This is a genomic window from Polynucleobacter sinensis, assembly GCF_001595985.1.
In the GTDB taxonomy this organism is placed as follows: domain Bacteria; phylum Pseudomonadota; class Gammaproteobacteria; order Burkholderiales; family Burkholderiaceae; genus Polynucleobacter; species Polynucleobacter sinensis.
This window is the reverse complement of record NZ_LOJJ01000018.1, coordinates 329,069-372,134: the sequence shown is the minus strand read 5'-3', so window position 1 is coordinate 372,134 and position 43,066 is coordinate 329,069. Positions and strand designations below refer to the sequence as shown.

Annotated in this window: 40 protein-coding genes and 3 pseudogenes; 23 read left to right on the top strand and 20 right to left on the bottom strand. The window is 46.3% G+C overall.

Translation table 11 applies throughout. The annotated features are described in order from the left end of the window. A pseudogene (locus tag AOB49_RS12200) lies at positions 1-591 on the top strand (hypothetical protein); the annotation flags it as partial. A 50-nt stretch (positions 592-641) separates the two neighbouring features. Further along, positions 642-986 carry a Rap1a/Tai family immunity protein gene (locus AOB49_RS11780; protein ID WP_062311313.1) on the top strand — a complete coding sequence of 115 codons (345 nt, stop codon included), beginning with the start codon at positions 642-644 and terminating at the stop codon, positions 984-986. A gap of 92 nt (positions 987-1,078) precedes the next feature. Here AOB49_RS11780 and fdx read toward each other — a convergent pair whose 3' ends face one another. From fdx to uvrB, 8 genes are all read right to left on the bottom strand, one after another. Continuing rightward, the gene (fdx, locus tag AOB49_RS11775; RefSeq protein ID WP_062311311.1) at positions 1,079-1,417 is read right to left on the bottom strand and encodes an ISC system 2Fe-2S type ferredoxin; all 339 of its coding nucleotides are present in this window, start codon (positions 1,415-1,417) and stop codon (positions 1,079-1,081) included. Between the two features lie 17 nt (positions 1,418-1,434). After that, entirely contained in the window at positions 1,435-3,300 is a 1,866-nt protein-coding gene (gene hscA, locus AOB49_RS11770) for a Fe-S protein assembly chaperone HscA (RefSeq protein ID WP_062311309.1), read from the bottom strand. An 18-nt stretch (positions 3,301-3,318) separates the two neighbouring features. Further along, complete coding sequence (hscB, locus tag AOB49_RS11765; RefSeq protein WP_062311307.1) at positions 3,319-3,846, bottom strand: Fe-S protein assembly co-chaperone HscB; 528 nt, start codon at positions 3,844-3,846, stop codon at positions 3,319-3,321. Further along, positions 3,824-4,147: an iron-sulfur cluster assembly protein IscA gene (gene iscA, locus AOB49_RS11760; protein WP_062311305.1), complete on the bottom strand. Its 324-nt coding sequence runs from the start codon at positions 4,145-4,147 to the stop codon at positions 3,824-3,826. The genes hscB and iscA overlap by 23 nt, the downstream gene beginning before the upstream one ends. A 40-nt stretch (positions 4,148-4,187) precedes the next feature. Next, entirely contained in the window at positions 4,188-4,574 is a 387-nt protein-coding gene (gene iscU, locus AOB49_RS11755) for a Fe-S cluster assembly scaffold IscU (protein WP_062311303.1), read from the bottom strand. A gap of 38 nt (positions 4,575-4,612) precedes the next feature. Next, positions 4,613-5,872 (bottom strand): IscS subfamily cysteine desulfurase, encoded by a 1,260-nt coding sequence (locus AOB49_RS11750; protein ID WP_062311301.1) that lies wholly within the window; start codon positions 5,870-5,872, stop codon positions 4,613-4,615. An 18-nt stretch (positions 5,873-5,890) separates the two neighbouring features. Further along, positions 5,891-6,460, bottom strand: coding sequence for a Fe-S cluster assembly transcription factor (locus tag AOB49_RS11745; protein WP_062311299.1), 570 nt, complete (start codon positions 6,458-6,460; stop codon positions 5,891-5,893). A gap of 158 nt (positions 6,461-6,618) precedes the next feature. Next, positions 6,619-8,772, bottom strand: coding sequence for an excinuclease ABC subunit UvrB (gene uvrB / locus AOB49_RS11740; protein ID WP_245640681.1), 2,154 nt, complete (start codon positions 8,770-8,772; stop codon positions 6,619-6,621). Positions 8,773-8,953: 181 nt separating this feature from the next. Between uvrB and AOB49_RS11735 the strand changes: the two genes are divergently transcribed. The 10 genes from AOB49_RS11735 to AOB49_RS11690 all read left to right on the top strand — a co-directional run bounded on the left by AOB49_RS11735 (position 8,954) and on the right by AOB49_RS11690 (position 18,082). Continuing rightward, complete coding sequence (locus AOB49_RS11735; protein WP_062311297.1) at positions 8,954-10,153, top strand: amino acid aminotransferase; 1,200 nt, start codon at positions 8,954-8,956, stop codon at positions 10,151-10,153. A gap of 42 nt (positions 10,154-10,195) precedes the next feature. After that, a complete protein-coding gene (locus AOB49_RS11730; RefSeq protein WP_062311294.1) occupies positions 10,196-11,494 on the top strand; it encodes a polyhydroxyalkanoate depolymerase in 1,299 nt (432 codons plus the stop codon). A gap of 54 nt (positions 11,495-11,548) precedes the next feature. Further along, the gene (gene rsxB / locus AOB49_RS11725; protein WP_062311292.1) at positions 11,549-12,241 is read left to right on the top strand and encodes an electron transport complex subunit RsxB; all 693 of its coding nucleotides are present in this window, start codon (positions 11,549-11,551) and stop codon (positions 12,239-12,241) included. Continuing rightward, positions 12,241-12,897 carry an endonuclease III gene (gene nth / locus AOB49_RS11720; RefSeq protein ID WP_062311290.1) on the top strand — a complete coding sequence of 219 codons (657 nt, stop codon included), beginning with the start codon at positions 12,241-12,243 and terminating at the stop codon, positions 12,895-12,897. The genes rsxB and nth overlap by 1 nt, the downstream gene beginning before the upstream one ends. Beyond that, positions 12,890-13,315 (top strand): DUF1841 family protein, encoded by a 426-nt coding sequence (locus tag AOB49_RS11715; protein WP_062311347.1) that lies wholly within the window; start codon positions 12,890-12,892, stop codon positions 13,313-13,315. The genes nth and AOB49_RS11715 overlap by 8 nt, the downstream gene beginning before the upstream one ends. Before the next feature lie 153 nt (positions 13,316-13,468). Then, a complete protein-coding gene (locus tag AOB49_RS11710; protein ID WP_062311288.1) occupies positions 13,469-14,866 on the top strand; it encodes an NAD(P)/FAD-dependent oxidoreductase in 1,398 nt (465 codons plus the stop codon). Positions 14,867-14,871: 5 nt separating this feature from the next. Then, positions 14,872-15,657 carry a DUF1365 domain-containing protein gene (locus tag AOB49_RS11705; protein WP_062311286.1) on the top strand — a complete coding sequence of 262 codons (786 nt, stop codon included), beginning with the start codon at positions 14,872-14,874 and terminating at the stop codon, positions 15,655-15,657. Positions 15,658-15,660: 3 nt separating this feature from the next. Next, positions 15,661-16,857, top strand: coding sequence for an SAM-dependent methyltransferase (locus AOB49_RS11700; protein WP_062311284.1), 1,197 nt, complete (start codon positions 15,661-15,663; stop codon positions 16,855-16,857). Further along, on the top strand, positions 16,854-17,651 hold the full coding sequence (locus AOB49_RS11695) for an SDR family NAD(P)-dependent oxidoreductase (RefSeq protein ID WP_062311282.1): 798 nt from the start codon (positions 16,854-16,856) through the stop codon (positions 17,649-17,651). Before AOB49_RS11700 ends, AOB49_RS11695 begins: the two co-directional genes overlap by 4 nt. After that, a complete protein-coding gene (locus AOB49_RS11690; RefSeq protein WP_062311281.1) occupies positions 17,651-18,082 on the top strand; it encodes a nuclear transport factor 2 family protein in 432 nt (143 codons plus the stop codon). Before AOB49_RS11695 ends, AOB49_RS11690 begins: the two co-directional genes overlap by 1 nt. A gap of 9 nt (positions 18,083-18,091) precedes the next feature. Here AOB49_RS11690 and AOB49_RS11685 read toward each other — a convergent pair whose 3' ends face one another. The 4 genes from AOB49_RS11685 to clpB form a co-directional block, all read right to left on the bottom strand. Next, positions 18,092-18,532: an HIT family protein gene (locus tag AOB49_RS11685; RefSeq protein WP_062311279.1), complete on the bottom strand. Its 441-nt coding sequence runs from the start codon at positions 18,530-18,532 to the stop codon at positions 18,092-18,094. Positions 18,533-18,637: 105 nt separating this feature from the next. Next, positions 18,638-19,936, bottom strand: a complete 1,299-nt coding sequence (aceA, locus tag AOB49_RS11680; RefSeq protein WP_062311277.1) for an isocitrate lyase — start codon at positions 19,934-19,936, stop codon at positions 18,638-18,640. A gap of 270 nt (positions 19,937-20,206) precedes the next feature. Next, on the bottom strand, positions 20,207-21,454 hold the full coding sequence (locus AOB49_RS11675; RefSeq protein ID WP_062311275.1) for an MFS transporter: 1,248 nt from the start codon (positions 21,452-21,454) through the stop codon (positions 20,207-20,209). Between the two features lie 44 nt (positions 21,455-21,498). Continuing rightward, complete coding sequence (clpB, locus tag AOB49_RS11670; protein WP_062311273.1) at positions 21,499-24,093, bottom strand: ATP-dependent chaperone ClpB; 2,595 nt, start codon at positions 24,091-24,093, stop codon at positions 21,499-21,501. Between the two features lie 104 nt (positions 24,094-24,197). On the opposite strand from clpB, the gene AOB49_RS11945 reads away from it, so the two are divergent. Then, a complete protein-coding gene (locus AOB49_RS11945; RefSeq protein WP_082784159.1) occupies positions 24,198-24,476 on the top strand; it encodes a GIY-YIG nuclease family protein in 279 nt (92 codons plus the stop codon). 19 nt (positions 24,477-24,495) lie between these two features. On the opposite strand, the gene AOB49_RS11665 is transcribed toward AOB49_RS11945, so the two are convergent. From AOB49_RS11665 to AOB49_RS11635, 7 genes are read right to left on the bottom strand one after another with little or no spacing between them, the layout of a single operon-like run. Further along, a complete protein-coding gene (locus AOB49_RS11665; protein WP_062311271.1) occupies positions 24,496-26,157 on the bottom strand; it encodes a carboxylesterase/lipase family protein in 1,662 nt (553 codons plus the stop codon). Positions 26,158-26,213: 56 nt separating this feature from the next. Then, positions 26,214-26,672, bottom strand: a complete 459-nt coding sequence (gene moaE, locus AOB49_RS11660; protein WP_062311269.1) for a molybdopterin synthase catalytic subunit MoaE — start codon at positions 26,670-26,672, stop codon at positions 26,214-26,216. Between the two features lies 1 nt (position 26,673). After that, positions 26,674-26,931, bottom strand: a complete 258-nt coding sequence (gene moaD, locus AOB49_RS11655) for a molybdopterin converting factor subunit 1 (protein WP_062311267.1) — start codon at positions 26,929-26,931, stop codon at positions 26,674-26,676. 34 nt (positions 26,932-26,965) lie between these two features. After that, complete coding sequence (locus AOB49_RS11650) at positions 26,966-28,207, bottom strand: molybdopterin molybdotransferase MoeA (protein ID WP_062311265.1); 1,242 nt, start codon at positions 28,205-28,207, stop codon at positions 26,966-26,968. Positions 28,208-28,228: 21 nt separating this feature from the next. Further along, positions 28,229-29,671: a threonine synthase gene (thrC, locus tag AOB49_RS11645; protein ID WP_062311263.1), complete on the bottom strand. Its 1,443-nt coding sequence runs from the start codon at positions 29,669-29,671 to the stop codon at positions 28,229-28,231. 9 nt (positions 29,672-29,680) lie between these two features. Continuing rightward, positions 29,681-30,991, bottom strand: a complete 1,311-nt coding sequence (locus tag AOB49_RS11640; protein ID WP_062311261.1) for a homoserine dehydrogenase — start codon at positions 30,989-30,991, stop codon at positions 29,681-29,683. Next, positions 30,988-32,247 carry a pyridoxal phosphate-dependent aminotransferase gene (locus tag AOB49_RS11635; RefSeq protein ID WP_062311259.1) on the bottom strand — a complete coding sequence of 420 codons (1,260 nt, stop codon included), beginning with the start codon at positions 32,245-32,247 and terminating at the stop codon, positions 30,988-30,990. The genes AOB49_RS11640 and AOB49_RS11635 overlap by 4 nt, the downstream gene beginning before the upstream one ends. 79 nt (positions 32,248-32,326) lie before the next feature. Between AOB49_RS11635 and AOB49_RS11630 the strand changes: the two genes are divergently transcribed. From AOB49_RS11630 to AOB49_RS11585, 10 genes and pseudogenes are all read left to right on the top strand, one after another. Continuing rightward, entirely contained in the window at positions 32,327-32,704 is a 378-nt protein-coding gene (locus tag AOB49_RS11630; protein WP_062311257.1) for an Mth938-like domain-containing protein, read from the top strand. Continuing rightward, positions 32,704-34,398: a glycosyltransferase family 39 protein gene (locus AOB49_RS11625; RefSeq protein ID WP_062311255.1), complete on the top strand. Its 1,695-nt coding sequence runs from the start codon at positions 32,704-32,706 to the stop codon at positions 34,396-34,398. The genes AOB49_RS11630 and AOB49_RS11625 overlap by 1 nt, the downstream gene beginning before the upstream one ends. Before the next feature lie 14 nt (positions 34,399-34,412). Then, the gene (locus tag AOB49_RS11620) at positions 34,413-35,585 is read left to right on the top strand and encodes a DegT/DnrJ/EryC1/StrS family aminotransferase (protein ID WP_062311254.1); all 1,173 of its coding nucleotides are present in this window, start codon (positions 34,413-34,415) and stop codon (positions 35,583-35,585) included. 31 nt (positions 35,586-35,616) lie between these two features. Beyond that, positions 35,617-36,588, top strand: a complete 972-nt coding sequence (locus AOB49_RS11615; RefSeq protein ID WP_062311252.1) for a glycosyltransferase — start codon at positions 35,617-35,619, stop codon at positions 36,586-36,588. Then, complete coding sequence (locus AOB49_RS11610; protein ID WP_062311250.1) at positions 36,589-37,458, top strand: formyltransferase; 870 nt, start codon at positions 36,589-36,591, stop codon at positions 37,456-37,458. It begins immediately after the preceding gene. A 45-nt stretch (positions 37,459-37,503) separates the two neighbouring features. Further along, entirely contained in the window at positions 37,504-38,550 is a 1,047-nt protein-coding gene (locus AOB49_RS11605; protein WP_062311248.1) for a bifunctional UDP-4-keto-pentose/UDP-xylose synthase, read from the top strand. Between the two features lie 12 nt (positions 38,551-38,562). Then, positions 38,563-39,480, top strand: a complete 918-nt coding sequence (locus tag AOB49_RS11600) for a polysaccharide deacetylase family protein (protein ID WP_062311246.1) — start codon at positions 38,563-38,565, stop codon at positions 39,478-39,480. A 40-nt stretch (positions 39,481-39,520) separates the two neighbouring features. After that, positions 39,521-39,988 carry a peroxiredoxin gene (locus tag AOB49_RS11595; RefSeq protein ID WP_062311244.1) on the top strand — a complete coding sequence of 156 codons (468 nt, stop codon included), beginning with the start codon at positions 39,521-39,523 and terminating at the stop codon, positions 39,986-39,988. Between the two features lie 236 nt (positions 39,989-40,224). After that, positions 40,225-41,892, top strand: a complete 1,668-nt coding sequence (locus AOB49_RS11590; protein WP_062311243.1) for a PhoH family protein — start codon at positions 40,225-40,227, stop codon at positions 41,890-41,892. A gap of 73 nt (positions 41,893-41,965) precedes the next feature. Continuing rightward, positions 41,966-42,397: pseudogene (locus tag AOB49_RS11585) on the top strand (C40 family peptidase); the annotation flags it as partial. Between the two features lie 9 nt (positions 42,398-42,406). On the opposite strand, the pseudogene AOB49_RS12195 reads toward AOB49_RS11585, so the two are convergent. Beyond that, positions 42,407-43,066 (bottom strand): annotated as a pseudogene (locus AOB49_RS12195) (hypothetical protein); the annotation flags it as partial.

Genomic DNA, 43,066 nt, shown 5'->3' with positions numbered 1-43,066 from the left:
ACAGCACTACTTTCTTTTGGTGTTGGCATGGCTGTTGGTGCAGCACTTTGGGGCGGATGCCACTGGGGTGGTGGCTGGGGCGGTGGCGGGAACTCCCTCACTATCAATAACAATAACTTTAATAATTTCAACCGTAATACAAATAACAACTGGTCTGGCAATCGAAGTGGCAACGATGCTTGGAAACCAGACGCACAGCGCCGTAATGCAAACCTTGGTGGCGGTGGAACTGCCGCTAGTCGTAACGCGGAGCGTGATCAACTGCGCCAGAATCTTCAGCGTGGCGACTTAAGCGGCAATCGTACTGGTGATCGAGCTGGCAATATTGGTAGTGGCGATCGTGCAGGCGATCGTGCTGGCGCAGACCGCGCGGGAAGCCGGACTGGTGGCGGGGATCGCAATATTGGCGATCGCTCTGGCGGCGGAGATAGATTCAGTGGCGCCGATCGCTCTGGCGGTGATCGCTTTGGCGGTGGCGGTGGCTTCGGTGATACTCGCGGCGCACGATTTGATGGCGGTGGCGAACGCTTTGGCGGTGGCGGTGGCCACGGCGGGTTTGGCGGCGGTGGTGGCCGCGGCGGTCGCCGTTAATTCCATCTGACCTACACATTGAATAGATAAAATTAATTAAAGGAATAAATATGAAGAAATTATTAATCGGCGCCACCTTTGTATTCGGTTTGGCAACCAGCATGCAAGCTGCTAATGCAACTACTACAAGTGAGCTATTGCAATATTGCACCGGTGAAGGCGGTACTAACGTGACCTGCCAGATCTATGGTCAAGCTGTTTACGACACTTATTTAGCAACTCGCAACCCAAAGACTGCGCCAAGCAAGATTTGTGTTAAACAGCCTGCACCAACCCGTATCCAGGTAGTTGATGAATATATCGCCTGGGCAAATGCAAATCCAGCTAATGGCCCCAAGCCAGCTGCAGAAACCATATTGAAGTTTTTGGAGGGCGTATTCCCTTGCGGAAAGTAATGCTTGGATTGACTGCTTGATCGCTTGATCAAATAAAAAGCCACCTTCACGGTGGCTTTTTTCATTCCTGCTCTCTTGAGGGTAAGGATCAATCAGTGATTTTCTTTTGCATGATTAATGGAGTACTTTGGAATCTCAATCACTAAATTTTCACGAGCAACAATTGCTTGACAAGACAAGCGAGACTGGGGATTAAGACCCCAAGCGCGATCCAATAAATCTTCTTCATTATCATCAGGAGCATTGAGACTCTGATAACCCTCCCGCACAATCACGTGACAAGTAGTACAAGCGCACACCATATCGCATGCATGCTCAATTGGAATGTCGTTTTCTAATAACGCTTCGCAGATTGAAGTACCGGGAGCCACTTCAACGACTGCGCCCTCAGGACAATACTCGCTATGGGGTAAAACAACGATCTGAGTCATCTTAATATTTTCTTTAATTAAATTTCAGCAACATTTTTACCAGATAAAGCCCTCTGAATACTTGCATTCATACGCTTTTGAGCAAAGTCATCAGTAGCCTTGGCGGCATGATCAACCGCTTTTCTTAAAACGGCACTATCAGTCTCATGCGAAAGAATCATTTTTAAGGTTGCCATCTCTGCATCAACTGCAGCCTGCTCCTTAGCGTCCAACAGACTACGATCAGAATCTAAGGCAGTTTGCACAGCATCCAATAAACGCTGCGCATTCACCTGCTCTTCTCGTAAAGATCTGGCTAATAGATCCACTTTGGCTGATGCAAATCCATCTTGCAGCATGCGGGTTATCTCGGCATCAGTGAGGCCATAAGATGGTTTGATGTCGATTGAGGCCTGCACCCCAGAACCCTGCTCTGTCGCACTAACCGATAACAAGCCATCAGCATCCACCTGGAAGGTAACTCGAATGCGCGCAGCACCTGCAGCCATCGGAGGAATACCCCTTAATTCAAATTTACCCAGAGATCGACAGTCTTGCGCCAACTCACGCTCTCCCTGCACCACCTGAATTGCCAATGCAGTTTGACCATCTTTGAATGTCGTGAAATCCTGTGCACGCGCGACAGGTATCGGCGTATTCCGAGGAATAATTTTTTCGACTAAGCCCCCCATGGTTTCAATACCAAGAGAAAGCGGAATCACATCAAGCAAGAGCCACTCATCATCCTTGCTTTGATTTCCAGCGAGAAGGTCTGCCTGCATAGCAGCACCTAAAGCTACCACCTGATCTGGATTTAAATTATTTAGAGGCTTAGTGCCAAAGAGATCGCCAACGGCTCTTTGCACATTGGGCATACGGGTTGCCCCACCGACCATCACTACGCCCTTGACTTCATCGGCTGTTAACCCAGCATCACGCAAAGCTTTCTTCACGGCGACTAAGGTCTTATTGATCAGGTTCTGTGTAATTTCAAAAAACTGCGCTTGACTAACGCCCACATTCACAACAGTGCCGTCAGCCAGGGTTTCGTGAACGCGCGCCAAAGGGTTGTGACTCAACTGCTCTTTTGCATGCTTGCAAGAAAGCAATAGTTTGCGGTGATCCTGAATCGATAGAGGCGGCAGTTTAGCCTGCTCAATCACCCAGCAATACAAGCGATGATCAAAATCATCTCCGCCTAATGCAGAGTCGCCACCGGTAGAGAGGACTTCAAAGACTCCTCTACTCATGCGCAAAATCGATATATCAAAGGTGCCGCCACCAAGATCATATACCGCGTATATGCCCTCGGAGGCATTATCCAAGCCATAGGCAATCGCAGCTGCTGTAGGTTCATTCAGAAGGCGCAACACCTCGATGCCAGCCAACTTTGCGGCATCCTTAGTTGCCTGACGCTGAGCGTCATCGAAATAAGCTGGCACTGTAATGACAGCGCCAACAATGTCATCATTTACAGAGTCTTCCGCGAGCTGGCGCAAACGCGCCAAGATTTCCGCGGAAACCTCAATTGGACTCTTGTCGCCAGCAACTGTTCTGAGCTTTAACATCCCAGGCTCATCAACAAAGTCGTATGGAGCGCTTTCAATATGCTCAACATCCACAATTCCACGACCCATATAGCGCTTTACCGAAACAATTGTATTTTTCGGATCAGAAACTACGCTCTCAAGCGCTTCAAACCCCGCTTGCGTCTTTCCACCTGGAAGGTAGCGTACCACCGAGGGCAGTAACTCACGCCCCTCAGAATCAGGCAGCACTTTGGGCAAGGCATCTCGCACTAAGGCAACAAGGGAGTTTGTAGTGCCCAAATCAATGCCAACAGCAATGCGCCGCTGATGTGGAGCTAGAGATTTACCGGGTTCAGAGATTTGTAATAAGGCCATGGGGACTCAAGTTTAAAGCTATACCAAGGCCAAGATAGCATCATCAAGCTCAAGAGCAAACTTATCAATAAAAAGTAGACCTCTCAGTAACTCAGCGGCCCGTTCATAGTTCTTGGCTACATCAATAGCCTGGATAATTTCGGAGAGAGTTTCTCTTTTAGCGTTATTCACTTCATCAGCAAGGGCCTCTAAGGCATTGAGATCATCCTCTTGCTCTTCTAAACTTTCGCGCCATTCCATTTGCTTCATCAAAAAAACAGCTGGCATAGCAGTATTGGTCTCTAAGCGAGCATCCACTCCATGGAGCTTACAAAGATATAGACCGCGTTGGATAGGATTCTTTAAAGTTTGGAAGGCCGTATTAGCGAAAGTTGCCATTTGCATAGCCAATCTTTGCTCCGCATCGCTTCCACGAGCGTGTCGATCTGGATGAACTTCTTTTTGAATCGCCATGTACGCTTGATCGAGCGCGGACAACTCGATATTGAATTGCGGCTCTAAACCAAAAAATCGGAAGTAGTTATCAGACGCGGAAGGATTCACCACAACCGCACTCGTCTTTTACGTTCGGGTTTTGAAATTTAAAACCCTCATTCAAGCCTTCACGCACAAAATCCAACTCAGTGCCATCTAAATAAGCGAGACTCTTTGGATCAACAAATACCTTGATGCCGTTAGATTCAAACATCGTATCCTCTGGAGCAGCCTCATCAACATACTCTAGTTGGTAGGCCAAACCCGAGCAACCAGTAGTGCGAACGCCCAGGCGCAAGCCGCAGCCCTTGCCGCGCTTGTCTAAATTCTTTTGGACATGCTTTGCCGCTTTATCAGTTAAGGTAATAGCCATAATTCACTTATCTTCTTTAATCGCTTATCTGGATTAACACTTACTTAGTGGGATGCTTTTCTTTGTAATCCGCAACCGCGGCTTTAATTGCATCCTCAGCCAAGATGGAGCAGTGAATCTTTACTGGAGGCAAAGCCAATTCCTCTGCAATTAAAGAATTTTTAATCTCCAAAGCCTGATCCAATGTCTTGCCTTTAACCCACTCGGTTACCAATGAAGAGGATGCAATCGCGGAGCCACAACCATATGTCTTGAATTTCGCATCCTCAATCACACCTTGGTCATTCACACGGATTTGCAATTTCATCACGTCGCCGCATGCAGGCGCGCCTACCATTCCAGTACCTACCTGATCATCACCCTTGGCGAAAGAGCCAACGTTACGGGGATTCTCATAATGATCAATTACTTTATCGCTATATGCCATGATGTTTCCTTATTAACTGTTCGTTATCACTAAATTGCTTAGTGGGCAGCCCACTGAATTGTGCTCAGATCAATGCCGTCTTTATACATTTCCCACAAAGGTGAAAGCTCACGCAACTTCGCAATCTTTTCTTTCACCAGTTTGATTGTGAAATCAACCTCCTCCTGAGTCGTAAAGCGTCCCAGAGTAAAGCGAATTGAACTATGAGCCAGTTCATCGTTACGGCCGAGAGCGCGCAATACATACGAGGGCTCTAAGGAAGCCGAGGTACACGCAGATCCAGATGAAATTGCCAAATCTTTGAGCGCCATCAGCATCGATTCCCCTTCAACATAGTTAAAGCTGATATTTAAGTTGTGAGGTACGCGGTGCTCCATGTCGCCATTCACGTAGACCTCTTCAATATCCTTGAGGCCCGCAAGTAAGCGATCACGCAATGCGCGAATACGTTTATTTTCCTCAGCCATTTCTAACCTGGCAATACGGAATGTTTCGCCCATACCTACAATTTGATGAACCGCCAAAGTGCCAGAACGCATGCCGCGCTCATGACCGCCACCATGAATTTGCGCCTCAATACGAATGCGCGGCTTACGACGCACGTATAAGGCGCCAATCCCTTTTGGACCATTGGTCTTATGAGCTGAAAAACTCATTAAATCGACTTTGATTTTCTCTAGATCAATCTCGACTTTGCCAGTTGCCTGTGCTGCATCCACATGAAAAATTACACCACGTGAACGGCAAAGCTCACCAATACGTGGAATATCTTGCACAACACCAATTTCGTTATTGACATACATTACCGAAGCCAAAATTGTGCCTGGTTTCATGGCGGCTTCCAGTTGTGCAAAATCAATTAAGCCATTCGGAAGAACATCCAAGTAAGTAACCTCATACCCTTCGCGCTCAAGCTCGCGGCAAGTATCTAGAGTTGCCTTGTGCTCCGTCTTGACGGTGATAATGTGATTGCCGCGATCTTTATAAAAATGCGCAGCACCTTTGAGTGCCAAATTAATACTCTCAGTAGCGCCACTGGTAAATACGATCTCTCTTGGGTCCGCATGAACTAGCTGGGCAATCTCTGAACGCGCCCACTCCACCGCCTCTTCTGCCGCCCAGCCATACGCATGACTGCGAGAAGCTGCATTACCAAACTGCTCACGCAGATAAGGCAACATCTTATCAACCACACGCGGGTCAATTGGCGTAGTAGCCGAATAATCCATGTACACAGGAAAGTGTTTTGGACTAAACATAGACACTGGTTGCTGAGGAATATCGTAAGGTGCGTTCATGATGTATTTATCGATTGGTTAACTCTGCTGAGCTAGATTGAAAACGGAATTCACGAGAGGTCGCTTAGGGGCAATCTCCTTCTTTACTGCAACTGCGGGCACGAGCTTTTCAGCTTTAGCACCCTCAGGCTTCATTTTTTTGGGGCGCAAATCATGCAAAACTACGCCGCGCCCTTCTTGCTGCTGGACCAAATCACGCAATGAAACAGAACTGAGGTACTCCACCATTTTGGAGTTGAGATTTGTCCAAAGGTCATGAGTCATACAGCGCCCATGATTTTCTTCATCGGTGTGGCAATTACCTTTTCCACCACATTGAGTGGCATCCAATGGCTCGTCTACTGCGACAATAATGTCAGCAACGCTTACCTCTTCAGGCTTGCGCGCCAGGGTATAACCCCCGCCAGGCCCACGGGTACTTTCAACAATGTTGAAACGGCGTAATTTGCCAAACAATTGCTCAAGATAAGAAAGAGAGATTTTTTGTCTTTGACTGATCCCAGCCAAAGTTACAGGGCCATGCGCTTCACGCAGGGCCAAATCAATCATTGCGGTTACTGCAAAACGACCTTTAGTTGTAAGTCTCATATGTCACCTTGGTAATGGATTGTTATGGACAGCTAACAGTTGGGTGGGTAATACCCAACCATTCCACTCAACTTTACCATATACCCCACCATTCTGCTCGGGAATTAACAAAAGAGCCTAAAACAGCTCTACAAGCCACAGAAATGGAGGTTTCACCACTAAACCGCATCTCGAGAACGTGCACCAAAAGCCATTTCCTTCACCTTCGTGAGTCGATCCCGGGTGGCAGCAGCCTTTTCAAACTCAAGATTCTTGGCTTCAGAGTTCATTTGCTTCTCCAAGCGCTTAATTTCGCCCGCGAGATCCTTTTCACTCATTTCCTCATAGCGAGCCCGCTCTTGCTCGATTGCCTGTTCAGAACGCTTTTCTTTGACGTCGTAGACGCCATCAATAATGTCTTTGATGCGCTTTTGAACCCCTCTTGGCTCAATCCCATTGGCCTTATTGAAAGCGATCTGTTTGGTGCGACGACGCTCCGTCTCGCCCATGGCCCGCTTCATGGAGTCAGTAATACGATCGGCATAAAGAATTGCCTTGCCACGAACATTTCGCGCCGCCCTGCCAATTGTCTGAATCAAGCTACGCTCAGAGCGCAAGAAACCTTCTTTATCCGCATCCAAAATCGCTACGAGAGATACCTCAGGAATGTCCAGCCCTTCTCTTAATAAATTAATACCTACTAGCACGTCAAAAACACCCAAACGGAGGTCACGCAAAATTTCAACGCGTTCAACCGTATCAATATCCGAATGGACATAGCGCACCTTCACGCCGTTATCAGACAAATAATCCGTTAACTGCTCGGCCATGCGTTTTGTAAGGACAGTTACTAAAACCCGTTCACCCACTTTGACGCGCTCATGAATCTGACTGAGTAAATCGTCAACTTGCGAGCTGGCTGGTAAGACTTCAATCTCAGGATCCACCAATCCCGTAGGTCTAGCAACTTGCTCCACTACTTGACCCGTATGCTGATTTTCATAATCAGCAGGTGTTGCTGACACGAAAATAGTTTGGCGCATTTTAGTTTCGAATTCAGTGAACTTGAGTGGACGGTTATCCATCGCAGAGGGCAAGCGGAAACCAAACTCGACCAAAGTATGTTTACGAGATTTATCACCGTTGTACATTGCATTGAGCTGACCAATAAGAACATGGCTCTCATCCAAGAACATCAAGGCATCATTTGGCAGGTAATCAACAAGAGTCGGTGGCGCCTCGCCAGGCATGGCTCCGGAGAGGTGGCGAGAGTAATTCTCGATCCCCTTACAAAAACCTAATTCATTAAGCATCTCCAAGTCGAAGCGGGTACGCTGTTCTAAACGTTGAGCCTCCACTAGCTTGCCATCCTTTACAAACTCATCGAGACGAATCCGCAACTCCGCTTTAATGGTTTCAATCGCTTTGAGAACAGTATCGCGTGGAGTGACATAGTGCGAACTTGGATACACCGTAAAACGAGGAATTTTTTGACGAATTTTTCCCGTGAGTGGATCAAAAAATTGCAGGCTTTCAATCTCATCGTCAAACAGCTCAACACGAACTGCTAATTCATTATGTTCAGCGGGGAAGATATCTATCGTGTCGCCACGTACACGGAATACCCCTCGCTTAAAATCTGTTTCATTGCGGTCATACTGCATCGCAATTAAGCGCATGAGAATATCGCGCTGACTCATCTTGTCGCCCGGGCGCAGAGTCATCACCATACTGTGATAGTCGCCAGGATTGCCGATACCGTAAATTGCCGAAACCGTTGCGACAATAATGACATCGCGACGCTCTAATAGACTCTTGGTAGCAGAAAGTCGCATTTGCTCGATGTGCTCATTGATAGAGGAATCCTTTTCAATAAATAAATCGCGCTGCGGAACATATGCCTCTGGTTGATAGTAGTCGTAGTAACTTACGAAATACTCCACCGCATTTTTTGGGAAAAACTCCCTAAACTCGCTATAAAGTTGAGCCGCCAAAGTCTTATTAGGGGCAAATATGATGGCAGGACGACCCGTTCTGGCTATTACATTAGCCATCGTAAAAGTCTTACCAGAGCCAGTTACCCCCAAAAGGGTCTGAAAGGTCAGTCCATCCTCAATTCCAGCAACTAAGGCATCAATTGCGGCCGGCTGGTCCCCTGCCGGCGGAAATGGCTGATAAAGCTGAAAAGGAGAGTCAGGAAAGGAAACAAACTTTGCCGGGTCCAGATCATGACCGACCTCGCCCAATGGATCAGCAGCAGGGCCTTTCTTGGTTTCGGCAACTTTGGAATTTGAGGAACTTTTGGGCAACTTAGGAGGCATCTCAGCTATCATTTCATCTGTACGTTTTTGTGCACAGTGAATTTTGTACAAACATTGATTTTGCCGTTTTTATTTAGAAAAAGTTCAATCCGACCGCAAAAACAGTCATTTAAACCAAATTTAGCTGAAATTAACGTCAATTAATCTAGAAACCCCTCTTTCTTCACCCTAAATCACCCCTTTTGACCCGCAAATGAACCTCTTTACCTCAGTCCAGTTAGCCCCTAAAGACCCTATTTTTGGCCTTACAGAAGCCTATGTCGCCGATCAACGCGCTGACAAAGTGAACTTGGGTGTAGGTGTTTATTACACCGATGAAGGCAAGGTACCCCTTTTAAAGGCAGTGATTCAGGCTGAAGAAGCGATTGTGGCAAAACATTCCCCACGTAGCTACATTCCAATTGAAGGTCCAAATCCCTACAACAGCGCTGTGCAGAACCTCCTGTTCGGTGCCGACTCTTCACTCGTCAAAGATGGCCGCGTTGTTACTGCCGAATGCTTAGGTGGAACGGGCGCATTACGTGTTGGCGCAGACTTCATTAAGCGCCTCAATTTGAATGCACCTTGCGCCATCAGCAACCCTACTTGGGAAAATCATCGCGGTATTTTTGAATCCGCAGGCTTTGAGGTGGTTGAATACACCTACTTCGATGGCAAAACCCGTGGCGTTGATTTTGATGGCATGGTGAAATCTTTAGAGTCTTTCCCAAAGTACACCACTGTTTTGCTCCACGCTTGCTGCCACAACCCAACTGGCGCAGACATCACTGAAGCGCAATGGCGTCAAGTGATTGAGATCTGCAAAGCAAAAGAGTTAATTCCTTTCTTGGATATGGCTTACCAAGGATTTGCTGCTGGTATTGAACAGGATGGTATTGCCGTTCGCTTATTTGCCGCATCTGGAATGTCCTTCTTTGTATCGAGCTCATTCTCCAAGTCATTCTCACTATATGGCGAACGCGTTGGCGCATTATCTATCGTGACTCAAAGTAAAGATGAATCAACTCGCGTACTATCGCAATTGAAGCGCGTGATTCGCACTAACTATTCAAATCCCCCCACTCATGGCGCCGCAATTGCTGCCGCTGTACTCAACTCCCCAGAACTAAGACAACTCTGGGAAGATGAGTTAGCCCAAATGCGTGATCGCATTAAAGCAATGCGTCATGGCCTGGTCGAAAAACTGGCTGCCGCTGGCGTAAAGCAAGACTTTGCCTTTATCGAAGCACAGCGCGGTATGTTCTCTTACTCAGGCCTAACAGCTGAGCAAGTGGAGCGCTTGCAGAAGGAAGATGGCATTTATGCCCTCTCTACTGGCCGTATTTGTGTGGCTGCTCTCAATACCAAAAATATTGATAAAGTAGCCAAAGCAATTGCCCGCGTATTGGCGTAAAAGCACGTAATCAGCGGTTACACTGAATTACCAGGAGATAGCATGCTATATCAGTTACATGAATTTCAAAAAGCTTTACTTCAACCAGTAAGCTCATGGGCTCGAGCAGCGTCTGAGGCATTTGTTAATGCCTCGAATCCAGCCTCTAAGATCCCGGGATCAGATCGTCTGGCAGCCAGCTATGAACTCCTTTATCGCTTAGGCAAAAACTACAAAAAACCAGAATTTGGGATTCGCTCTGTAAATGCCCACGGTAAAGAAGTGGCCATCCACGAGCGCACCATTTTGGCTAAACCGTTTTGCAATCTAATTCGCTTCAAACGCTTTTCAGACGATCTCGATGTCATCAAAAAATTAAAGGATGATCCAGTCGTATTGGTTGTTGCTCCGCTTTCTGGACATCATTCCACACTGCTGCGTGATACCGTGCGCACTCTCCTGCAAGACCATAAGGTTTACATCACTGACTGGATTGATGCCCGCATTGTTCCAGCAGACGAAGGTGACTTTGGGCTGGATGACTATGTTCATTACGTGCAAGACTTCATCCGTACGATTGGCGCAGAGAATTTACACGTCATCTCCGTCTGTCAACCAACTGTGCCCACCTTGGGGGCAATCTCCTTAATGGCCTCTGCTGGAGAAAAAACTCCTGCTTCGATGATCATGATGGGTGGCCCAATTGATGCGCGCAAGTCTCCAACTGCAGTAAACAACTTAGCCGATCAAAAATCATATGAATGGTTTGAAAGCCATGTGATCTATAAGGTACCGCCAACATATCCAGGCGCTGGTCGCAAGGTTTATCCTGGCTTCTTGCAACATACCGGCTTTATTGCCATGAACCCACAAAATCATTTGCAGTCGCACTGGGATTATTTCCAAAACTTAGTGCGTGGGGATGAACAAGATGCTGAAGCGCATATTCGTTTCTACGATGAATATAACGCTGTCTTGGATATGGATGCCAAGTTCTACCTGGATACCATTAAAACAGTATTCCAGGAATATGCTCTACCGAATGGCACATGGGAAGTTGCTGGAAGCCTTGTAAAACCACAAGATATTAAGAAAACTGCTCTCCTCACCGTTGAGGGTGAATTAGATGATATTTCTGGCAGCGGTCAAACTCGCTCAGCGCACGCGTTGTGTGCCGGCATTCCAAAAGCGAATAAAGATCATTATGAAGTAGCGGGGGCTGGCCACTACGGCATCTTCTCTGGTCGTCGTTGGCGTGAAAAGGTTTACCCAAAAATTAAATCGTTTATACGCGAGCATCAGGGTGTGCAAAAGCGCTCAAAAACTCGACCTCCTAAATTAGGCACAAAAAAGGCTGTATAAATCAGTAGCGCGACCCGAGGGTCGCGCCTCTAGTTTTAAAATGCTTAAGTCGCAATGAATATCCAGCAGACACAAGAACTAGCAAATCGTCTCGAAGATATTCTTCCTCAAACCCAATGCACCAAATGCGGCTATCCAGATTGCAGATCCTATGCCCAAGCGCTAGCCTCTGGAAAGGTTTTGCCCAATCGTTGCCCTCCTGGCGGCACAGAAGGCATCAAACGGCTTAGCGAGATACTCACCCCCATCTACCCGCAAGATGCTTTTGAGCTTCATCAAGGCATTGATCCTGCTTACGGACTAGAGCGCCCCAGGCCGGTGGCATTTATTGATCCCAAGGCCTGTATTGGCTGCACACTATGTATTCAAGCCTGCCCTGTCGATGCGATTGTGGGAGCATCAAAACAAATGCATGTAGTCTTGGCTGACTGGTGCACTGGGTGCGATCTGTGCATTCCGCCCTGCCCTGTTGATTGCATCTCCATGATTAATGTTACTGGCACTCAAACTGGCTGGAATGCGTGGACACAGAAACAGGCCGATGAGGCGCGCGCGCGATACCACGCTCGTGAGGTTCGATTAGAAAGAGAGCAACGCGACAATGAAGAGCGTTTAGCTCAAAAAGCCGCCGCTAAATTGATTGCCATCAATGCGGAGTCCCCTGATTCCGAAGAGGCAAGAAAAGAGCAAGAGAGAAAACGTGCAATCATTGCCGCGGCTATTGCACGGGCGCAACAAAAGAAATGATGAACCTCGAAAAGCGTCGGGCTTTCTTTGAACAATTAAAGGCTAATAACCCTCAGCCTGAAACTGAATTGGAATACAGCTCACCGTTCGAGTTATTAATTGCCGTACTACTCTCTGCTCAAGCAACAGATGTATCGGTGAATAAAGGCACTCGGAAGCTCTTTAAAGTTGCAAATACTCCACAAGCCCTTCTCGAACTTGGTGAAGAGGGAGTGAAACCATATATTCAGCACATTGGCCTCTTTAACTCTAAAGGCAGGCATATTCAGGAAACCTGCCAACTCCTTCTAGATAAACATGGTGGAGAAGTTCCCCAAACTCGGGAGGCCTTGGAAGCGCTTCCTGGCGTGGGGAGAAAAACAGCTAATGTCATTCTCAATACTGCCTTTGGACAACCCACCATCGCAGTTGACACCCATATCTTTAGGGTATCAAATCGCACTGGCCTAGCCCCCGGTAAAGATGTAGTAAAGGTTGAGGAGCAGCTCCTCAAACGCGTGCCAAAAGAATACCTACAAGATGCTCACCACTGGCTGATTCTTCACGGAAGATACACATGTAAAGCTAGGAATCCCGAGTGTGAGCAGTGCATTGTTGAACCGCTATGTAGCTTCAAACAAAAAACTGGCAAAGGAAAAGTCCGTGGCGATATTTAATCCAACCCGCGAAGAGGTGCGTCGTTTTTTTTGCGATACCTGGAAGAAGAAAACTGATAATCATATTCTGACGCCAATGGAAACCTTGGCTAGCGACTGGATGACTCAGCACCCGGAATATCACAACTTACTCAGCAATCCTGAAGATGCGCTAACACAAGACTACACACCCGAGCGCGGTGAAACCAACCCCTTCCTCCATCTTTCAATGCATTTGTCAATCAGCGAACAGATTTCTATTGATCAACCCCCCGGCATCAAAGAGGTAGCAGAAAAACTTGCTAAAAAATTGGGTTCCGAGCACCAAGCGCAACACGCTATGATGGAATGCCTTGGGCAAGTCATGTGGGAGGCGCAACGAGAGGGTCAGCCACTGAATCCGGAAAAGTACCTAGAGGCATTGAAGATGCTTCATTAAAGCACTCAGCATTGGCACTCACCATGCTCGAGTGATCAGAAAGATTTGAGAAAATGCCTTAGACTCTGTGTGCTGCCTCTTGACCCTCATAGAGGTCCATTATTCAAATTGTATGAAACATAACTTCACCAAAAGAACTAAGAAAGCCCAATAATGCAAATCAAAAAGAGGCTAGCCATTATTGGTGCGGGAATATCTGGCCTGGGGTGTGCTTATTATTTGCGGAATAATCCCAATCTTGAGATCACTCTTTTCGAAAAAGAGGCGCGCTTAGGCGGACATAGCAATACCATCGACTTTGCGCTACCCGGAAGTCTTGATGAACAAAGCTATGGAATTGATACCGGGTTTCTAGTTTTTAATCGACGCACCTACCCTAGGCTCGTGCGACTATTTGAAGAGCTCAATGTTCCTATCGCCAACTCCGAAATGTCATTTTCGGTTTCATTACCTACGGGTCGTAAAAACCAACGCCCGCTTGAATGGGCGGGCACCGATCTCAACAGCGTATTTGCGCAAAGACGCAATTTAGCGAATCCAGATTTTTTGGGCATGCTTAAAGACATCACTCGCTTTAATAAGCTAGCAAAAAAGATAGTGAAAAGCGCTGCATTTGATGCCTACCTCGATTCAGAACATCAGTCAGTTGTAGAGTTTTTGGATGAGCATCAATTTGGCGCTCCTTTTAGAAATTGGTATCTCTTACCAATGATTGGTGCTATATGGTCGTGCCCTGTTACAGAAATGATGCAATTTCCCATCAACACGTTAATTCATTTTTGCGATAACCATGGGCTACTCAATATCGTTGACCGTCCGCAATGGTTAACAGTAAATGGCGGATCCCGTGAGTATGTAGCTCGCCTGGTATCCGCACTAACATCCAAAGGGGTTCACATTCATCACGATGGAGTTCGTAGTGTCAATAGATTAAGCGGTGAAGGTGCTGGCAATGTCCAATTAATTTCTGAGTCTGGCAAAACATTCGAATTTGATGAAATCGTTTTTGCCTGCCATAGCGATGAAGCGATAGCAATCCTAGAAAATGCCAGCACTGAAGAGAGGGAGTTACTTTCTAAGATCCCCTATCAAAGAAATACAGCCTATGTCCATACCGATGAATCTTTATTGCCCGCCAATAAGCGGGCATGGGCCGCTTGGAATTACTCATCAAATTCAGTCGGAGGACAAGGTAGTGATACTGCCTCGCACGTCTGCGTTCACTACCTATTAAACAAGTTGCAACCACTTCCCAAGCGCCTTCAAAATCATTCCATCATCGTCAGCTTAAACCCACATCAGATTCCAAAAGCTGAGCTTACGCATTCCGTAATCGAATACTCCCACCCCCTATTTAATGGTGAGGCTATTAGGAGCCAAAAACAGCTCCCCATGATTCAAGGTCGAAACCATACCTGGTTTTGCGGAGCCTGGTCCGGCTATGGTTTTCATGAGGATGGATTGAGGTCTGGCGAACTGGTAGCTATCGATCTTATTGAATCCCTATCGAAGGACCCTGCGAGTGAAGCGCGTCATTCAAACCACACGTAATCCCAATGGAAAGTAATCAGGCTTCTATTTGTTTTGGCGAAGTGCTCCATAAACGGACAAGCCCAAAAATTAATGCATTTCGATACAGTGTTTTTTATCTCCGCATCCCCATGAAAGCTCGTCGGGCATCGCCAGGCTTACTCTCGCAATACGGGGTTGGAGACAATCACTTTTCTTGGATTTCCTTCTACGATCGCGATCATGGAATTGGCGGCGACGATTCTCTAGTCTGGGTTGAATCTGAGCTTAAAAAATTCAATGTGACGGATGTTGATGGTGAAATCTGGCTGCACACTTTTCCGCGAGTACTTGGTTACACCTTTAATCCGGTGAGCTTTTGGTTTTGCCACAATGCTGCTGGGCAAATAAAAGCCATTCTCGCTGAAGTCAACAATACCTTTGGTGGTCGCCACTCCTACCTACTGAAATCAACACGGAACAACCATATTGCCCTCGGTGAACCCCTAACAACCGATAAGGCATTTCATGTGTCCCCTTTTTATGACGTGAAGGGCCACTACCTATTCCGCTTCATGCGTCGCCAGGAATTGGATTCCGAGGCTCAAAATGTTTCTAGAATTGAATACTGGGTTGATGGGCAGTTGCAATTAAGTACCAGCATCTCAGGGCAAGAAATGTTATTGAGTCGAAAAAACGTGCTTCGGGCAATCCTGCAATTTCCGATTTCCAGCATAGGAATTATCTTGAAAATTCATTGGCAAGCCATCAAACTATGGTCTAAGGGAATCCAGTTTTATGGGAAAGATCCTTTAAGAAATCAGTCCAAATAATTCATGCTTAAAAAACATATCGACGCGGTCCTGACCCCATTAAGAAAAATTCAGGGCGGACGACTACATCTCACCCTCCCCAATCAACAACTCATTGAATTGGGTGATCTACAACACTTTCCTCCCGAGCAGGCAATACTATTGAATGTGCATGACTGGAGGGTATTCAAGCAGATCATTCATCGTGGCGATATTGGCTTTGCCGAGAGTTATATCGATGGCCTCTGGACAACCAATAATCTAGAAGGCATTTTGCGATTAGCTCTGCAAAATCGCAAATTACTAGAATCTTTAATTTATGGATCCCTCTTGGGATCCCTGATCTATAAGTTAAAGCATTTTCTAAATCGCAATACGCGTGCGGGCAGCAAAAAAAATATTCATGCGCACTATGATCTAGGAAACCAGTTTTACCAATTGTGGCTGGATCCTAGCATGATGTATTCCAGCGCCTTATTTGACGGCAATGACGCGCAAACCTTGCAGGATGCCCAAAGAAATAAACTCAATCGCATTCTGGAGCAACTCCACTGGAAGTCAAATGACCACCTTCTAGAAATTGGCTGTGGCTGGGGCGGCTTCATGGAGACTGCTCTTGAGAAAGGACTCACGGTTACCGGGCTAACCCTGTCTAGCGAGCAAAAGGACTTTGTAGATCATAGGTTTTCCACTCTAAATGCAACTCATGCGCCTGCATCAGCACAAGCCGTCCTCATGGATTACCGCGATTGTCATGATCAATTCGATGGCATTGCTTCTATCGAAATGTTTGAGGCAGTTGGCGAAACATATTGGCCAGATTATTTCGCAACTCTATATCGCTGCCTAAAGCCCGGGAAGCGCGCGGTAATTCAAGCAATTGTTATTCAAGATCATTTGTTTGAAAAATATCGAGCTGAGACAGACTTTATCCAGCAATATGTTTTTCCAGGCGGCATGCTTGCTTCGCCCTCTATCTTTGAAAAGAAAGCATCTGAGGCCAAATTAAAACTGATCGATAAATATTCTTTCGGTAACGACTATGCAAAAACCTTAAGGATATGGCGCGAATCCTTTAATCAAAAGTTGGATGACATTCGAAGCCTAGGGTTTAGCGATAGGTTCATCCGCCTATGGAATTTCTACTTGATGTACTGTGCCGCAGGATTTGCCGAAAAAGATATTGATGTGATTCAATTTACCTTAGAAAAACCCTTATGAGTCATCTTAATCCTCGCTTTGGAAGCTTCCAGAATAAAAATATTTGGATTATTGGAGCCTCATCTGGCATTGGAGAAGCCTGCGCTAAGCTATTTCACTCTCATGGCGCAAATCTTATTCTCTCTGCGAGAAGAATTGACGCACTGGAATCCCTTAAAGCTGCCTGCCTACACAACAATGCACCCTCCTCCAAAGTAGATGTCATTTCATTGGATGTGAATAGTGAAAGTTCCATTCAAGAGGCATCCAAGCATGTTTTAGAGAATATGAAGCACATTGATTTACTGCTTTTTGTCTCTGGCATATATGAGCCCATGCGTGCCAGTGATTTTGACTATCAAATCGTGTTTAATACCGTCAACACCAATTTACTCGGCCCCATGCGGGTATTGGGGGAAATGCTTCCACAATTTATCCGACAGGGTAATGGACACATTGGCCTAGTGTCTAGCGTGGCTGGATACAGTGGCCTACCCAAATCACTAGCGTATGGACCAACCAAGGCAGCGCTCATTAACTTCGCGGAATCTCTTTACTATGACCTTCATCCAAAAGGCGTTAGTGTTCATCTCATATCCCCCGGCTTTGTCGCTACACCCGCTACGGCACGAAATGATTTTGCAATGCCAGCCCTCATTAGCCCGGAAGAGGCAGCATTAGAAATAGCCCGCGGCTTAGAGAGAGGTGAATTTGATATTCACTTTCCCAAGCGATTTACCCGCTTCTTAAAATTCTTAAGAATTCTTCCATACAGCATGTATTTCTGGATCTTAAAAAAGTTTATAAAAATTTAATGTCAAATCTATTCACTAAACAACTAGAAACCATTCAATTTGAATATGAAAATATTCAAATTAATCGCATCAGTAATCTAGTAAAACTTTATGCAGAAGATGCGGTATTTAAGGACCCTTTCCAAGAGGTTCATGGTAGAGATGCAATAGCCAAGATTTTTGCAAAGATGTTTTCTCAACTTGATGATCCATCTTTCAAAATCATATCTGCAGTGGGGCAAGATTTTGAGGCATCCCTATTATGGGAATTTCATTTCCGCTTCAAGCGCTGGAACACAAACCCACAAAACTTACGGGGTGTAAGTTGGCTAAAATTTAATGAGCTAGGACTCATCAGCTCACACATTGACTACTGGGATCCTGCCGAGGGTATATATGAAAAACTCCCTATACTAGGCTCAATCATGCGCTTCCTAAAGTCGAGCGTTTAAAAGCTCCAGTTAAGAAAGTGCTGCTATAGCAGACTTAATCGCAACTATTAATTTTTGCGCGCGCTGGCTTCGCTCCTCAAGAATGGATCGAGGGGTTTTCTGGGTTTTTTGTGACCAGGCAGATCCTGGAAAGAAAGCATCATCTTTGTATCTTGGAATTACATGCCAATGAATATGCGGCACCATATTACCCAACGCCGCAAGATTGATCTTGTCGGGCTGCATCACCTCACGCATAGCCCCCTCAACAGCAAAGACTAAGGACATCAGATGTTCACGTTCGCCGTAAGTTAAATCAGTCATTTCCGAAACGTGTCGATTCCAAATCACACGGCAAAAACCTGGCAAATCTGGATCATTTACCAAAATGACTCTGCAGTCATCACCGCGCCAAATAAGCTGGCCATCTTCAAGCTTGAGATCTTCACTACAAAGTGCGCAATTAGTCATGAGATGAATGTAAACGAAAACGGCATCTAAGTCACCCTTGTGGGGTTATTTAGATGCCGCGGCAGTATTAGTGCGTACTGCTATCACGTACTACTTAGGGATTTCTTAGTGGAACTGCTCTTCTTCTGTGGAACCAGTCAGAGCTGTTACTGAAGACTTTCCACCTTGAATTACGGTAGTAACATCATCGAAGTAACCAGTGCCAACCTCTTGCTGGTGCGATACGAATGTATAGCCACGATCACGAGCAGCAAATTCTGGCTCTTGTACTTTCTCGATATAGGCAGTCATACCACGCTGCATATAATCTTGAGCCAAATCGAACATGTTGTACCACATCGAATGAATACCAGCGAGGGTAATAAATTGATACTTGTAACCCATTGCACCTAATTCACGCTGGAACTTAGCGATGGTTGCATCATCTAAGTTCTTCTTCCAGTTGAAAGATGGCGAGCAGTTGTAAGCCAACATCTTGCCTGGGAATTTCGCACGAATCGCCTCGGCGAACTGACGGGCAAACTCAAGATCAGGCGTACCAGTCTCACACCAAACCATGTCGGCATAAGCAGCGTAAGCTAGGCCACGAGAAATCGCTTGATCCAAGCCTTTACGTGTCTTGTAGAAACCTTCAGCAGTACGCTCACCCGTTAAGAATGGCTTGTCATTGGCATCATAGTCAGATGTCAACAAGTCAGCTGCTTCAGCATCGGTACGAGCCAAAATAATGGTTGGAACGCCCATGACGTCAGCCGCCAAACGTGCAGAAATCAACTTCTGAACAGATTCAGTGGTTGGCAACAATACTTTACCGCCCAAGTGACCGCACTTCTTCACGGAAGATAATTGATCTTCGAAGTGAACACCGGCTGCGCCCTGCTTAATCAAGGCTTTGCTTAATTCGAATGCATTCAATACACCACCGAAACCAGCTTCAGCATCGGCAACGATCGGAGCAAAATATTCGATATATCCTGGATCGCCTTTATTGATACCTTTGGCAGTTTGGATTTCATCAGCGCGTTGAAATGAGTTGTTAATACGCTCAACCATCTTAGGAACTGAATCTACTGGATATAAGGATTGATCTGGGTACATAGCAGCGTATGAGTTACCATCTGCAGCTACTTGCCAGCCTGATAAATAAATTGCTTGTACGCCAGCTTTAACCTGCTGCATTGCTTGGCCGCCAGTCAGAGCGCCTAAACAGTTAACGTAAGCTTCGTTATTTACCAATTCCCAAAGACGCTCTGCGCCATGCTTGGCCAATGTGTGCTCAATTTTCAATGAGCCACGGAGACGAACTACGTCTTCCGCTGTATAGCCACGGGTAATACCCTTCCAACGTGGGTTGGTATCCCAATCCTTTTGTAATGCTGCGATTTCTGCTTTGCGGTCTGCCATGTTTTTCTCCCTAAGTTAAACAAGTAATTCGATTGCTTCTAAATGTTTTGACAATTAACTCTTATGTCTTATATAAGAGTTTAGAGATACAGCAATAGCATGCAAGCACTATTTACAGGTTTAATGAAATATTTATCTTTATTGTTTTCAATGACTTATAAGTCATTTTTTGCTATGTGGAAGCAATATTCACGAGGCGAAAGGGTTAATAGCAATAAATGCTGCACTGCATTTTACGTATGGGAATAACTTTTCACATTATGAAAAATATTAAGTCTTGGCGAGCTTCGTAGCGGCACCAATGCTACTTACCTTATAACCAGTCAAAATAATCATGAGTTGAAGTAAAGCAACGCCAACAAACAAAAGCTTAGGCATACCAGCATCCAAGAAGATGCCAAAAACAAGTGGGCTTAATGCAGCGCCTAAATCAATTCCTGAATACACAATTCCATATACCCTGCCCGATACCCCTGCAGGCGTAGCAGCACGAACAATCAGATCTCTGGATGGAGCGGCAATACCAAGTCCAGCACCAATCACAATAAATGGAATGACTAGTAGATCAAATGGCACCCAAGCAGAAGCTAGGCTTAAGCACATCAAAATACTCATTGCAAAACAAACAGTCACAATACGTTCAGGTTGGGCAAAGCGCTTTGCAAGATATCCGCCAAGCAACATTCCACCAGCACCACCCAATGACATTAATGTTAAAAAATAATTTCCAGAGCTCACTGGCAACTCATAAATCTTCAAGAGTGCACTCGGCGCAAAAGACTGCATGCCTGTGGTGGCTGACATACTAAAGAAAAAGAAAATCCAACAGAGCCAAACAGCAGGTAAGCTCAAAAATGCAAACGTACTTGCAGGACCCGATCCAGGATTAGCCGCCGCATGCGTAGCAATGGACTCAGCCTGGCGCCCCTTTACATCGTCTATCAAACGCCCTCTACTCATCCAGAGAATTAAGAGAATTATGGTCTCAAGCAAGGCGGCAGATAAAAAAGCAATACGCCAATCAAACAATGTTGTCATCGCAACCATAAAGGCAGGTGCGGCAGCCCAACCAAGGTAACCAGTCACACCATGAATCGAGTAAGCATAAGGTAAGTTTGGCTGCGAAATTTTATGATTGATTAGAGTGTAATCAACTGGATGAAAAATACCGTTACCACAACCAGCAATGACTGCTCCAATCACCAGCATCGCATAGCCATTACTCTGCGAATAGGTTAGTGCAGCCAAAGCAAGAAGTCCAACCCCGAAAAATAAGACTGGGCGGGCACCAATCCGGTCCACTAAAAATCCAGAGGCAGCCTGAACAATACATGAGACCACAAAGAAGATGGTCATCAGTAAACCCAACTCCGCATAATTAAAGCCAAATTCAGCCTTCAACCATGGGAACATCGGGGGCAAAATTAAATGGAAAAAGTGGGAGCTACCGTGAGCCAGGCTAATAAGACCAACAACCCGGACATCACTGGCGCGCCTCAATTTGAGAGCATCAGTCATGTACCGAGTTTACTGGCGCAGGAAAATCCTGCCAACTAAAAGATTTACTTGGTGAAACTAAAGTCGCCTTTTTTATCAACATCGACCGGAACGGTATCCTTGGGCCCAAACTTACCTTCCAAGATCATCTTAGATACCGGGTTCTCAATGTGCTGCTGTATAGCGCGCTTAAGAGGTCTAGCTCCAAATACTGGATCAAAGCCGACCTCTGCAATCTTATTCAGCGCCGCATCACTTACCTCTAACTGCATATCAACTTTTGCAAGGCGATCCGACAAATTCTTCAACAAGATCTTTGCGATATTAGCAATATTACCCTTATCAAGGCCATGGAAAACCACAATCTCATCGATACGATTTAAGAACTCGGGGCGGAAATGATTCTTAAGCTCTTCAAATACAGCATCTTTAATCTCAGACTGCTTCTTATCAGTCATAGATTGAATGAGATGAGAGCCAATATTGCTAGTCATCACAATCACGGTATTCTTAAAGTCAACAGTACGCCCCTGACCATCCGTTAAGCGGCCATCATCCAATACTTGCAAGAGCACGTTAAAGACATCAGGGTGGGCTTTCTCAATCTCATCAAATAAGATGACGCTGTATGGATGGCGACGAACTTGTTCGGTTAAATAACCTCCCTCTTCGTAACCAACATAACCTGGAGGCGCACCAATCAGACGGGCAACGCTGTGCTTTTCCATAAATTCGCTCATATCAATACGAATGAGATGATCTTCACTATCAAATAGGAATCCAGCAAGCGCTTTACACAACTCTGTTTTACCAACGCCAGTTGGCCCCAAGAACAAGAATGAGCCATAAGGACGATTCTCCTCCGCAAGGCCAGCACGTGAGCGACGAATAGCATCTGATACAGCGCGAATCGCCTCTTCTTGACCAACTACACGCTTATGCAATAGCTCTTCCATCTTGAGTAACTTATCGCGCTCGCCCTGCATCATTTTTGATACTGGAATGCCCGTTGCGCGCGATACCACCTCGGCAATCTCTTCAGCGCCGACTTGGGTGCGAAGGAGTTTGTTCTTCACAACGCCATCTTTATCGCTTTTTGCTTCGGCAGCTGCGGCCGATTTCAACTTAGCCTCAAGTTCTGGCAACTTCGCATACTGCAGCTCGGCCACCTTCTCCAACTTGCCTTCTCGCTGAAATTTGACAATCTCAGCTTTAGTCTTTTCGATCTCCTCCTTGATGTGAGCAGCGCCTAATACAGCACCCTTCTCAGCCTTCCAGATTTCCTCTAGGTCGGCATATTCAGCACCCAGGCGTTTAATTTCATCCTCAATCAAGCCAAGTCGCTTTTGAGAAGCCTCATCCTTCTCCTTCTTAACTGCCTCACGCTCAATCTTCAGCTGAATCAGTCGACGCTCTAATTTGTCCATCACTTCTGGCTTCGAATCAATCTCCATCCGAATACGTGAGCCAGCCTCGTCAATCAAATCGATTGCCTTATCCGGTAAGAAGCGATCGGTAATGTATCGATGCGATAACTCTGCTGCCGCAACGATAGCAGGATCAGTAATTTCAATACCGTGGTGAAGCTCATAGCGCTCCTGCAAACCTCGCAAGATAGCAATGGTTGCTTCAACGCTAGGCTCTTCCACCATAACTTTCTGAAAGCGGCGCTCTAATGCGGGATCTTTCTCAATGTATTTACGGTACTCATCCAAAGTAGTTGCACCAATGCAATGCAATTCACCACGAGCTAAGGCGGGCTTGAGCATATTGCCAGCATCCATGGCGCCATCACCTTTACCAGCACCCACCATCGTATGAATTTCATCAATAAAGATAATGGTTTGACCTTCGTCTTTAGCTACATCACTTAAGACCGCCTTAAGACGCTCTTCAAATTCACCGCGATACTTTGCACCAGCCAACAACAAGGCCATATCCAAAACAAGCACACGCTTATCTTTTAGAGTTTCAGGCACCTCACCATTGACGATTCGTTGCGCTAAACCCTCAACGATTGCAGTCTTACCAACACCCGGTTCACCAATCAGTACGGGGTTATTCTTTCCGCGACGTTGCAAGATTTGAATGGTGCGACGAATTTCATCATCACGACCAATAACGGGATCTAACTTGCCCATGCGAGCGCGTTCAGTCAAATCAACGGTATATTTCTTTAAGGCCTCACGTTGGCCTTCAGCATCTGCACTATTCACTGATTCTCCTCCGCGCACTAAATCAATAGCCGCTTCTAACGATTTGCGATTTAAACCATTCTCACGAGCAATCTTACCGAGCTCACCTTTGTCATCAGCCACGACCAGCAAGAACAACTCACCAGCAATAAATTGATCATTGCGTTTATTGGCCTCTTTCTCACACAGATTTAGCCAATTGCCAAGATCTCGACTAACCTGTACTTCACCACCCGTACCCTGCACTTCAGGCAAGTTACTGATAAGTTTCTCGGTAGCCTTTTCTAGACCGGGCACATTAACGCCAGCACGCGTCAATAAACTCTTTGCGCCGCCATCTGAATCACGCAACATAGCCAGCAATAAATGGGCTGGCTCGATATATTGATTATCTTTTGCCAAAGCTAGGCTTTGCGCCTCGCTCAGGGCCTCTTGAAATTTAGTAGTTAATTTATCTATTCTCATTTTTTTACCCTATCTACTTCGTACATTTCTATCTATAGAATATAGGGGCATTCTTAGCAATTTCAAGTGTTTTAGACCCCTTTTTAAGCGAATTTACCCCTATTTTGAGCTGGCTTGTTTACCTCCTAGAATGTTCTGATGGCAGTTATTACGCCGGTATTACCAATCGACTAGAGCATCGCTTGGCTGCCCACAACTCAGGGGAAGGAGCCCGTTATACGAGAGCTCGCAGACCAGTCATTCTCCTAGCCAGTAAAGAGTATCCGGATAGATCTGAAGCCTCAAAGGCAGAGGCTAAGTTAAAGAAACTACCGAGATCTAAAAAACTAGGATTTTTTAGATCTCAATTAGTCCCAGTAAACACCACCTCTAAAAATGGTTGATTTATTTCTGCACAGAAAATTAAAAAGCGTTTTTAAGACGCTCTAGCGCATAAATTTCTCTCAAATGTAGCATTTGGTAAGCCACACGATCCTTAAATAAACTAGTAATCGTTTGTTGAGGACTTTCAGAGTAGTTTCTCATTACATCGGCCCTTAAGTTATAGATAGGCCAACTAGCCTGACTGCCGGTATTTGGGTTGCCTGTTTTCGCAAAGGCAGCCCAACTCTCAGACATTCTGTTTGAGATAGCGAGATCTTGGGGGTTATTCTTATCTACGATTGGATACCAATCTTTAGGCCAAGCATGGGTTTTCTTAAAGTTAGCAACATCCCTTTCAATTCTCGCGCATTGATCCAACCCAGATTCCACTTGTTTAGGAGCTTGTGGCATCAACGCCAGACTACCAAATACGTAAGCAATTTCAAAAGTATGTGGCGAGCCAGGAAAAGCAGGTCGAATGTTTTTTGTTAAATAGTCATAGTAGTACGCGTAGCCGGGTGCTACGCCATTCATACTATCAGCGAGCAATTTCGTACTAGCCCGATACATTAAATCTTGAATCACAAAGGAATTCAAAATGCATTTATCTTTGACATTAGAGTACAGCTTCTCAACAATTTTTGGATCTTCGTGAATATTTTTCAAAAATACATCTAAGGAAGGCTCGCCCGGCAACATAAAGTCTGAATCAAAAGAATTTGTGCCGATCATAAAAGGTACTTTTGCTTGCTTGCCAGCCGCAAATAAAGGAATTGGATCACCCTTAATAATCTGACCGTCGATAAAAGGTCCGCCAAACTCCCCGGAGTAATAAGCGGCACCATCTAGAGTCAACTTATCTGCAGGCAATTTCCTTAATTCCGCTAGTGAATTCACACCAAGCGCAGCCATATACTTGGCATCAATATCGACTTCGGGGGTGAGTCCTAGGCGCTTCTCAGTCATCCCTCGCAAAGGACTTTGCTGAGCACTTTGAGCAATTGCCTTATGAAATAACCCTCTCGCTGCATCAGAAACCATTAACCAAGTCACACTTCGGCCACCTGCAGACTGCCCAAAAATAGTTACATTATTGGGATTCCCTCCAAATGCAGCGATATTATTTTTTACCCACTTGAGTGAGGCAATTTGATCCATAGTGCCATAGTTACCTACAGGCTCTCCTCTTGCTTTTGCTTCGGCAATCAATTCTTTGGGTGCAAAGAATCCCAGTGACCCTAAACGGTAATCCACCGTCACCACTATCACGTCATTCTTGACTAAATTCATCGGGGTGAACTGGGGATCACTAGCACCATCGACTAATAGACCGCCCCCATGAAACCAAACCATTACCGGCAAATTTTTGCCGGCTTTTTCGGGTAAGTAAACATTGAGCTTAAGACAATCTTCACTACCCGGCAGGACCAAACCCCCACTTAAGTTTTTAACAAACAGCTGAGGGCATGAAGAACCAAATTGACTGGCATCCCGAACTCCACTCCAAGAAATCGCTGGCTGCGGAGGTCTCCATCTGAACTCACCTACCGGCGGTGCTGCATAGGGAATATTCTTAAAAACTTGCATGCTGTATTCAATAGAACCTTGAAGACGTCCGCTTTCGACCTGGACAATTGGACGCTCAGTAGCGCCAACAGCAAAAGCAAAACAGCTCAGTAGCAAAGAAAATATCTTTTTCATTTAACCCTTCCTAATGGAGGCATAACTTAACCAAAAATGACAATAAGGACTTAGCTCTATTTCCAGCGCGCCATTGCAACATCATCAGTTACGCGGGCATCAACCCATCTTGCACCCTCTGGGGTATCTTCTTTCTTCCAGAATGGGGCTGCTGTCTTGAGGTAATCCATAATGAACTCGCAAGCAGCAAATGCTTCACCACGGTGTGCGCTGGTGACGGCGACTAAAACAATTTGATCTTCAGGCTGAAGTGGCCCTACACGATGAATGACCAAGGTCTTATACAGATCCCATCGGTCCCTAGCTTGCCTAATGATTTGCTCGAGGGCTTTTTCAGTCATACCCGGATAGTGCTCCAGGGTCATGCCTTTGACTTTGCTACCGTCATTCATATCACGCACAGTCCCCAGGAAAGTAACAACCGCGCCCACCCTGAGGTCGTCCTTACGCAGTGCTTTGACTTCTGTCGTTAAATCGAAGTCTGTTTCCTGAATGCGAATGCAATCACTCTGCATCTTAGCCGCCTGTTACTGGAGGGAAGAATGCAACTTCAGCACCCTCTACAAGTGGAGTGATGTCTTTGACCATCTCATGATTTAAAGCGCAACGAATAAGCTTTCCACTAGCCAACACTTCATCCCAAGGATTTCCACGTGCAATCAGATGCAATCTTAAGTCTGCAATCGTTTTGACCTCCGCTGGCGTTGCAATCACCTCCTCGGATAACCCGAGACCTTCGCGCAGTGAGGCAAAGAATCGTAATTGAATTTTCATACTGGAATCGTAATCTGATTTCTAAGATGCTGCTCTATGTCAACAAGGCATTAAATGGGATGTACTTCACCATATCGCCGGCCTTAAAAGTCTGGCCTGGAGGGCAGTCGACTAAGCCGTCGCCCCATGAGGCGCTCGTCAATACTCCGGAGCTTTGATTGGGGAATAAATCCAAGCCTCCTTGCGGGTTAATTCTCACCCGCAGGAATTCATTGCGACGATCAACCTTACTCCAATCAAAATCAGCGCGCATCGGATAAGACTGGACCTGAGCCTCTTCACGCCCTTGTAGCTTGAGAATAAATGGTCGCACAAACAATAAGAATGTAACAAAGCTCGATACGGGATTGCCAGGCAAACCAATGAACCAGGCCTCGCCATCTTTTAAATCTTCTGATTTGCGAACTGCACCAAAAGCCAGTGGTTTACCAGGCTTAATGGCGATTTGCCAAAGATCCAATCTACCTTCAGCAGTTACCGCAGGCTTGATATGATCCTCCTCACCGACAGAGACACCTCCAGAAGTAATAATCAGGTCATGGTCTTTACTGGCTTTGCGTAAAGTATCTCTAGTCGCACCAAGATTGTCCGGCACAATACCAAAATCAGTGGCGTCGCAGCCTAAAGATTTAAGACATGCAAGTAATGTATCGCGGTTGGAATTGTAGATACCACCCGGTTTAAGCGGCTCACCGGGAAGTGATAGCTCATCACCTGTAAAAAATGTGGCAACCTTCACTCTGCGCTTGACATTTAAATGCGTTAAGCCAGCAGAAGCGGCAACGCCTAACTCCTGAGGGCGCAAGAAAGTTCCTGCCATTAATGCTGCCTTGCCAACTGTCAAATCCTCACCTCTCCTACGGATCCATTGACCGGATGTTGGCGCAATATTAATCTGAACCTGATCAGTTGATCCCTCCGGGATGGCGCAGTCCTCCTGCATTACTACAGCATTAGCGCCTGGAGGGATAGGAGCGCCAGTAAATATTCTGGCTGCAGTACCCAACTCTAGCGTTGTACCCACTGATCCCGCAGGAATACGCTGAGCAATATGAAGAATATTTCCAGGAACTTGGGTGTCAGCAACTCGTACCGCATAACCATCCATTGAGGTGTTATCAAGCGGCGGTACATCCACCAAACTATTCACATCCTGGGCAAGCACGCGGCCAAGAGCGGCCTGCATAGCGACCCGCTCACTCTCGCTCACCGGTTTCGCATTGGATAAAAGATGCTCTAAAGCTTGCTGGGCAGTCAACATTGGAGGCTTAGTCATAGCGCCTTATTGTTTGCTGGATTAGTTAAGGTGTGCAGTAATAAAGCTTTTAACTTGATCAACATCAGCATCGATATTCTCAACACGCTGAGGCTTTGATTTGATGTCCTTAAAGGCCGCAGGGCACTCTGCAGGACGACCCAAGGCAAGCTCAATCGTTTCCTCAAACTTAATCGGTAAGGCTGTTTCAAGCACGATCATCGGCACACCCGCTTGCAGATGTTCACGCGCCACCTTTACACCGTCAGCAGTATGAGTATCAATCATGATTCCGTATTGCTGATCAATATTGCGAATAGTGTCTAAACGATTTTGATGCGTACTGCGTCCAGATTGGAAGCCATACTTGGCAACCTCTTGAAACACTGAATCCTTGGAGATATCAAAACCACCCGCCACATCTACCTGCTTAAACATCTCTGCAGTCGCCTGGCCATCTTGCCCCATCAGATCAAAGACAAAACGTTCGAAGTTACTTGCCTTGGAAATATCCATAGACGGGCTTGAGGTATGAAGAGTCTCAGCAGACTTACGAGCACGGTAAACGCCTGTACGGAAGAACTCATCTAAAACATCATTTTCATTAGTGGCAGCAACCAAGTGCGCAATTGGCAACCCCATCATGCGGGCAATATGGCCGGCGCAAATATTGCCAAAGTTACCTGATGGCACTGTAAAAGATACTTTCTCATTGCTCGACTTGGTAGCTAATAAATAGCCTTGGAAGTAATAAACCACCTGAGCCACTACGCGACCCCAGTTAATTGAGTTCACTGTACCGATTTGATTGTTAGCCTTAAAAGCATGATCATTACTAACGGCCTTCACAATATCCTGGCAATCATCAAAAACACCAGCTACTGCCAAGTTGAAAATATTCGGATCTTGCAAGGAATACATCTGCGCTGATTGAAACGCGCTCATCTTGCCGCGAGGCGAAAGCATGAATACCTTGACACCCTCTTTGCCACGCATAGCATATTCCGCAGCACTTCCGGTATCCCCAGAGGTGGCACCTAAAATATTGAGCTTTTGGCCTTTTTTCTTGAGAGCGTACTCAAAGAGATTGCCCAACAATTGCATTGCCATATCTTTAAAGGCTAACGTTGGTCCATTTGATAGGCTCAGTAAACCAATACGCGTACCCTTCTCTTCACCCAGCCAATGGAGTGGCGTAATGTCCTTGGCGTTATCTTCTGCACGCCCGTTGCAATAGACTTGCTCGGTGTAGGTTTTGCGCAGTAAGGCACGCAAATCATTCTCAGGAATATCGTCACAATATAAACTCAAGATCTCGTAAGCGAGATCAGCATAGGACAGACCGCGCCAAGAATCCAATTGCTGCTTCGAAACCTGCGGGTACTTTGTTGGCAGGTACAAGCCGCCATCTGGCGCCAAGCCGCCAAGCAGAATTTCTAAAAAAGATTGCTGTGGACTATTGCCCCGGGTAGATTGGTAACGCATGTATTTTGCTTAAGACAAATTTTCTAAACGAATTTTCACAACTTCACCAGCTACCGTTTTCAGGTTCTGGATCTCCTGAATCGCCGCGAGCATGTGCTTCTCTTTGGTTTCGTGGGTTAAAGCAACTAAGTCAGTCTGGCTTTCACCCTCATCCGCCTCTTTTTGCAAGAGCGCATCAATCGAGATACTGTGTGCAGCTAAGATCTTGGTAATATCGGCAAGCACACCAGCCTGATCAGCTACACGCAAACGCAGGTAGTAACTGGTAGTAATTTCACCCATTGGCAATACAGTGATGTCGCGTACCGCATCTGGCTGAAAGGCTAAATATGGAACGCGGCTCTCTGGGCTCGCACCCAATAAACGGGTGATATCAACCAAGTCCGCAATCACAGCAGAAGCCGTTGGCTCTGAGCCGGCGCCTTTGCCGTAATACAGAGTTGTACCAACCGCGTCGCCAAATACTTGTACTGCATTCATTGCGCCCTCTACGTTTGCAATTAAACGTTTAGTTGGGATCAAAGTAGGATGAACGCGGAGCTCTACACCAGTCGCTGTTTTTTTAGCAATACCCAGCAACTTAATGCGATAACCCAGCTGCTCAGCATATTTAATATCAATTGCATCTAACTTGGTGATGCCTTCTACATGCGCTTTTTCAAACTGCATTGGAATACCAAATGCAATTGCACTCATGATGGTTGCTTTATGCGCAGCGTCAACACCTTCAATATCAAAAGTCGGATCTGCTTCAGCGTAACCTAAACGTTGCGCCTCTTTCAAGACGGTTGCAAAGTCCAAGCCTTTATCGCGCATCTCAGAAAGAATAAAGTTCGTCGTGCCATTAATAATTCCAGCAATCCACTCAATGCGGTTCGCGGTCAGACCTTCACGCAAGGCCTTGATGATGGGAATACCACCGGCAACGGCAGCCTCAAACGCCACCATCACACCCTTTTCATGGGCAGCTTTAAAAATTTCATTACCGTGCACAGCAATCAAAGCTTTATTTGCTGTAACAACATGCTTTCCAGCTGCGATCGCTTCAAGAACTAAATCTTTGGCGATGCCATAACCACCAATCAACTCAACCACGATATCAATTTCTGGGTTATTAATCACAGCGCGAGCATCGCTCACTACTTGCGCACGATCCTTAACTAACTCTTTTGCGCGCCCTACATTCAGGTCAGCAACCGTATTAATATGAATTCCACGACCGGCACGACGTGTAATTTCATCTTGATTACGCTCGAGAACAGTGAATACACCGCCACCTACTGTGCCAATGCCTAATAGACCAACTTGAATCGGTTTCATGATGCCTTTGTTGCTGTTGAATTAGCCGCTTTACGACTATGTTTTTGACGATAACGCTCTAGAAAACGCGCAAGACGGCCGATAGCCTCTGTAAGCACATCTTCATGAGGCAAGAACACTACACGGAAGTGATCTGGTTTAGCCCAATTAAAACCAGATCCCTGAACCAGCAATACTTTTTCCTCTTTCAAAAGATCGGCCACAAACTGCTGGTCATCTTCAATTGGATACATTTCTGGATCAAGTCTTGGGAATAAATAAAGCGCGGATTTTGGCTTGACGCAAGTCACACCTGGAATCGCGGTAATGAGCTTCCAAGCTAAATCGCGCTGCTTAGCCAAGCGCCCACCCTCGGCCACTAAATCATTAATACTCTGATATCCACCCAGAGCGGTTTGAATAGCGTACTGACCAGGGACATTGGCGCATAGGCGCATTGACGAGAGCATATTGAGACCCTCGATGTAGTCCCGAATCATTTCCTTATCGCCAGAAACAATCATCCATCCCGCCCGATAACCACAAGATCGATAGTTTTTGGATAAGCCATTAAAAGTAATCGTGACGACATCGGTAGATAGGGATGCCAAAGAGACGTGTTTCTCTTGGTCATATAACATCTTGTCGTAAATCTCATCGGCAAACAGAATCAAGCCATACTCACGAGCAATAGCAGTGAGTTCAAGCAATACTTCTTTGGAATAAATCGCGCCAGTAGGATTGTTAGGATTAATCACCACAATCGCTTTGGTGCGCGGACTAATCTTTTTGCGAAGATCTGCTAAATCTGGAGCCCAGTCTTTAGACTCGTCACAGAGGTAATGAACGGGAGTGCCGCCAGACAAACTCACGGCAGCAGTCCAAAGTGGATAGTCTGGCGCAGGCACCAAGACTTCGTCACCATTATTTAGCAAGGCATTCATTGCCAAAACAATTAATTCTGAAACGCCATTTCCTGTATAAATATCATCCAAGGTAACGCCTTGAATGCCTTTTTCTTGGCAATACTGCATGATTGCCTTGCGAGCCGCAAATATTCCCTTGGAATCGGAGTAGGCTGAAGCATTACCCAAATTGCGAATCATATCCAGCTGAATCTCTTCCGGAGGATCAAACCCAAAGACACCGACGTTGCCGATGTTTAATTTGATGATTTTGTGACCCTCTTCCTCCATGCGCTGGGCAAGCTCCAGCACGGGCCCACGAATGTCATAACAGACGTGATTGAGTTTTTCGGACTTTAGGATTGGCTTCACAATAAATTAAAGGGTAAGTTCTTGAAATCTAGGAAAAAACAGCTGGCTATAATCCACATAATTATGACAGAGAGTCCATGTGAAGCTTCAATCTGACCCCCATTCCGGAGCGAATACGATCACCGGTTACGGCGATGGCTACGTTGAGATCAATAAGACTCCCTATAGTCACGCGGTTCTACTGAGCTCAGATGGCGAAATCCAGCAGTGGTCTGTCAAATCATTTGATGACCTGGCAATGGCCCATTTTTCACAAATGGCAGCCCTAAAGCCTGAATTAATCATCATTGGCACGGGTATTCGCCAACGTTTTCCCAGGCCAGAGCTTCTAAAAACACTGATTGAGGCCAAAATAGGCTTTGAAGTCATGAATTCTCAAGCGGCCTGCCGAACCTACAACATTCTGGTTGGTGAGGGTCGCCAAGTCCTGCTCGCACTCATCGTGGAGGCCTCTTAATGCAATTTGGCCAAATTAGACAGTCCGCCGCCCTTAACCCAGCAAAAATTTTGCTCTTGGTTCTCATTTATGGATTGCTTTGGTTTGGTACCCTAAATTACCGCCACCTCATTCCTTCGGATGAAGGTCGTTACGCCGAAATTGCAAGAGAAATGCTTGTCACTGGTGACTGGGTCACGCCCCGCTATAACGGCTATAAGTATTTTGAAAAACCTCCGCTACAAATTTGGGCAACAGCAACTGCGTTTAATGCCTTTGGTATTGGTGATTGGCAAGCACGCCTTTGGACTGCCCTCACCGGCTTTCTAACCATCTTATTAATTGGCTTTACTGGCGCACGGATCTACAGCGCTCGAGCAGGCTGGCTAGCGGCACTCGTTTTAGCATCAAGTCCAATGTGGGTCATTGGCGGTCACATCAACTCTTTGGATATGGGGCTTTCAGCATTCCTTGTCGCCGCGCTCTGCAGTCTATTATTGGCACAAACCTCTCATAATCCACGCGGGACTCGCCAGTGGATGTGGGCTTGCTGGGCATTTATGGCATTAGCCACACTATCTAAGGGAGTAATTGGAGTAGCAATACCTGGGATGGTGTTTGTTGCGTACTCGATTACCGCTTGGGATTGGAAAATCTGGAAGCGTCTTCACATCATTAGTGGCACGATTTTATTTTTAGCCATTACAGCACCTTGGTTTATTTTGGTGGCGCAACGCAATCCAGAATTTTTAGAATTCTTCTTCATTCATGAGCACCTTCAACGCTTCACGCAAAACGCTCACAGCAGAACTGGGCCGATTTATTATTTCATCCCCCTGCTTCTACTTGGCTTTCTGCCTTGGGTAGTGCAAATCCCCGGCTCTGTTGGGCAGGCATGGCGTGAACGCAATCGCGAGTTCTCGCACGGCTGGCTCCTCGTCTGTTGGTTTGCAGTCATTCTTGGTTTTTTTAGCGTCTCCCAATCCAAATTACCGGGATATATCATCCCCATCTTTCCAGCATTGGCCCTCATCGTAGGTCATCGCCTCGATCGCAATTTAGGCTTTAGTAATTCACTTGGATTGCCGTGGCAATTGCAAACACTGTTCTTTGTCATTCTAGGTGGTATAGGGTTTATATTTCTCGATCAAGTTAGCAAACAAGCGAGACCCGATGAAATCCAATCCTATGCACGCTACACCTACTGGATTGTGGCTGCGCTTATCGCACTGATTACCTTTAGCCTACTTGCCCTCATACAAAGCAAGCGCAATGGTCTATCTAGCATCACCAGTTTCGCGAGCGGTTTTTTCCTGTGCGCCCTCATTGCGGGCACTGGCCACGAGACGCTTGGCCGTGCCGTATCTGGAATTGATTTGGTTGAAAAAGTGAAGGTCAATATTCCTGAGAAAGTGAACTTCTATTCCGTTCGCATCTTGGATCACACTGTGCCCTTCTATCTTGGTAGAACGATGACGATGGTAGAGTTTCCTGATGAATTAGAGTTTGGCGTCAAGCAAGAGCCTCAATTGTGGCTTCCTACTTTGGATGCATTTATCGAGCGCTGGAAAGAGGATCAAACGGCATACGCGTTAATGGTGCCGGAGCAATACGAAGAGCTTCAGAAGTTCAATGTTCCCATGCAAGAAGTCGGTCGAGACTCTAGGCGCGTCATTGTCAAGCATCCCGATCCTGCAGGCACGCCACCACAATAAGGTCTTAGCTCGTTATGTCGAAATCCGAAAATACCCTCCCCTTTATTCCTTTTACACGGCCACACTTCGATCAAGAAACGATTGATGCGGTCGCAGAAGTTTTACGCTCCGGCTGGGTAACTTCAGGCCCTAAATTAGCAGAGTTTGAGGCAGACTTAAGCGAGTATTTTGGTGGTCGTCCAGTGCGCTGCTTTGCTAATGGCACTGCCACCATGAAGATTGCCCTGCAAGTAGCGGGCATTGGGCCTGGCGATGAAGTCATTACCACGCCAATCTCATGGGTAGCAACCTCCAATGTCATTTTAAGTGTTGGTGCTACACCTGTTTTTGTAGATATCGATCCAGTAACACGCAATATTGATTTAAACAAAGTGGTCTCAGCTATTACGCCAAAAACTCGCGCCATCATGCCAGTCTATTTGGCTGGCTTGCCTGTCAATATGGATCAACTTTACGCATTGGCAAAAGAATATCAACTACGAGTAATTGAAGATGCAGCACAGGCATTTGGCTCGCAATGGAAGGGGCAAAAGATTGGCAGTATTGGTGATCTCGTGAGCTTTAGCTTTCAGGCAAATAAAAATTTATCTACCGTTGAGGGTGGCTGCCTGGTACTCAATAATATTGATGAAGCCAAACTAGCGGAGAAGTTTCGCCTGCAAGGTTTAACCCGCTCCGGTATGGACGGCATGGACGTTGATGTACTTGGCGGTAAAGATAATTTGACGGATGTCAATGCGGTGATCGGCCTGCATCAACTTAAGCGACTGCCGGCATTCCAAATGCGTAGAACTGCACTAGCCAGGCAGTACTTTGATGCAATTCGCACTGCAATGACAACTACCGGATTAAATGATCTGAGATTAGAGCTCCCAGTAGAGAACTTTACGGATAGTAACTGGCATATGTTTCAAGTAGTTTTGCCGCTAGATCAACTTAATACTGACCGAGCGCAAGTCATGACCGAATTAAAGGATCTGGGCATTGGCACCGGTGTTCACTATCCCAGCATTACTGGCTTTACTCTTTACCAAAAGCTTGGCTATAAAGCAGATGACACCCCAATAGCGCAACGCATTGGCCGCTCGATTCTCACACTCCCCTTATTTCCGGGGATGGCAGATGAGGATATTGGCCGCATAGCTAGTGCTTTGACGGGGATTCTGAAGAAACACAGCAAAAATTAGCCTTGTATACGGAATCAGGCAAAATTGCGGCATGACTGCGAATTTAGCCACCCAAGCCTGCAACCCCAAACTGAGCATCATCATCCCCGTATATAACGAGGAAGATGGCCTCCAGGCGCTCTTTGATCGCCTATACCCAGCGCTTGATACCCTAGCAGTTAAACGGAATATTTCGTATGAAGTCGTATTTGTAAATGATGGCAGCAAAGATCGCTCTGCAGGCATCTTGGCCAAGCAAGTAGATTTGCGACCCGATGTGACCCGCGCAGTACTTTTTCATAGCAATTTTGGTCAGCATATGGCCATCATGGCTGGCTTTGAATATTCCCGCGGTGAATACATCATCACACTTGATGCCGACTTACAAAATCCGCCTGAAGAAATTGATGCCTTGACCAATGAGCTGCTTAAAGGCCATGACTATGTTGGCACGATTCGTGCTGATCGTCGCGATAGCTTCTTTAGAAGATTTGCTTCACGGGCCATGAATCATTTGCGCGAAAAAATTACTCGCATCACCATGACCGATCAAGGTTGCATGTTGCGGGGCTACAGCCGCCGTATCGTTGATCTAGTACGCCAGTGCGATGAAAGCAATACCTTTATTCCGGCATTGGCTTATACCTTTGCCTCAAACCCTACTGAAATCACCGTAAAACATGAAGAGCGTTTTGCTGGTGAATCCAAATACAGCCTCTATCAACTCATTCGCTTGAACTTTGATTTAGTCACTGGCTTTTCAGTCATGCCTTTACAGATCTTTTCAATTCTAGGAATGCTCCTAGCAATGGCTGCCGGCAGCTTGTTTATCTACCTCTTGATCCGTCGCTTTGTGCTCGGCGCCGAGGTGGAGGGAGTTTTCACTCTCTTTGCTCTCACTTTCTTCTTGATTGGTGTGATGTTATTTGGTCTAGGCCTACTTGGCGAATACATTGGCCGCATTTATCAGCAGGTGAGAGAGCGACCACGCTATGTTGTGCAAACCGTTTTAGAGAAAAAATAATTGCACGCAGTCGTCTTTGCTTATCACGATGTTGGCGTTAATTGCCTTAAGGCCTTGCTCAATGCCGGAATTGCAGTAGACCTGGTTGTTACCCATCAAGACGATCCCAATGAAAATGTTTGGTTTGGCAGCGTCATCAAACTTTGTGAGGCTAAAAAAATTCCTTACATCACACCCAGCGCCAATCAATTAATCGATCTCGTGCCGCAAATCGAAAAACTGGCTCCCGATTATCTGTTTTCTTTTTACTATCGGCATATGATTCCAACAGAACTGTTGGCTTGCGCCAAGATTGCTGCACTCAATATGCACGGCTCACTGCTGCCAAAGTATCGAGGCCGCGCTCCTGTGAATTGGGCAATCCTGCATGGCGAAACTGAAACTGGCGCAACTTTACACATCATGGAAGCTAAACCTGATGCGGGAGATATCGTTGGGCAGGCAGCAGTTTCTATCGGCCCCAATGAAACCGCTACAGATGTTTTTAGCAAAGTGAGCCAAGCGGCAGTAGAGGTCATACAAAAAGCCTTACCAGCCCTTACTCGAGGACAGATCCCTCGATCCCCCAATAACCTAGCTCAAGGCAGTTATTTTGGGGGTCGCAAACCCGCAGATGGGGAAATTTTGTGGCATCAGAGCGCCCAGCAGGTTCATAACCTCGTCAGGGGTGTCGCACCCCCTTATCCCGGGGCTTTTACCGACTGGCAAGGCCAGCGCATGATTGTGGCTCGCACCAGCCTAGAAGGCCCATTTCCGGCGCAACTTGATCTTCAGACCCCAGGTATCCAAGTGGTTGATAATCAGGTATTCGGCGTTTGCGGCGACCAAAAACCAGTATTGATACTGGAATGGTTCTCGGCGGATTGCTAATCAATCAAAAGCAACACCCTTTAGATTAAAAACGAGGCAGTAAAGATGAAAAAAGTACTCATTCTTGGCGTAAATGGCTTTATTGGTCACCACCTATCAAAGCGCATTCTGGAGACAACCGATTGGGATGTCTACGGCATGGATATGCAAAACGATCGTCTCGGTGATTTAGTAAACCATCCCCGCATGCATTTCTTTGAAGGGGATATCACCATCAATAAAGAATGGGTTGAATATCACATTCGTAAATGCGATGTGATTTTGCCCTTGGTAGCGATTGCTACGCCAGCAACTTATGTTCAGCAACCTCTAAAAGTATTTGAGCTCGACTTTGAGGCCAACTTGCCTATCGTTCGCTCTGCCGTTAAATATAAAAAGCATTTGGTATTCCCATCAACATCTGAAGTCTATGGCATGTGTGAGGACGGCGAATTCGATCCCGCTAAATCTAATATGGTTTACGGTCCAATCAATAAGCCCCGCTGGATCTATGCTTGCTCGAAGCAGTTAATGGATCGCGTTATCTGGGGTTATGGCATGGAAGGGTTACGCTTTACCCTCTTCCGCCCATTTAACTGGATCGGCCCTGGTTTGGATAGCATCTACACACCAAAAGAAGGTTCTTCACGCGTAGTCACTCAATTCTTAGGCCATATTGTGCGCGGCGAACCTATTAATCTAGTGGATGGCGGCGCTCAGAAACGTGCCTTCACTTATGTTGACGATGGTATTGATGCATTGATGCGTATTATCGATAACAAAGATGGCGTCGCTAACGGCAAGATTTATAACATTGGTAATCCAAAGAACAATCACTCTGTTCGTGAACTTGCCAATCAGATGTTAGAGATCGCACGCAGCATTCCTGAATACGCCAAGACGGCCAATGAAGTGAAGATTGTTGAAACCACTTCTGGCGCTTACTATGGCGAAGGTTATCAAGACGTTCAAAACCGTGTACCTGCAATCGATAACACTATGAGTGAATTGGGCTGGAAACCAACCACCACTATGGGCGATGCACTTAAGAATATTTTTGAAGCCTATCGCCAAGATGTGGAAAAAGCTCGCCACTTAGTTGACACAGAATAAGCTTAGAGGTTCATGGCAAAAATTGCACTCAAAGTAGACGTTGATACCTTACGCGGCACTAAGGAGGGCGTTCCCAATCTAGCGCGCGCACTCAAGCGCTTTGGCTTGAAAGCAACCTTTTTGTTTAGCCTCGGTCCGGACCATACCGGCTGGGCGCTCAAGCGAGTTTTTCGTCCTGGCTTTTTGAAAAAGGTCAGCCGCACTTCTGTTGTTGAGCACTACGGGATTAAGACACTACTTTACGGCGTTCTATTGCCAGGCCCCGACATCGGCAAAAAAGCTGCCACTGAAATGCGCGCAATTGATGCTGCGGGACATGAAACTGGGATCCATACTTGGGATCATGTGGCTTGGCAAGATGCTGTTCGTAATCGTGATGCCCAGTGGACCAAGCAGCAGATGCAAAAAAGCTGGGATCGATTTATCGAAATTTTTGGTCATCCACCAGCTACTTATGGCGCTGCTGGCTGGCAAATGAATGAAGCTGCTTTTGAGCAACTAGATCAATGGGGCATTCAATATTCTTCTGATGGCAGAGCCCAGCCCAATCTCATGCCTTACCGTTTTGCACTACCCTCTGGCGTAGCAAAGCATGTTCAGTACCCCACTACTTTACCCACCTTCGATGAATTGATTGGGGTTGATGGGGCCAATGAGTTTGAGTCGGTGAAGAAGCTTCTCGAAATCACCCAAAGCAATCCAAATGACCAGGTGTTTACCTTACATGCAGAGCTGGAGGGACAGAAGTTACTCCCGGCTTTCGAGCAATTACTGGCTGGCTGGCTTAATCAAGGCCATGACTTAGTCACAATGGGCGAACTTCATCAATCCTGGAAAGCAACTAATCAACTCGATAAAATAGCCATACAGCCAGTCACTTGGGGTGAAATCCCTAACCGAAGCGGTGAACTGATTCTGCAAACGGCCTAATTAGCAATCAATATAAAACCATTTCATAAGAGAAAACATCATGACAGTAGAAATTGGCAAACCCGTTCCCCAGTGCGCTATTCCAGCAACATCGGGACTGACCTTTACGCCTGAGTCAGCCAAAGGCAAGAAACTGGTTATTTACTTTTATCCAAAAGATATGACCCCGGGCTGCACTGCCGAGTCAGGCGAGTTTCGTGACAACATCGAAGCCTTTACTAAGGCCAATACGTTAATTGTCGGCGTATCTAGAGATAGCCTCAAATCCCACGACAACTTCCGTAGCAAACTCGAGCTTCCATTTGAGCTGGTTGCCGACACCGAAGAGGTGCTTTGCCAACTCTTTGGAGTCATGAAAATGAAGAATATGTATGGCAAACAAGTGCGCGGCGTAGAGCGAAGCACCTTCCTTTTTGACTCTTCTGGCAAGCTAGTAAAAGAATGGCGCGGCCTTAAAGTTCCTGGCCACGTAACTGAGGTATTAAAAGCCGCTCAAGCGATTGATTAATTTTTTCAATTAATTTGAGCGGGGGTACTTGCAAAGCCTAAAAATTGCGGTAAAGTGAAGTTATATGCACCGCAAACGACGGGAAAGTCTGACAATCCGTTTGACTCATCAGCCTGATGATTTAAAGACAGGCTCGGCAAACAACCCCCGCCGTTTTGCAAATTGTTTTGTACCCAGTTTCGCTATAAACCGTCAATGCAATCCGCTTGACGGTTTTTTCTTTTAGGAGAGTCTGCATGCCATTGCCCCCAATCCCAACTCAAATTGCCGGCCAAGTCAAAATCAGTAGCAAGGACACTCCTGACTTGAAGAAACGCCCCGCGCCAGTAAAAGCAGTTGTGATGGAAAGTCATGCGCCTGATTGGGCTACGGACGCCGAGGAAGATCTTTCGGCAGCTGAAGTAGCACTTGAAAAAATTAAGGGTGACCGCAGACCAGCAGCACGTAGTGAGCGCAACGACAACAAGGCGACTATTCCAGAAAAACCAAAACGCGTGATTCGTACCGGGCCTCCAAGCTTGTTTGTCCTAGATACCAACGTACTCATGCACGACCCCAGCTCTCTTTTCCGTTTCTCAGAGCACGACCTGTTCTTACCTATGACCACATTGGAAGAATTAGACAATCACAAAAAGGGTATGACCGAGGTTGCTCGTAATGCCCGAACAGTCAGTCGCTCACTTGATCAGCTAGTAGCTGGGACTAGCGGCACTTTAGATGAAGGTATTCCCCTTAATAAATTGGGCAACCAAGATGTTTCTGGCCGCCTATTCTTTCAGACCAAACTCACCACACAAGCTCTGCCAGAAGGGCTACCTGAAGGCAAGGGTGATAACTTGATTCTTGCAGTGGTTAGCGAGCTTCAAAAGACTCGTAAAGGCCAAGAGGTCGTGCTGGTATCGAAAGATATCAACATGCGCATCAAGGCTCGTGCGCTTGGTTTGCCTGCCGAAGACTATTTCAATGATCAAGTATTGGAAGATCGTGACTTGATGTACTCGGGTGTAATGGCTCTGCCCGCTGATTTTTGGCCAAAACATGGCAAGGGCATGGAGAGTTGGGCTGATGGTAAGTCGGGAACAATGTTTTACAGGGTTACTGGCCCTAGCGTAGCAAGCATGTTAGTCAATCAATTTGTTTATCAAGAAAATCCTGATGGCTCGACACCCTTCTACGCCCAAGTAAAAGAGATCAACGGCAAGACTGCTCTTCTACAAACTTTGAGAGACTTCTCACACCAAAAGAATAATGTATGGAGCGTGACAGCGCGTAATCGCGAACAAAACTTTGCCATGAACCTTTTAATGAATCCTGATGTGGATTTCATCACGCTACTAGGTCAAGCTGGCACTGGAAAAACTTTGCTAGCTTTGGCCGCCGGTCTTGAGCAAGTACTAGATAGTAAGCGCTATAACGAAATCATTATTACCCGCGCTACGGTACCCGTTGGCGAGGATATTGGCTTCTTGCCAGGCACCGAAGAAGAAAAAATGCAGCCGTGGATGGGTGCCTTTGATGATAACCTCGAAGTACTCCATCGCAATGAAGATAATTCAGGTGAATGGGGTCGTGCTGCGACACAAGAACTCATTCGCTCACGTATCAAAGTCAAGAGCATGAACTTCATGCGTGGTAGAACCTTTGTGAGTAAGTTTGTCATTATCGATGAAGCGCAAAACTTAACCCCAAAACAAATGAAGACTTTGGTGACCCGCGCCGGCCCCGGAACCAAGATTGTTTGCTTAGGTAATATTGCGCAGATCGATACACCATATTTAACTGAAGGTTCTTCAGGGCTTACTTATGTTGTGGATCGTTTTAAGGGCTGGCGTCATGGCGGGCATGTCACCCTTGCCCGAGGTGAGCGCTCCCGTCTTGCGGATCATGCTGCTGACGCACTCTAAAACCACCCTCTCATGCCGCACTCTGATGGGGTGCGGCATTTTTATTTGTATTCTGACAATATCGGGATGCAGCATCTTTGGCGGAAAAAATAATGCCGCTAGAGTTGCACAATTCAAACAAGATACAAGCGTTGGGACTGAAGATATCTCTATTGCAGCAGTAGGGTTGGTAGGCGTACCGTATCGATACGGGGGCAACAACCCAAAAGGTGGATTTGATTGCAGCGGCTTAATTGCTTATGTCTATAACAAGTCAGCCAATATTAAATTGCCTCGCACCATTCAAGAGATGAGCGGTAAAGGTCGAAGCATTGACAATCAACCACCAGCACCAGGTGACCTCGTCTTTTTTAATACCACTGGCGAGAAATACTCTCATGCAGGCATCTATGTCGGACAGGGCAGATTTGTACATGCCCCAAGCGCCGGAGGAACTGTACGCTTAGAGTACATCACCACCCCGTATTGGGCAGCCAGATTTACAGAAGCAAGAAGATTAACTCCGTAAATCTATTTAAGGCGCCTCACGAACACTGATGTTCATAACAGTCGTGCCTGCATCCGTATTGATCAGCACGCGAATCGGAAGCGCTCGATTAGAAGAAGATGCTGCACTAAACGATTCATTTCCTTTATCAAAAGATAGCCAGCTAGGTAATTCTCTTCCATCACTCACTACCGCACGAACATTAGTGCTCTTGCCAACTAAATTAGCCACTTCTTTTGGAAGCTTAAAAGAAAACTCCTGTTGATTACTCATGATTGATTTGGGCACCAAAACAGAAACCAGACCACCATCATTCGGAGCAACCTTACGGGTTAATGAGACTGATAACTCGTCATAAGGAATCTGTTTTGAGATATCTCTCGAGGAAGAAGGTATATTCCGCGGGCTGAGATTATCCGTTGTACCTGGAGCGGTGTTTGGCACATTCGGAGTAGTTGGCGCATCTGGATTCGCTGGCGCTACTGGAGTACTTGGAGCATCCGTTGTACCTGGAGCGGTGTTTGGCACATTCGGAGTAGTTGGCGCATCTAGATTCGCTGGCGCTACTGGAGTACTTGGAGCATTTGGAGTACTTGGAGCATCCGTTGTACCTGGAGCGGTGTTTGGCACATTCGGAGTAGTTGGCGCATCTGGATTCGCTGGCGCTACTGGAGTACTTGGAGCATT

What these genes read in the sequence shown, in the direction of transcription:
- AOB49_RS11730 (WP_062311294.1), top strand. Translation starts at nt 10,196, where the DNA reads ATGCTATATCAGTTACATGAATTTCAAAAAGCTTTACTTCAACCAGTA.
- AOB49_RS11595 (WP_062311244.1), top strand. Translation starts at nt 39,521, where the DNA reads ATGACAGTAGAAATTGGCAAACCCGTTCCCCAGTGCGCTATTCCAGCA.
- moaE (WP_062311269.1), bottom strand. Translation starts at nt 26,672, where the DNA reads ATGCAGAGTGATTGCATTCGCATTCAGGAAACAGACTTCGATTTAACG.
- AOB49_RS11675 (WP_062311275.1), bottom strand. Translation starts at nt 21,454, where the DNA reads ATGACTGATGCTCTCAAATTGAGGCGCGCCAGTGATGTCCGGGTTGTT.
- AOB49_RS11620 (WP_062311254.1), top strand. Translation starts at nt 34,413, where the DNA reads ATGTCGAAATCCGAAAATACCCTCCCCTTTATTCCTTTTACACGGCCA.
- AOB49_RS11745 (WP_062311299.1), bottom strand. Translation starts at nt 6,460, where the DNA reads ATGAGACTTACAACTAAAGGTCGTTTTGCAGTAACCGCAATGATTGAT.
- rsxB (WP_062311292.1), top strand. Translation starts at nt 11,549, where the DNA reads ATGAATATCCAGCAGACACAAGAACTAGCAAATCGTCTCGAAGATATT.
- iscA (WP_062311305.1), bottom strand. Translation starts at nt 4,147, where the DNA reads ATGGCTATTACCTTAACTGATAAAGCGGCAAAGCATGTCCAAAAGAAT.
- AOB49_RS11640 (WP_062311261.1), bottom strand. Translation starts at nt 30,991, where the DNA reads ATGAAACCGATTCAAGTTGGTCTATTAGGCATTGGCACAGTAGGTGGC.
- nth (WP_062311290.1), top strand. Translation starts at nt 12,241, where the DNA reads ATGAACCTCGAAAAGCGTCGGGCTTTCTTTGAACAATTAAAGGCTAAT.
- thrC (WP_062311263.1), bottom strand. Translation starts at nt 29,671, where the DNA reads ATGCGTTACCAATCTACCCGGGGCAATAGTCCACAGCAATCTTTTTTA.
- AOB49_RS11615 (WP_062311252.1), top strand. Translation starts at nt 35,617, where the DNA reads ATGACTGCGAATTTAGCCACCCAAGCCTGCAACCCCAAACTGAGCATC.
- AOB49_RS11625 (WP_062311255.1), top strand. Translation starts at nt 32,704, where the DNA reads ATGCAATTTGGCCAAATTAGACAGTCCGCCGCCCTTAACCCAGCAAAA.
- AOB49_RS11710 (WP_062311288.1), top strand. Translation starts at nt 13,469, where the DNA reads ATGCAAATCAAAAAGAGGCTAGCCATTATTGGTGCGGGAATATCTGGC.
- AOB49_RS11665 (WP_062311271.1), bottom strand. Translation starts at nt 26,157, where the DNA reads ATGAAAAAGATATTTTCTTTGCTACTGAGCTGTTTTGCTTTTGCTGTT.
- aceA (WP_062311277.1), bottom strand. Translation starts at nt 19,936, where the DNA reads ATGGCAGACCGCAAAGCAGAAATCGCAGCATTACAAAAGGATTGGGAT.
- fdx (WP_062311311.1), bottom strand. Translation starts at nt 1,417, where the DNA reads ATGACTCAGATCGTTGTTTTACCCCATAGCGAGTATTGTCCTGAGGGC.
- AOB49_RS11735 (WP_062311297.1), top strand. Translation starts at nt 8,954, where the DNA reads ATGAACCTCTTTACCTCAGTCCAGTTAGCCCCTAAAGACCCTATTTTT.
- AOB49_RS11780 (WP_062311313.1), top strand. Translation starts at nt 642, where the DNA reads ATGAAGAAATTATTAATCGGCGCCACCTTTGTATTCGGTTTGGCAACC.
- AOB49_RS11700 (WP_062311284.1), top strand. Translation starts at nt 15,661, where the DNA reads ATGCTTAAAAAACATATCGACGCGGTCCTGACCCCATTAAGAAAAATT.
- AOB49_RS11685 (WP_062311279.1), bottom strand. Translation starts at nt 18,532, where the DNA reads ATGACTAATTGCGCACTTTGTAGTGAAGATCTCAAGCTTGAAGATGGC.
- moaD (WP_062311267.1), bottom strand. Translation starts at nt 26,931, where the DNA reads ATGAAAATTCAATTACGATTCTTTGCCTCACTGCGCGAAGGTCTCGGG.
- AOB49_RS11705 (WP_062311286.1), top strand. Translation starts at nt 14,872, where the DNA reads ATGGAAAGTAATCAGGCTTCTATTTGTTTTGGCGAAGTGCTCCATAAA.
- clpB (WP_062311273.1), bottom strand. Translation starts at nt 24,093, where the DNA reads ATGAGAATAGATAAATTAACTACTAAATTTCAAGAGGCCCTGAGCGAG.
- AOB49_RS11605 (WP_062311248.1), top strand. Translation starts at nt 37,504, where the DNA reads ATGAAAAAAGTACTCATTCTTGGCGTAAATGGCTTTATTGGTCACCAC.
- AOB49_RS11695 (WP_062311282.1), top strand. Translation starts at nt 16,854, where the DNA reads ATGAGTCATCTTAATCCTCGCTTTGGAAGCTTCCAGAATAAAAATATT.
- AOB49_RS11650 (WP_062311265.1), bottom strand. Translation starts at nt 28,207, where the DNA reads ATGACTAAGCCTCCAATGTTGACTGCCCAGCAAGCTTTAGAGCATCTT.
- AOB49_RS11690 (WP_062311281.1), top strand. Translation starts at nt 17,651, where the DNA reads ATGTCAAATCTATTCACTAAACAACTAGAAACCATTCAATTTGAATAT.
- iscU (WP_062311303.1), bottom strand. Translation starts at nt 4,574, where the DNA reads ATGGCATATAGCGATAAAGTAATTGATCATTATGAGAATCCCCGTAAC.
- uvrB (WP_245640681.1), bottom strand. Translation starts at nt 8,772, where the DNA reads ATGATAGCTGAGATGCCTCCTAAGTTGCCCAAAAGTTCCTCAAATTCC.
- AOB49_RS11590 (WP_062311243.1), top strand. Translation starts at nt 40,225, where the DNA reads ATGCCATTGCCCCCAATCCCAACTCAAATTGCCGGCCAAGTCAAAATC.
- AOB49_RS11750 (WP_062311301.1), bottom strand. Translation starts at nt 5,872, where the DNA reads ATGAACGCACCTTACGATATTCCTCAGCAACCAGTGTCTATGTTTAGT.
- hscA (WP_062311309.1), bottom strand. Translation starts at nt 3,300, where the DNA reads ATGGCCTTATTACAAATCTCTGAACCCGGTAAATCTCTAGCTCCACAT.
- AOB49_RS11600 (WP_062311246.1), top strand. Translation starts at nt 38,563, where the DNA reads ATGGCAAAAATTGCACTCAAAGTAGACGTTGATACCTTACGCGGCACT.